The sequence below is a fragment of the Ensifer sp. 2TAB8 genome (genome assembly GCF_052115125.1).
In the GTDB taxonomy this organism is placed as follows: Bacteria; Pseudomonadota; Alphaproteobacteria; order Rhizobiales; family Rhizobiaceae; genus Ensifer.
This window is the reverse complement of record NZ_JBFRGB010000001.1, coordinates 162,314-216,084: the sequence shown is the minus strand read 5'-3', so window position 1 is coordinate 216,084 and position 53,771 is coordinate 162,314. Positions and strand designations below refer to the sequence as shown.

The 53,771-nt window shown below is 61.9% G+C and carries 58 protein-coding genes, 2 tRNA genes and 2 pseudogenes (2 of these 62 running past the window's edge); 35 read left to right on the top strand and 27 right to left on the bottom strand.

Going from position 1 to position 53,771, the window contains the following annotated elements; genetic code table 11:
• On the top strand, window positions 1–1,095 hold the 3' portion of the coding sequence (gene ribB / locus AB4Z53_RS01180; RefSeq protein WP_113537987.1) for a 3,4-dihydroxy-2-butanone-4-phosphate synthase. The gene continues 6 nt to the left of window position 1, outside the view; the window shows 1,095 of its 1,101 coding nt (coding positions 7–1,101); its start codon lies off the left edge, out of view; it ends in the stop codon at window positions 1,093–1,095.
• 109 nt (window positions 1,096–1,204) lie between these two features.
• Here the strand turns inward: ribB and AB4Z53_RS01175 are convergent, their stop codons facing one another.
• On the bottom strand, window positions 1,205–1,735 hold the full coding sequence (locus AB4Z53_RS01175; protein WP_113537986.1) for an invasion associated locus B family protein: 531 nt from the start codon (window positions 1,733–1,735) through the stop codon (window positions 1,205–1,207).
• 366 nt (window positions 1,736–2,101) lie between these two features.
• On the opposite strand from AB4Z53_RS01175, the gene coxB reads away from it, so the two are divergent.
• From coxB to rnhA, 13 genes and pseudogenes are all read left to right on the top strand, one after another.
• The gene (gene coxB / locus AB4Z53_RS01170) at window positions 2,102–2,983 is read left to right on the top strand and encodes a cytochrome c oxidase subunit II (protein WP_113537985.1); all 882 of its coding nucleotides are present in this window, start codon (window positions 2,102–2,104) and stop codon (window positions 2,981–2,983) included.
• 21 nt (window positions 2,984–3,004) lie between these two features.
• Complete coding sequence (gene ctaD / locus AB4Z53_RS01165; RefSeq protein ID WP_223726645.1) at window positions 3,005–4,693, top strand: cytochrome c oxidase subunit I; 1,689 nt, start codon at window positions 3,005–3,007, stop codon at window positions 4,691–4,693.
• 98 nt (window positions 4,694–4,791) lie between these two features.
• Entirely contained in the window at window positions 4,792–5,748 is a 957-nt protein-coding gene (locus tag AB4Z53_RS01160; RefSeq protein WP_291148181.1) for a heme o synthase, read from the top strand.
• Window positions 5,748–5,888 (top strand): hypothetical protein, encoded by a 141-nt coding sequence (locus tag AB4Z53_RS01155; protein ID WP_113537983.1) that lies wholly within the window; start codon window positions 5,748–5,750, stop codon window positions 5,886–5,888. The genes AB4Z53_RS01160 and AB4Z53_RS01155 overlap by 1 nt, the downstream gene beginning before the upstream one ends.
• 11 nt (window positions 5,889–5,899) lie before the next feature.
• Entirely contained in the window at window positions 5,900–6,493 is a 594-nt protein-coding gene (locus tag AB4Z53_RS01150; RefSeq protein ID WP_113537982.1) for a cytochrome c oxidase assembly protein, read from the top strand.
• 64 nt (window positions 6,494–6,557) lie between these two features.
• Window positions 6,558–7,436 (top strand): cytochrome c oxidase subunit 3, encoded by an 879-nt coding sequence (locus tag AB4Z53_RS01145; RefSeq protein ID WP_291148176.1) that lies wholly within the window; start codon window positions 6,558–6,560, stop codon window positions 7,434–7,436.
• Between the two features lie 101 nt (window positions 7,437–7,537).
• Window positions 7,538–8,026 (top strand): L,D-transpeptidase family protein, encoded by a 489-nt coding sequence (locus tag AB4Z53_RS01140; RefSeq protein WP_291148173.1) that lies wholly within the window; start codon window positions 7,538–7,540, stop codon window positions 8,024–8,026.
• A complete protein-coding gene (locus AB4Z53_RS01135; RefSeq protein ID WP_291148170.1) occupies window positions 8,023–8,406 on the top strand; it encodes a DUF983 domain-containing protein in 384 nt (127 codons plus the stop codon). The genes AB4Z53_RS01140 and AB4Z53_RS01135 overlap by 4 nt, the downstream gene beginning before the upstream one ends.
• Window positions 8,375–9,139 (top strand): SURF1 family protein, encoded by a 765-nt coding sequence (locus AB4Z53_RS01130; protein WP_291148168.1) that lies wholly within the window; start codon window positions 8,375–8,377, stop codon window positions 9,137–9,139. The genes AB4Z53_RS01135 and AB4Z53_RS01130 overlap by 32 nt, the downstream gene beginning before the upstream one ends.
• Before the next feature lie 88 nt (window positions 9,140–9,227).
• Window positions 9,228–9,560, top strand: a pseudogene (locus tag AB4Z53_RS01125) (DUF1304 domain-containing protein).
• A gap of 3 nt (window positions 9,561–9,563) precedes the next feature.
• Window positions 9,564–10,574, top strand: coding sequence for a 4-hydroxy-3-methylbut-2-enyl diphosphate reductase (gene ispH, locus AB4Z53_RS01120; protein WP_113537977.1), 1,011 nt, complete (start codon window positions 9,564–9,566; stop codon window positions 10,572–10,574).
• 39 nt (window positions 10,575–10,613) lie between these two features.
• Window positions 10,614–11,594, top strand: a complete 981-nt coding sequence (locus tag AB4Z53_RS01115; protein ID WP_441594270.1) for a homoserine kinase — start codon at window positions 10,614–10,616, stop codon at window positions 11,592–11,594.
• Complete coding sequence (gene rnhA, locus AB4Z53_RS01110) at window positions 11,591–12,058, top strand: ribonuclease HI (protein WP_113537975.1); 468 nt, start codon at window positions 11,591–11,593, stop codon at window positions 12,056–12,058. The genes AB4Z53_RS01115 and rnhA overlap by 4 nt, the downstream gene beginning before the upstream one ends.
• A 47-nt stretch (window positions 12,059–12,105) precedes the next feature.
• Here the strand turns inward: rnhA and AB4Z53_RS01105 are convergent, their stop codons facing one another.
• Together AB4Z53_RS01105 and AB4Z53_RS01100 are read right to left on the bottom strand one after the other, a co-directional pair.
• The gene (locus AB4Z53_RS01105; protein ID WP_441594269.1) at window positions 12,106–12,591 is read right to left on the bottom strand and encodes a peroxiredoxin; all 486 of its coding nucleotides are present in this window, start codon (window positions 12,589–12,591) and stop codon (window positions 12,106–12,108) included.
• Between the two features lie 74 nt (window positions 12,592–12,665).
• Window positions 12,666–13,508, bottom strand: a complete 843-nt coding sequence (locus AB4Z53_RS01100; RefSeq protein ID WP_441594268.1) for a protein-disulfide reductase DsbD domain-containing protein — start codon at window positions 13,506–13,508, stop codon at window positions 12,666–12,668.
• Window positions 13,509–13,677: 169 nt separating this feature from the next.
• On the opposite strand from AB4Z53_RS01100, the gene AB4Z53_RS01095 reads away from it, so the two are divergent.
• A complete protein-coding gene (locus AB4Z53_RS01095; RefSeq protein WP_113538085.1) occupies window positions 13,678–14,283 on the top strand; it encodes a YqgE/AlgH family protein in 606 nt (201 codons plus the stop codon).
• Between the two features lie 108 nt (window positions 14,284–14,391).
• On the opposite strand, the gene AB4Z53_RS01090 is transcribed toward AB4Z53_RS01095, so the two are convergent.
• The 4 genes from AB4Z53_RS01090 to thrC all read right to left on the bottom strand — a co-directional run bounded on the left by AB4Z53_RS01090 (window position 14,392) and on the right by thrC (window position 20,930).
• Window positions 14,392–17,301 carry an EAL domain-containing protein gene (locus AB4Z53_RS01090; RefSeq protein WP_441594267.1) on the bottom strand — a complete coding sequence of 970 codons (2,910 nt, stop codon included), beginning with the start codon at window positions 17,299–17,301 and terminating at the stop codon, window positions 14,392–14,394.
• Window positions 17,301–17,912: a GNAT family N-acetyltransferase gene (locus tag AB4Z53_RS01085; RefSeq protein ID WP_113537972.1), complete on the bottom strand. Its 612-nt coding sequence runs from the start codon at window positions 17,910–17,912 to the stop codon at window positions 17,301–17,303. The genes AB4Z53_RS01090 and AB4Z53_RS01085 overlap by 1 nt, the downstream gene beginning before the upstream one ends.
• Before the next feature lie 299 nt (window positions 17,913–18,211).
• Window positions 18,212–19,513 carry a M16 family metallopeptidase gene (locus AB4Z53_RS01080; protein ID WP_113537971.1) on the bottom strand — a complete coding sequence of 434 codons (1,302 nt, stop codon included), beginning with the start codon at window positions 19,511–19,513 and terminating at the stop codon, window positions 18,212–18,214.
• Between the two features lie 16 nt (window positions 19,514–19,529).
• The gene (gene thrC / locus AB4Z53_RS01075) at window positions 19,530–20,930 is read right to left on the bottom strand and encodes a threonine synthase (protein WP_441594266.1); all 1,401 of its coding nucleotides are present in this window, start codon (window positions 20,928–20,930) and stop codon (window positions 19,530–19,532) included.
• Between the two features lie 281 nt (window positions 20,931–21,211).
• Here thrC and AB4Z53_RS01070 point away from each other — a divergent pair, with 281 nt between their 5' ends.
• Entirely contained in the window at window positions 21,212–21,763 is a 552-nt protein-coding gene (locus tag AB4Z53_RS01070; protein ID WP_441595207.1) for a hypothetical protein, read from the top strand.
• Window positions 21,764–21,834: 71 nt separating this feature from the next.
• Here AB4Z53_RS01070 and AB4Z53_RS01065 read toward each other — a convergent pair whose 3' ends face one another.
• On the bottom strand, window positions 21,835–22,941 hold the full coding sequence (locus AB4Z53_RS01065) for an ABC transporter substrate-binding protein (RefSeq protein WP_113537969.1): 1,107 nt from the start codon (window positions 22,939–22,941) through the stop codon (window positions 21,835–21,837).
• Window positions 22,942–23,160: 219 nt separating this feature from the next.
• The gene (locus tag AB4Z53_RS01060; protein ID WP_113537968.1) at window positions 23,161–23,856 is read right to left on the bottom strand and encodes an HAD family hydrolase; all 696 of its coding nucleotides are present in this window, start codon (window positions 23,854–23,856) and stop codon (window positions 23,161–23,163) included.
• A 179-nt stretch (window positions 23,857–24,035) separates the two neighbouring features.
• Between AB4Z53_RS01060 and AB4Z53_RS01055 the strand changes: the two genes are divergently transcribed.
• Complete coding sequence (locus tag AB4Z53_RS01055; protein WP_113537967.1) at window positions 24,036–24,704, top strand: GntR family transcriptional regulator; 669 nt, start codon at window positions 24,036–24,038, stop codon at window positions 24,702–24,704.
• A gap of 67 nt (window positions 24,705–24,771) precedes the next feature.
• Here the strand turns inward: AB4Z53_RS01055 and AB4Z53_RS01050 are convergent, their stop codons facing one another.
• Window positions 24,772–25,452, bottom strand: a complete 681-nt coding sequence (locus AB4Z53_RS01050; protein ID WP_113537966.1) for an ArsR/SmtB family transcription factor — start codon at window positions 25,450–25,452, stop codon at window positions 24,772–24,774.
• A gap of 93 nt (window positions 25,453–25,545) precedes the next feature.
• On the opposite strand from AB4Z53_RS01050, the gene AB4Z53_RS01045 reads away from it, so the two are divergent.
• The 4 genes from AB4Z53_RS01045 (at window position 25,546) to AB4Z53_RS01030 (ending at window position 28,134) form a co-directional block, all read left to right on the top strand.
• Window positions 25,546–25,866 carry an NIPSNAP family protein gene (locus AB4Z53_RS01045; protein WP_441594265.1) on the top strand — a complete coding sequence of 107 codons (321 nt, stop codon included), beginning with the start codon at window positions 25,546–25,548 and terminating at the stop codon, window positions 25,864–25,866.
• A 3-nt stretch (window positions 25,867–25,869) separates the two neighbouring features.
• Window positions 25,870–26,217, top strand: a complete 348-nt coding sequence (locus tag AB4Z53_RS01040) for an antibiotic biosynthesis monooxygenase family protein (RefSeq protein WP_441594264.1) — start codon at window positions 25,870–25,872, stop codon at window positions 26,215–26,217.
• A 138-nt stretch (window positions 26,218–26,355) separates the two neighbouring features.
• A complete protein-coding gene (locus AB4Z53_RS01035) occupies window positions 26,356–27,486 on the top strand; it encodes a site-specific DNA-methyltransferase (RefSeq protein ID WP_113537963.1) in 1,131 nt (376 codons plus the stop codon).
• 246 nt (window positions 27,487–27,732) lie between these two features.
• Complete coding sequence (locus AB4Z53_RS01030) at window positions 27,733–28,134, top strand: YkvA family protein (RefSeq protein WP_441594263.1); 402 nt, start codon at window positions 27,733–27,735, stop codon at window positions 28,132–28,134.
• Window positions 28,135–28,183: 49 nt separating this feature from the next.
• On the opposite strand, the gene AB4Z53_RS01025 is transcribed toward AB4Z53_RS01030, so the two are convergent.
• The 3 genes from AB4Z53_RS01025 to mutY form a co-directional block, all read right to left on the bottom strand.
• The gene (locus AB4Z53_RS01025; protein ID WP_441594262.1) at window positions 28,184–29,110 is read right to left on the bottom strand and encodes a hypothetical protein; all 927 of its coding nucleotides are present in this window, start codon (window positions 29,108–29,110) and stop codon (window positions 28,184–28,186) included.
• Window positions 29,111–29,202: 92 nt separating this feature from the next.
• Window positions 29,203–29,820, bottom strand: a complete 618-nt coding sequence (locus tag AB4Z53_RS01020; protein WP_113537960.1) for an HAD family hydrolase — start codon at window positions 29,818–29,820, stop codon at window positions 29,203–29,205.
• A gap of 81 nt (window positions 29,821–29,901) precedes the next feature.
• On the bottom strand, window positions 29,902–30,990 hold the full coding sequence (gene mutY, locus AB4Z53_RS01015) for an A/G-specific adenine glycosylase (RefSeq protein ID WP_441594261.1): 1,089 nt from the start codon (window positions 30,988–30,990) through the stop codon (window positions 29,902–29,904).
• Window positions 30,991–31,083: 93 nt separating this feature from the next.
• On the opposite strand from mutY, the gene AB4Z53_RS01010 reads away from it, so the two are divergent.
• The 3 genes from AB4Z53_RS01010 to AB4Z53_RS01000 all read left to right on the top strand — a co-directional run bounded on the left by AB4Z53_RS01010 (window position 31,084) and on the right by AB4Z53_RS01000 (window position 36,096).
• Window positions 31,084–31,590 (top strand): DUF721 domain-containing protein, encoded by a 507-nt coding sequence (locus tag AB4Z53_RS01010; RefSeq protein ID WP_113537958.1) that lies wholly within the window; start codon window positions 31,084–31,086, stop codon window positions 31,588–31,590.
• A 114-nt stretch (window positions 31,591–31,704) separates the two neighbouring features.
• On the top strand, window positions 31,705–32,532 hold the full coding sequence (locus AB4Z53_RS01005) for a DsbA family protein (protein ID WP_441594260.1): 828 nt from the start codon (window positions 31,705–31,707) through the stop codon (window positions 32,530–32,532).
• A gap of 102 nt (window positions 32,533–32,634) precedes the next feature.
• Complete coding sequence (locus AB4Z53_RS01000; RefSeq protein WP_441594259.1) at window positions 32,635–36,096, top strand: chromosome segregation SMC family protein; 3,462 nt, start codon at window positions 32,635–32,637, stop codon at window positions 36,094–36,096.
• Between the two features lie 507 nt (window positions 36,097–36,603).
• Here the strand turns inward: AB4Z53_RS01000 and AB4Z53_RS00995 are convergent.
• A complete protein-coding gene (locus tag AB4Z53_RS00995) occupies window positions 36,604–38,433 on the bottom strand; it encodes a caspase family protein (RefSeq protein WP_441594258.1) in 1,830 nt (609 codons plus the stop codon).
• A 318-nt stretch (window positions 38,434–38,751) separates the two neighbouring features.
• Between AB4Z53_RS00995 and ppdK the strand changes: the two genes are divergently transcribed.
• The 4 genes from ppdK (at window position 38,752) to AB4Z53_RS00975 (ending at window position 43,600) form a co-directional block, all read left to right on the top strand.
• Window positions 38,752–41,418: a pyruvate, phosphate dikinase gene (gene ppdK, locus AB4Z53_RS00990; protein ID WP_441594257.1), complete on the top strand. Its 2,667-nt coding sequence runs from the start codon at window positions 38,752–38,754 to the stop codon at window positions 41,416–41,418.
• 358 nt (window positions 41,419–41,776) lie between these two features.
• Window positions 41,777–42,994 (top strand): RNA ligase RtcB family protein, encoded by a 1,218-nt coding sequence (locus AB4Z53_RS00985; protein WP_441594256.1) that lies wholly within the window; start codon window positions 41,777–41,779, stop codon window positions 42,992–42,994.
• A complete protein-coding gene (locus tag AB4Z53_RS00980) occupies window positions 42,987–43,346 on the top strand; it encodes a hypothetical protein (RefSeq protein ID WP_441594255.1) in 360 nt (119 codons plus the stop codon). The genes AB4Z53_RS00985 and AB4Z53_RS00980 overlap by 8 nt, the downstream gene beginning before the upstream one ends.
• Complete coding sequence (locus AB4Z53_RS00975) at window positions 43,328–43,600, top strand: peptide chain release factor family protein (protein WP_441594254.1); 273 nt, start codon at window positions 43,328–43,330, stop codon at window positions 43,598–43,600. The genes AB4Z53_RS00980 and AB4Z53_RS00975 overlap by 19 nt, the downstream gene beginning before the upstream one ends.
• Window positions 43,601–43,693: 93 nt before the next feature.
• Here AB4Z53_RS00975 and AB4Z53_RS00970 read toward each other — a convergent pair whose 3' ends face one another.
• Together AB4Z53_RS00970 and AB4Z53_RS00965 are read right to left on the bottom strand one after the other, a co-directional pair.
• A complete protein-coding gene (locus AB4Z53_RS00970; RefSeq protein WP_113537951.1) occupies window positions 43,694–43,945 on the bottom strand; it encodes a hypothetical protein in 252 nt (83 codons plus the stop codon).
• 288 nt (window positions 43,946–44,233) lie between these two features.
• Window positions 44,234–44,641, bottom strand: a complete 408-nt coding sequence (locus tag AB4Z53_RS00965; RefSeq protein WP_113537950.1) for a hypothetical protein — start codon at window positions 44,639–44,641, stop codon at window positions 44,234–44,236.
• 267 nt (window positions 44,642–44,908) lie between these two features.
• Between AB4Z53_RS00965 and AB4Z53_RS00960 the strand changes: the two genes are divergently transcribed.
• Complete coding sequence (locus AB4Z53_RS00960; RefSeq protein WP_441594253.1) at window positions 44,909–45,817, top strand: DUF1499 domain-containing protein; 909 nt, start codon at window positions 44,909–44,911, stop codon at window positions 45,815–45,817.
• An 18-nt stretch (window positions 45,818–45,835) separates the two neighbouring features.
• Here the strand turns inward: AB4Z53_RS00960 and AB4Z53_RS00955 are convergent, their stop codons facing one another.
• The 4 genes and pseudogenes from AB4Z53_RS00955 to AB4Z53_RS00940 form a co-directional block, all read right to left on the bottom strand.
• Window positions 45,836–46,480, bottom strand: a complete 645-nt coding sequence (locus AB4Z53_RS00955; protein ID WP_441594252.1) for a DUF4166 domain-containing protein — start codon at window positions 46,478–46,480, stop codon at window positions 45,836–45,838.
• A pseudogene (locus AB4Z53_RS00950) lies at window positions 46,477–46,928 on the bottom strand (thiol-disulfide oxidoreductase DCC family protein). Before AB4Z53_RS00950 ends, AB4Z53_RS00955 begins: the two are co-directional and overlap by 4 nt.
• A gap of 2 nt (window positions 46,929–46,930) precedes the next feature.
• Window positions 46,931–47,854 (bottom strand): MBL fold metallo-hydrolase, encoded by a 924-nt coding sequence (locus tag AB4Z53_RS00945; RefSeq protein ID WP_441594251.1) that lies wholly within the window; start codon window positions 47,852–47,854, stop codon window positions 46,931–46,933.
• A gap of 17 nt (window positions 47,855–47,871) precedes the next feature.
• On the bottom strand, window positions 47,872–48,168 hold the full coding sequence (locus AB4Z53_RS00940) for a cupin domain-containing protein (RefSeq protein ID WP_113537945.1): 297 nt from the start codon (window positions 48,166–48,168) through the stop codon (window positions 47,872–47,874).
• Window positions 48,169–48,381: 213 nt separating this feature from the next.
• Between AB4Z53_RS00940 and AB4Z53_RS00935 the strand changes: the two genes are divergently transcribed.
• A tRNA-Gln gene (locus AB4Z53_RS00935) sits at window positions 48,382–48,456 on the top strand.
• Between the two features lie 171 nt (window positions 48,457–48,627).
• On the opposite strand, the gene AB4Z53_RS00930 is transcribed toward AB4Z53_RS00935, so the two are convergent.
• Window positions 48,628–48,906, bottom strand: a complete 279-nt coding sequence (locus AB4Z53_RS00930) for a hypothetical protein (protein WP_441595205.1) — start codon at window positions 48,904–48,906, stop codon at window positions 48,628–48,630.
• Between the two features lie 559 nt (window positions 48,907–49,465).
• Here AB4Z53_RS00930 and AB4Z53_RS00925 point away from each other — a divergent pair.
• Window positions 49,466–49,648, top strand: a complete 183-nt coding sequence (locus AB4Z53_RS00925; RefSeq protein WP_113537944.1) for a YegP family protein — start codon at window positions 49,466–49,468, stop codon at window positions 49,646–49,648.
• A gap of 65 nt (window positions 49,649–49,713) precedes the next feature.
• Here the strand turns inward: AB4Z53_RS00925 and AB4Z53_RS00920 are convergent, their stop codons facing one another.
• Window positions 49,714–50,151, bottom strand: coding sequence for a hypothetical protein (locus tag AB4Z53_RS00920; protein ID WP_441594250.1), 438 nt, complete (start codon window positions 50,149–50,151; stop codon window positions 49,714–49,716).
• Window positions 50,152–50,469: 318 nt separating this feature from the next.
• Between AB4Z53_RS00920 and AB4Z53_RS00915 the strand changes: the two genes are divergently transcribed.
• Window positions 50,470–50,546 (top strand) — tRNA-Pro (locus AB4Z53_RS00915).
• A 169-nt stretch (window positions 50,547–50,715) separates the two neighbouring features.
• On the opposite strand, the gene AB4Z53_RS00910 is transcribed toward AB4Z53_RS00915, so the two are convergent.
• Genes AB4Z53_RS00910 through AB4Z53_RS00900 form a run of 3 tightly spaced genes read right to left on the bottom strand, consistent with a single transcriptional unit; the run spans window position 50,716 to window position 51,250 of the window.
• A complete protein-coding gene (locus tag AB4Z53_RS00910) occupies window positions 50,716–50,892 on the bottom strand; it encodes a hypothetical protein (protein WP_441594249.1) in 177 nt (58 codons plus the stop codon).
• The gene (locus tag AB4Z53_RS00905; RefSeq protein WP_441594248.1) at window positions 50,889–51,059 is read right to left on the bottom strand and encodes a hypothetical protein; all 171 of its coding nucleotides are present in this window, start codon (window positions 51,057–51,059) and stop codon (window positions 50,889–50,891) included. Before AB4Z53_RS00905 ends, AB4Z53_RS00910 begins: the two co-directional genes overlap by 4 nt.
• 2 nt (window positions 51,060–51,061) lie before the next feature.
• Window positions 51,062–51,250 (bottom strand): hypothetical protein, encoded by a 189-nt coding sequence (locus tag AB4Z53_RS00900; RefSeq protein ID WP_441594247.1) that lies wholly within the window; start codon window positions 51,248–51,250, stop codon window positions 51,062–51,064.
• Window positions 51,251–51,391: 141 nt separating this feature from the next.
• Between AB4Z53_RS00900 and AB4Z53_RS00895 the strand changes: the two genes are divergently transcribed.
• A complete protein-coding gene (locus AB4Z53_RS00895) occupies window positions 51,392–52,339 on the top strand; it encodes an FRG domain-containing protein (protein WP_441594246.1) in 948 nt (315 codons plus the stop codon).
• Between the two features lie 140 nt (window positions 52,340–52,479).
• Here AB4Z53_RS00895 and AB4Z53_RS00890 read toward each other — a convergent pair whose 3' ends face one another.
• A complete protein-coding gene (locus AB4Z53_RS00890) occupies window positions 52,480–52,707 on the bottom strand; it encodes a hypothetical protein (protein WP_441594245.1) in 228 nt (75 codons plus the stop codon).
• Window positions 52,708–52,839: 132 nt separating this feature from the next.
• On the opposite strand from AB4Z53_RS00890, the gene AB4Z53_RS00885 reads away from it, so the two are divergent.
• Window positions 52,840–53,136: a hypothetical protein gene (locus AB4Z53_RS00885; RefSeq protein ID WP_441594244.1), complete on the top strand. Its 297-nt coding sequence runs from the start codon at window positions 52,840–52,842 to the stop codon at window positions 53,134–53,136.
• A 44-nt stretch (window positions 53,137–53,180) separates the two neighbouring features.
• On the top strand, window positions 53,181–53,663 hold the full coding sequence (locus tag AB4Z53_RS00880; RefSeq protein WP_441594243.1) for a hypothetical protein: 483 nt from the start codon (window positions 53,181–53,183) through the stop codon (window positions 53,661–53,663).
• A gap of 37 nt (window positions 53,664–53,700) precedes the next feature.
• Here AB4Z53_RS00880 and AB4Z53_RS00875 read toward each other — a convergent pair whose 3' ends face one another.
• Window positions 53,701–53,771, bottom strand: partial view of a GIY-YIG nuclease family protein gene (locus AB4Z53_RS00875; RefSeq protein WP_441594242.1) — the 3' end only. Its footprint extends 574 nt past the window's final position; 71 of the gene's 645 nt are visible here — the last part of the coding sequence; its start codon lies beyond the right edge, outside the window; it ends in the stop codon at window positions 53,701–53,703.

Here is a 53,771-nt window from a genome sequence, read left to right as displayed (position 1 = left end):
TATGATCAGAAGCGTGTCGTCGATGCCATCCGCGCCTTCGAAGCCGGCGAAATCGTCGTCGTAACCGATGACGACGGCCGCGAGAACGAAGGCGACCTGATCGTCGCCGCGGTGCATTGCACGCCGGAAAAGATGGCCTTCATCGTGCGCCATACCTCGGGCATCGTCTGTACGCCGATGCCGCGCGAGGAGGCAAAACGCCTCAACCTCAACGCCATGGTCGCGGAAAACGATTCCGCCCATACGACGGCCTTTACCGTCTCGGTCGATTTCAAGCACGGCACGACGACGGGCATCTCCGCCGACGACCGCACGCTGACGGTGCGCAACCTCGCCAATCCCAATGTCGGGCCGACGGACTTCGTCCGCCCGGGCCACATCTTCCCGCTGGTCGCGCGCGAAGGCGGCGTTCTCATGCGCTCCGGTCACACGGAAGCCGCCGTCGACCTCTGCAAGCTCGCAAGCCTGCCGCCGATCGGTGTGATCTGCGAACTCGTCAACGACGACGGTACTGTCATGCGTGGACCCCAGGTCGCAAGCTTTGCCGAGACCCACGGCCTGAAGCAGGTTTCTGTCGCCGACCTCATCGCCTATCGCCAGCGCAAGGAAACGCTGATCGAACACGGCGGCTCCTTCGATATCGAAACGCCCTATGGTCCGGCCAAGGGGCATTCCTATTCGCTGCCCTGGGATCCGATGCAGCATCTCGCCGTCGTCTTCGGCGACATCCGCGACGGCGTCGATATTCCGGTTCGCCTGCATCTCGAAAATGTCGGTGCCGACGTCTTCGGCAAGGACTGCCAGATCGATCGCATCATGAAGCGCATCGCCGAAGAGGGCAGGGGGGTGATCGTCTACCTGCGCGAAGGGTCGGTTGGTGTCGGCGTGTCGCAGACCGCCCGCAAAGGCAAGCACGAACGCGAAGCGCATGACGAGGCGCAGGCCCGCGAGAACGAGTGGCTGGAAATCGGCCTCGGCGCGCAGATCCTGAAAGACCTCGGGATCAGCTCGATCCGGCTGCTGGCTTCGCGGGAGCGGCACTATGTCGGCCTTGAAGGTTTCGGCATCAAGATCGCCGGAACCGATATCATCTGAGAACGCAAAGCCCGGACAGTCGATCCGGGCTTTCCTCTTCCGGGTTGGTACCGGGCCATTAAAAAAGCCGCGCTTTGGGCGCGGCTTTTCGTTGGAAATCGCAGTCCGGTCAGGGCAGCGCGTCGTAGCCTTCGCCGAAGCCCTTGAGGTCGACGGGGATGCCGATGCCTTCTTCCGGCGACTGGAAGACGATGAAGGTCGCCGTTGCGCCGGAGCGGAAGGTCTTCAGCAGCTCGTCCTCGAGCACGACCTCGGCGTAGCAACCGTCGGAGAAGCAGCGCACGAAATAGGCGCGGCCGATATCCTTGCCGTCGACGTTGAGGCCGAGGCCGTTCGGCAGCAGTACGCCGAGCGGGGCGAGCACGCGCAGGATCTTCGCCTTGCGATCCGCCGTCTTCAGCACGACGACCGAGAGGCCGACTTCCGGCCGGTCTTCGGCAATGACGTTCTGCATCAGCGCGCACTGGTCGCTGGATGCGCCCGCCGGCTGATCGCAAACGATCGACCACGCACCGTGATTTGACTTGACCGTGCCGGGTGCTCCGGCGGGTTGCTGGGCCAGGCTCTGAACGGGGAGAGCGAGAACGGCAAGGCCGAAGGCGGCGTAGGCCGACAGTCGCGAAAAGAGGGGCAGGCCCATGTAAACCTCAAAACGTCGAATCATCAGGGCTATTCTTGAAGCGCGTGGGAATAAATGAAAAGCCCTGCGGGGCACATTCCAGCGTCATATGGCGGAAATTGGGCGCGTTAAACACCCTATCCTGTGTGTTGCCGGGCGAGCCGCATGCAATCACACTGCTGGAGGCGGAGAAGACGTCATATAAGTCGATTCGCGACGGCTTCTAAGGGGTGCCTGTGTGAAAAGATGCGTTTGTGCAAAAATGCCGCATGGGGTTGATTGGTCAGATGTTGCGGCATCGGACAAACTGTGGTTTGAAGCGCAGCAGTATCGCAGGGATTCTGCGTTCCGGTTTGATCCTGATCAAGCGCATTGGGGAGACACATTGTGAAAAACAAGGCTTATGCAGTTCTGGCAGCGCTTGCCTGTCTGCTTTTTGCTTCGAGCGCCTTTGCTGACAAGCCTGTCGAGTGGCAGACGAACTTTCAGCAGGCCGCTACGGGCATCATGGAAGAAATCACGTGGTTTGAACATTATACCCTGTGGTTCATCATTCCGATCACCCTCTTCGTTCTCCTCCTGCTGGTCATCGTCGTGGTCAAGTTCCGCGAGAGCGCCAACCCGGTCCCCTCCAAGACCAGCCACAACACCGCGATCGAAGTCGTCTGGACCGTCGGTCCGGTTGTCGTGCTTCTGTTCCTCGCTATTCCGTCTTTCCAGCTTCTGACCGCGCAGCTTACGCCGCCGGCCAATCCGGACCTGACGCTCAAGGCGACCGGCAACCAGTGGTACTGGTCCTATGAATATGAAGTCGGCGAAAGCCCGCTCTCCTTCGACAGCATCCTGATGAAGGAAGGCGATCGCGCCGCCCTCGGTAAGGAAGACAAGAAGGAATATCCGCGCCTGCTCGCCGTCGATAACGAAGTTGTCATTCCGGTCGGCAAGACGGTTCGCGTCCTCGTCACCGCTGCCGACGTGATCCATGCCTTCGCAATGCCTGCCTTCGGCGTGAAGATCGATGCCGTTCCCGGTCGCCTCAACGAAACCTGGTTCAAGGCTGACCGCGAAGGTCTCTACTATGGCCAGTGTTCCGAGCTCTGCGGTAAGGACCACGCTTACATGCCGATAGCGATCCGCGTGGTTTCGCAGGAAAAATACGACACCTGGCTCGCAGCCGCCGCCACCAATCTCGGCGATGCGAACAAGGCGCTCATGGCGTCCATCGATGCGGCCAAGACCGTCGATGTCGCCGCTAACGCCGCACAGTAATTCGGAAGGGGAGCTCGACCCATGGCTGGAACAGCCGTTCATCAAGATCAACGCCATGATCACTCCGATCATGGCCACGCAGACCACGCGCACAAGCCTCTGAGCTTCTTCCAGCGCTGGTTCCTGTCGACCAACCACAAGGACATCGGCACGCTGTACCTGATCTTCGCGATTTTCGCGGGCATCATCGGCGGCACGCTTTCGGTGTTCATGCGCGCCGAACTGCAGGAACCTGGCATCCAGATCTTCCACGGTCTGGCGCAGATGGTCTACGGTTTCGAAGGTGATGCTGCCATCGACGGCGGCAAGCACATGTTCAACGTGTTCACGACCGCTCACGCGCTCATCATGATCTTCTTCATGGTGATGCCGGCGCTGATCGGCGGCTTCGCCAACTGGATGGTGCCGATCATGATCGGCGCGCCGGACATGGCGTTCCCGCGCATGAACAACATCTCCTTCTGGCTGATCATCCCGGCATTCCTGCTGGTTCTGCTTTCGATGTTCGTGGAGGGACCGGCCGGCGCCTATGGTGCAGGCGGGGGGTGGACGATTTATCCACCATTCTCGACAGCGGGCATGCCCGGGCCGGCCATGGACTTCGTGATCCTCGGTCTGCACATCGCCGGCGCATCCTCGATCCTCGGTGCGATCAACTTCATCACCACGATCCTGAACATGCGCGCTCCGGGCATGACGCTGCACAAGATGCCGCTCTTTGCCTGGTCGGTTCTGATCACCGCCTTCCTGCTCCTGCTCTCGCTGCCGGTTCTGGCAGGCGGCATCACCATGCTGCTTACCGACCGCAACTTCGGCACGGCCTTCTTTGCGCCTGAAGGCGGCGGCGACCCGATCCTGTTCCAGCACCTGTTCTGGTTCTTCGGTCACCCGGAAGTGTACATCCTGATTCTGCCGGGCTTCGGCATCGTCAGCCACATCGTTTCCACTTTCTCGCGCAAGCCGATCTTCGGTTACCTCGGCATGGCCTACGCCATGGTCGCGATCGGCGCCGTCGGCTTCATCGTGTGGGCGCACCACATGTACACCGTCGGCATGTCGCTCGACACGCAGCGCTACTTCGTCTTCGCGACGATGGTCATCGCTGTTCCGACGGGCGTTAAGATCTTCTCGTGGATCGCGACGATGTGGGGCGGTTCGATCCGCTTCACGACCCCGATGGTCTGGGCGATCGGCTTCATCTTCCTGTTCACCGTCGGTGGCGTCACGGGCGTTCAGCTCGCCAATGCCGGCCTCGACCGCTCGCTGCACGACACTTACTACGTGGTTGCTCACTTCCACTACGTTCTGTCGCTCGGCGCCGTGTTCGCGATCTTCGCGGCCTGGTACTACTGGTTCCCGAAGATGACCGGCTACATGTACTCCGAGTTCGTCGGAAAGCTGCACTTCTGGGTCATGTTCATTGGCGTGAACCTGATCTTCTTCCCGCAGCACTTCCTCGGCCTCGCCGGCATGCCGCGCCGCTACATCGACTATCCGGATGCCTATGCCGGCTGGAACATGGTTTCGTCCTACGGCTCCTACATCGCAGCCGTCGGTGTGCTGATCTTCCTCTTCGGCGTCTTCGAAGCCTTCGCCAAGAAGCGCGTCGCAGGCGACAACCCGTGGGGCGAGGGCGCGAACACTCTGGAATGGCAGCTGTCTTCGCCGCCGCCGTTCCACCAGTGGGAACAACTCCCGCGCATCAAGTGACGGGCAACGAACAGAAGCCGCCGGTTCCGGCGGCTTCACCCCGCCGCGAAACCGGCGATACACGGCCATTGCGGCCGGGACTTGCACAGGGACACGACATGACGGTCATCGACAATCACGAAGCAGTCGGCATGGAAGGCGTTGCACGCCTGTCCGAAGCCTCTGCACGCGATTATTTCGAGCTTCTGAAGCCGCGTGTCATGTCACTCGTCGTCTTTACGGCGCTCGCTGGGCTGGTGCTTGCGCCGGGCCATATCAATCCCTTCATCGGTTTCATCGCCATTCTCTGCATTGCCGTCGGCGCAGGTGCGTCCGGCGCGCTGAACATGTGGTATGACGCCGACATCGACGCGGTCATGACCCGTACCGCCAAGCGCCCGATCCCGGCCGGCAAGATCCTGCCGCAGGAAGCGCTGGCTTTCGGGCTGACGCTTTCCGCCTTTTCCGTGATCATCCTCGGGCTCGCCGTCAATTGGCTCGCAGCCGGGTTGCTCGCCTTCACCATCTTCTTCTACGTGGTCATCTACACGATGTGGCTGAAGCGCTCGACGCCGCAGAACATCGTCATCGGCGGTGCCGCCGGTGCTTTCCCGCCGATGATCGGCTGGGCCTGCGTCACCGGCGCCGTATCGATCGAGAGCATCGTTCTCTTCCTGATCACCTTCCTGTGGACACCGGCGCATTTCTGGGCGCTTGCCCTCTTCAAGATGGGCGATTACGGCGCCGTCGGCGTGCCGATGATGCCGAACGTCTGCGGCCAGGCGACCACCAAGAAGCAGATCGTCATCTATGCCGTGCTGACTGCGCTCATCGGTATCTGTCCCACCTTGCTCGGTTTCGCGAGCATCGGTTACGGCGCCGTCGCAACGGGTCTCGGTCTGGGCTTCGTCTGGTATTCGATCGGCGTGCTGCGCATGCCGGAAGCGGATGAGCGCATGGTGCCGGCCAAGAAGCTGTTCGCATTCTCGATCATGTATCTGTTCGTGATCTTTTCCGCCCTGATGGCGGATCACCTGATCGTCAATATCTGGCTGAATGCCGGGAGTATTGCCTGATGGAAACCGTCAAGCTCACTGAAGCCCAGAAGAAGTCACGCCGCGGTCGCAACATCGCGCTCGGCTTCGTCCTCGCAGGGCTCGTCGTCCTGTTCTACATCGTCACGCTGATCAAGTTCGGCAACGGCATGGTCAACTGAGGCGGGATGGCATGACGAATTCACCGGAAACCACGCCCAAGCAGCGCTCGAACCGCGTCGTCGTCGGCACCTGCCTCGCCTTCGTCGCCGGCATGGTCGGCATGGCCTATGCGGCCGTGCCACTCTACGACATGTTTTGCCGGGTCACCGGTTATAACGGCACCACGCAGCGCGTCGAGCAGGCTTCCGACGTCATCCTGGACGAAAAAGTGAAGGTCACCTTCGACGCGAACACCTCGGGCGGTCTGCCCTGGGAGTTCAAGCCGGTCCAGCGCGACATCGATATCCGCATCGGCGAGACCGTGCAGGTGATGTACCGGGCGAAGAATCTTTCGTCGAAGCCGACGACAGGCCAGGCGACCTTCAACGTCACGCCGATGCAGGCCGGTGCCTACTTCAACAAGGTACAGTGCTTCTGCTTCACCGAGACGACGCTGCAGCCGGGAGAGGAGATGGAGATGCCGGTGGTATTCTTCGTCGATCCGGACATGGTCAAGGCGGTGGAGACCAAGGACATCAAGACGTTGACGCTTTCCTACACCTTCTACCCGCGCGAACCGTCGAAACCGGTGGCGCAGGTGAAGACGGAAGAGAACAAACTTTGACTGGAGGTCCTTTTCGGCTATGCCGGAAGGGCGACAAGAGAGAGACATATCGGGGATTACTGACATGGCCGGTGCGCATCAGAAGAATCATGACTACCACATCATCGACCCGAGCCCCTGGCCGTTGCTTGCCTCGATCGGCGCCTTTGTCATGGCGTTTGGCGGCATTTGCTACATGCGCTACCTCGCGGGCAGCTCGCTGAAGATCTTCGGCCTCGAGCTTGCCAACGTCTGGATCCTGCTCGCCGGTCTCATCATCGTTCTCTACACCATGTTCGGCTGGTGGTCGGACACGGTGAAGGAAGCGCACGAGGGTCACCATACCCGCGTCGTGTCGCTGCACCTGCGCTACGGCATGATCATGTTCATCGCTTCGGAAGTGATGTTCTTCGTGGCCTGGTTCTGGGCCTTCTTCGATGCGAGCCTGTTCCCGGGTGAAGCCATCCAGGCAACACGCGCCTCCTTCACCGGCGGCGTCTGGCCGCCGAAGGGCATCGAAGTGCTCGACCCGTGGCACCTGCCGCTCTACAACACCGTCATTCTGCTGCTCTCGGGCACGACGGTTACTTGGGCACACCACGCGCTCTTGCACAACGACCGCAAGGGCCTGATCTCTGGCCTGTCGCTGACGGTTGCGCTCGGCGTGCTGTTCTCTTTCGTCCAGGGCTACGAATACGCCCACGCTCCGTTCGCCTTCAAGGACTCGATCTACGGCGCGACCTTCTTCATGGCGACCGGTTTCCACGGCTTCCACGTCCTGGTCGGCACGATCTTCCTGCTCGTCTGCCTCGTCCGTGCGCTCCGTGGCGACTTCACGCCGAAGCAGCACTTCGGTTTCGAAGCCGCAGCCTGGTACTGGCACTTCGTTGACGTTGTCTGGCTGTTCCTCTTCTTCTCCATCTACATCTGGGGCAGCTGGGGTGCGCCGATCGCTCACGGCTAATTTCGTGAGCCTGTAAGTCTTCGAACAAGGCGGTTGCAGCCATGCAGCCGCCTTGTTCTTTTGGTGGTCTGCGCCAAGGGAACACACCGGGGAGGCGCGCAATGCGGGTTGCATCGATTGCAGGCACGGCGGTTCTGGTCGGATGCGTTTCGGCCACGGCGGCCGATGTCGCCGATCGGGTCGTCGTTCACAAGGAAAGGCGGCTGTTGCAGCTCTTCCGCGGCGTCCAGATGATCCGCGAATACACGGTGGCGCTTGGCGGCAACCCCGTTGGCCACAAGCGGCAGGAGGGCGACGAGAGGACGCCGGAAGGGCTCTATTCTCTCGACTGGCGCAATCCAGGCAGCGGCTACTACAAGTCCATTCATGTCTCCTATCCGGCGCCGGCCGATGTCTCTGCCGCTGCCGCAAGCGGTGTCGATCCGGGCGGCATGATCATGATCCATGGTCAGCCCAATTATTTCGGTTGGCTGGCGTTTTTGACGCAGCGCTACGATTGGACGAACGGTTGCATTGCCGTTACCAATGCCGAAATGGAAGAAATCTGGGCAATGGTTCCCAACAACACGCCAATCGAGATCAAGCCGTGAGCGAAGACAAGGCACATTTCCCGCCGGTGGACCCGGTGATGACAGGGATCAAGGGACTTTGCCCGCGCTGCGGCCAGGGCAAGCTGTTCGACGGTTTCCTCAAGGTGAAGCCGACCTGTGCGAGCTGTGACCTGGACTATCGCTTTGCCGATTCCGGCGACGGCCCGGTGGTGTTCGTGATCCTGATCGTCGGCTTCGTCGTCGTCGGTGCGGCGCTGTGGGCGGAGGTCAATTTCAACCCGCCGCTCTGGCTGCATTTCATCTTGTGGATCCCGCTTGCGGTCATCCTCAGCCTTGGGCTGACACGGATGCTCAAGGGCGTTCTGATCAATCTGCAGTACCGCAACAATGCGCGCCCGGGCGAGATCGACCGTGGCTGAGATCGAAGTCAAGAAGCGCAGCCTTCTCGGACGCCTCGGCGCTTTCTTTTTGCTCGCCGTTGTCTTCGCCACCCTTGTTTCGCTCGGCACCTGGCAGATGCAGCGGCTGCATTGGAAGGAAGGCCTGCTGACCGCAATTCAGGAGCATCGGTCGGCGCCACCGGTGCCACTCGCCGACATCGAGAAGATGCTCGCCGAGGGCGGTGACATCGACTACCGCACCGTCACGGTGACCGGCAGATTCGACCACACCAAGGAGCGGCATTTCTTCGCCACGTTCAATGGCCGCACCGGCTACTACGTCTTCACGCCGCTACGGTTGGATGACGACCGCTTTCTCTTCGTCAATCGCGGTTTCGTGCCTTTCGAGCAGAAGGATGCGTCGACCCGTCTTGCCGGTGAGCTTCCCGCCTTCGTCGGTGTCGTCGGCCTTGCACGGCCCAAGCTCACCGAAAAACCATCGTCGCTCGTTCCGGACAATGATCTGGCCAAGAACATCTTCTACTGGAAGGACCTCGACACGATGGCATCATCGGTCGGCCTTCCCGCCGACAAGGTCGTGCCGCTGTTCGTCGATGCCGATGCGACGCCCAACCCCGGCGGCTTGCCGATTGGCGGTGTCACCCAGTTCGACCTGCCCAACAACCACCTGCAATACGCCTTGACCTGGTATGGTCTTGCGGCGGCACTGGTGCTGGTCAGCGGTCTTTACGCGCTACGTCGCGGGCGATAGCCCAGGCGACGGCACTGTGCCAACCCTGCCGGTAGCATGACGGCGAGGAACAAGGGTGGCGGTCTTCGCAAACGCCCTGATTGGCTTGATGGGGTTGCTGCATGTCGGCTTCCTCGTGTTGGAGATGCTCCTGCGGACCAGGCCCCAGAGGAGGGTTGTCTTCCGCATGACGCCGGAGCAGGCGGAGGCAACACGGGGGCTGGCGACAAACCAGGGGCTCTATAACGGCTTTCTTGCCGCTGGCCTGTTCTGGTAGCTGATCCAGTTGGAACCGTCCTTTGCCTTCGAGCTGAAGGTGTTCTTCCTTGTGTGCGTGGTCGTTGCCGCTATATATGGCGCTTGGTCGGTCATGCCGCGCATCCTCTTCATCCAGGGCGGCCCGGCGATCGCAGCGCTTGTTTTCCTTCTAGTGGCATTCTGATCCATGGCATCATCAGCGGCAGCAAAATCCCCGATCACCATTCGCCTCTGCGGTCCGCGCGGTTTCTGCGCCGGCGTCGACAGGGCCATCCAGATCGTCGTTTTGGCGCTGAAGGAGTTCGGCGCCCCGGTTTATGTCCGTCACGAGATCGTGCACAACCGCTATGTCGTCGAGGGACTCGAGGCCAAGGGCGCGATCTTCGTCGAGGAACTCGACGAGATCCCGCCGGAGCACCGCAAGCAGCCGGTCGTCTTTTCGGCCCACGGCGTGCCGAAATCGGTGCCCGCGGATGCCGACGCCCGCAATCTCTTCTATCTCGACGCTACCTGCCCGCTGGTCTCCAAGGTCCACAAGCAGGCAATGCGCCACAACCGCCTCGGTCGGCACGTCGTGCTGATCGGCCATGCCGGCCACCCGGAAGTGATCGGCACCATGGGACAGTTGCCCGAAGGCGCCGTGTCGCTGGTCGAAACGGTCGAGGATGCCGATGTGTACCAGCCGCCGGATCCGGACAATCTCGGTTTCGTCACCCAGACGACACTCTCTGTCGATGACACCGCCGGCGTCATCAAGCGGCTGCACGAGCGCTTCCCGAACCTAACCGCGCCGGCTGCCGACTCGATCTGCTACGCCACCACAAACCGCCAGGAAGCGGTGAAGCAGGCAGCACCCGGCTGTGACCTGTTCCTCGTCGTCGGTGCGCCCAACTCATCCAATTCCAAGCGTCTGGTCGAAGTGGCGTTGCGAGCGGGCGCGAAGAAATCGGTGCTGGTACAGCGTGCGTCGGAAATCGACTGGGACGAGATGGGCGATATCGCAACGGTGGGCCTGTCGGCTGGCGCCTCGGCGCCTGAGGTGATTGTCAACGAGATCATCGAGGCCTTCCGCGAGCGTTACGATGCAAAGGTCGAACTTGCCGATACCGTCGAGGAAAACGAAAACTTCCTCGTCAATCGCGAGATCCGCCACGTGCCGCTGACCGCCGCCGACATGGCCTTCGTCAACGGCGAATAATCACATTCCTTGCCCGCATATTCTTGAGAGTGGAAAACCTTGGCAGTTTACACCGATATCACGGAAGACGATCTCTCCCGTTTTCTAACCGCCTATGACGTCGGCCAGCTGACCTCCTACAAGGGGATCGCCGAGGGCGTGGAGAACTCCAACTTCCTGCTGCACACGACCAAGGGTTCCTACATTCTCACACTTTACGAAAAGCGGGTGAACGCCGGCGACCTGCCGTTCTTCCTGGGCTTGATGCATCACCTTGCCGAGCGAGGGCTGTCTTGCCCGCTGCCGCTGCCGCGGGCCGATGGCGAACTGCTTGGTGAGCTCTCGGGCCGCCCGGCCGCCGTCATCTCCTTCCTCGAGGGTATGTGGCTTCGCAAGCCCGAGGCAAAACACTGCCACGAGGTTGGCAGGGCGCTTGCCGCCATGCATCTCGCTGGTGAAGGCTTCACGCTGAAGCGCGCCAACGCGCTCTCGGTCGGTGGCTGGCGGCCCCTCTGGGTCAATTCCGAGGCGCGCGCGGACGAGGTGCAGTCGGGTCTCAAGGACGAGATCTCGGCGGAACTCGAGCATCTGGAGCGCCATTGGCCGAAATCCCTGCCTGACGGAGTGATCCACGCCGATCTCTTCCCGGACAACGTCTTCTTCCTCGGCGACAAGTTGTCCGGCCTGATCGACTTCTATTTCGCCTGCAACGACTATCTTGCCTATGACGTCGCCGTCTGCCTGAACTCCTGGTGCTTCGAGAAGAATGGCTCTTACAACATCACCAAGGGCATGGCGATGCTTTCGGGCTACGAGAGCGTGCGCAGGCTGACGCCAGCCGAGGTCGATGCGTTGCCGCTGCTCTGCCGCGGTTCGGCGTTGCGCTTCTTCCTGACGCGGCTCTACGATTGGCTGATGACGCCCGCTGGCGCGCTCGTGGTCAAGAAGGATCCGCTCGAATATCTGACGAAGATCCGCTTCCACCGCGCCATCGCTTCGAGCGCGGAATACGGCCTGAGACGCGAAGAGGGCCGGGCATGAAACATGTCGATATCTTTACCGACGGCGCCTGCTCCGGCAATCCGGGGCCGGGCGGGTGGGGCGCAGTGCTGCGCTACGGTGAGGTGGAAAAGGAACTCTCGGGCGGCGAGGCGGAAACGACCAACAACCGCATGGAACTTCTGGCAGCGATCTCGGCGCTCGACGCGCTGAAGAGCGCCTGCGAGGTCGATCTGCATACCGACAGCAAATATGTGATGGACGGTATCTCCAAGTGGATCCACGGCTGGAAGAAGAATGGCTGGAAAACCGCGGACAAGAAGCCGGTGAAGAACGGCGAGCTCTGGCAAAGGCTGGACGAAGCCAACCGTCGCCACAAGGTGACGTGGCATTGGGTCAAGGGCCACGCCGGCCATCCGGAAAACGAGCGCGCTGACGAACTCGCCCGCAAGGGTATGGAACCCTACAAGAAGGGGCGCCGTTCGGACTCTCTTCTCGTGAAATAAGAAAACGGGCCGTTGAGGCCCGTTTTTCGTTCGCACTACTTCTGCGCTCAGAGCTGCTCGAGCATGGCGGCAGCGCCCGAAACGGTCGCCTGTCCGGGGCTTTCTTCGAGATTGAGCGATTTCACGACGCCATCTTCCACCAGCATCGAATAGCGCTTCGAGCGGACGCCGAGCGTTCCGGCCGACAGGTCGATGTCCATGCCGAGCGCCTTGGTGAAGGCGGCGTTCCAGTCGGAGAGGAAGTGGATCTTGCCCATGCCGCCGGACGCGGTTGCCCAGGCGCCCATCACATGCAGGTCATTGACCGAGACGACGGCGATATCGTCGATGCCGCGGGCGAGGATCGCGTCGCGGTTTTCGAGGTAGCCGGGCAGATGGTTGAGAGAGCAGGTGGGCGTGAAGGCTCCAGGAACGGCGAAAAGCACGACGCGCTTGCCCGCAAAGAGCTGATCGGTGGTGATTTCCACCGGACCGTCGGCGGTTTTTTCCTTGAAGGTTGCGGCTGGCAGTTTGTCTCCGACGGCAATGGTCACGGCACTCTCCTTGCGTTGCTTGCGTCCTTGCTTCTCCGCACGTGTCGGAGAACTCGGCGGACTATAGATGTGGCCTAATCAAAGGCAAGGGTCGTCTCCATGCTGCGGCCCTTGGCGCGTATGGTGACAACGATCGGTTTGCCCTTGAGTTCCCTGTCTTTGCCGGAAAGGCGGACGGGAACGGCAGCGCCGAGGCTCGCCTCGCCCTCGACCGCGATCTCGGGCTTGCCGAAGGAAACCCCGGTGGGGCCGGCCAAAAACAGCTCCGGATGGTCCGCGCCGTCCGGCACATGCACGGAAAGGCGCAGCAGGGCTTTTTCGGCATCATAGTGGCTCGCCGTGACGGCGAAGTCCTTGGAAGGCGCTTCCGGCAAAGCAGCGACGGCGTCTTCGATGCGCGCGCTATCGAGCGGATTGTCGAAGTCGCCCGCTTTCAGCGCCAGCGTCAGTTCGCCTTGGACCGGGATGCAGATGTCCTCGCAGATGCCGAGAAACACCGAGGCGCGAAGCGTGACGTCGCCCGTGCCTTGGACCCGCTTCAGCACCAGCGGGAAAGCGACCGGCTTGTCGTAGCCGACATAGCGCACCACGCCATCGTCGAACGTCTTCGGTACCGGGAATCCGACCTTTTCGAGCACGACGCCGCTTGCCGGGTCGATCGTCACTTGCGGGGGAATGCCGCTTGCGCCCGGTTCACGCCAGTAGGTTTTCCAGCCGGCATTGAGCTTGACTTCGAGCGTTGCGGGGATCGTCCCATCTTGCCTGGGCTGCGCCGCGACGAGGCGGATCATGCCGCCGGGGGAGGTGACCCATTCGCTGGTGGCGGCCTCTGCGGCGGGGCCAAGAAAAAATCCGGCGACGAGGCTTGCCGCGCCAATCAACTGGGCCATGTTGTGGTGTGTGGGGCACTGGGTCATGCCGGAAGCAATATCGCTTTTGCCGGTGAGGCTCCAGACGCTCCAAAGAGAGCAACGATCATAATCACTTGATCGGACACGGCGAAGTGAACGCCGTGCGTGCAATATTTCCAGGCCGCGACGCAGAGGCGCTTTTCATTTCGCGGCGAATTGATAGGCTGTTCCCATGATGTCGACTCCGATGGCGCAAAAGAGACGGGAGCGAGGTTTCCTTGACGGTCAGTTCCTGATCGCCATGCCGGGAATGTTTGATGCCAATTTCGCCCGCACGGTCATCTTCATCTGCGCCCACTCGGGCGATGGCGCGATGGGCTTCGTGCTCAACCGGCCTCAGCAACTGACCTTTCCCGACGTGCTGCTTCACCTTGATATTCTTGATGAGGACGAGGCGATCCGGCTCCCGCAGATGACGCGGGATTTCCAGATTCAGGCCGGCGGTCCGGTCGAGACGGGCCGCGGCTTCGTGCTGCATTCCGACGACTATCTGAGCGATTCCAGCATCCCGGTCAGCGACGACATCTGCCTGACGGCAACGCTCGACATCGTCCGCGCCATATCGCGCGGCGAGGGGCCGGTGAGGGCGACCATGATGCTCGGCTACGCCGGCTGGGGCCCAGGCCAGCTCGAAGCGGAAATCACCCAGAATGGCTGGCTCACATGCCCGGCACGTGACGAACTGATCTTCGACAAGGCGCTGGACGATAAATACGACCGGGCCTTGGCGCTGATGGGCGTATCGGCCGCGATGCTGTCCGTGGATGCGGGCCACGCCTGATTGCCGGATTAGCTGCCGGCTCCATTCAGATCATTCACGCTGAAACAAAAAGCCCGTCGAGCGGTTGCCGACGGGCTCTGGTCGCTGCGCGGCGGCGTTAGGCCGCGTTCACGCCCGCTTCATCAGGGGAAAGCGCTCCTTCAGCAGCCGCTGGATCGATTCCGAGCCGATTGGGGGACCGAAGAGGAAGCTCTGGCCGTAGTCGCAGCCCATCTGCGAGAGCTGGATCGCATCGTCCTCGGATTCGATACCTTCGGCCACCACCTGCATATCGAGCTCGCGCGCCATGGTGATGACCGAACGCAGCAGGATGCCGCGCTTGTCGCTCGGGTCGCGCACCAGCGCCTTGTCGATCTTGATCGTGTCGAAGGGGAAGCGGGTGAGGTAGGAAAGCGACGAATGGCCCGTGCCGAAGTCGTCGAGTGCCAGCTTCAGACCGGCTTCCTTCAGCTTTTCAAGCACGAGGCGGGCCTGCTCGGGATTTTCCATCACGAGCGATTCCGTCAGTTCCATCTTCACCTTGCCCGGATCGCAGCGGTTCTTGGTGAGGATCGCGCGAACGTCGTCATAGAGCTCGTTGTTGAGCAACTGCGCGCTCGACAAGTTGATCGAGACGAAGATCGGCAGGTCGCCGGTCTGCAGCTGCCATTCCGTCAGGTCGCTCGTCGCCTTGTCGAAAGCGAACATGCCGAGCTGGTTGATAAGGTCGGAATTCTCGGCGATCGGAATGAACTCGGTCGGCGAGATGTTGCCGCGCTTCGGATGGTCCCAGCGCATCAGCGCCTCGAAGCCGGCGATCTCCGCGTCGTTCAACCGTACGATCGGCTGATACACCAGCGAAAGCTCCTTGCGCTCGATCGCCTTCTTGAGGTCTGCTTCGAGCTGAAGCCTGTCCGATCCGGAGGTTCGGAAAGCAGGGCGGAACGGCTCGACACGGTTGCCGCCTTCCTTCTTCGCCCGGAACATGGCGAGCTCGGCGTCGTCAAGCAGGCCGGCGGCGCTTTGCTCCTGATCGAGCCAGGAGACGAGACCGATCGATGCCGTCAGGTTGATTTCACGGTTGCCGTAGTTGAGCGGCACCATGATCGCCTTGCTCACCGCGTCGGCGAAATCTGCGACCTTGGCGGGGTCACGCTCGGACATCAGGATCAGGCCGAACTGGTCGCCACCGAGGCGGGCAAGCGTGTCCTGTGGGCGCAGCAGCCGGCGCAGCCGCCGCGTCAGCGCGATGAGGATGTTGTCGCCGGCGGCAATGCCCAGGAGATCGTTGACCTGCTTGTAGCGGTCGATGTCGATCGCAAGCACCGTCGGGCGCGCCGAATTGCTGCCGTCGGCCATCAGCAGGATTGACTGCAACCGATCGAGAAACACCTGGCGGTTCGGAAGGCCGGTCAAATTGTCGAGCAGCGCATTGTGCAGCAGCCGCTCGACGGAATTGCGCTGTTCGGTGATGTCGATGATCGTGCCGACGCAGCGGATGATTTCGCCGTTGGCGCCGAGCACCGGCCGGGCGCGAATGGAAAGCCAGTGATAATGGCCGTCTTCGGCGCGCACGCGGAACTCGTGGTTGAGCTTGCCGCGGCGACGCTCCAGAAGCACGTCGAGCGTCGCCCGGAAGCGGTCGCGATCATCAGGATGCAGGCGCGGCAACCAGTTGCGCAAGGGGCCGTGCATGCTGCCGAGCGACAGCCCGAGCTGGGTCGAGATATCCGGCATGGTCACCACCCGGTCGCGGGCGACGTCCCAGTCCCAGACGGTGTCGCCGGACCCAGTGAGCGCGAGCGACTGGCGCTCGAGATCGGAGAACAGGCCCTGCTGGTAACCACTGCCGGCAACCGCATGCTGCATGACGGTGAAGCCGATCAGGAGCACGATGAGCACGAGACCACCGCCGAGCGCCGGCTGCACGATGTCGTTGGCAAGCTGGCCGGTGACGGTCAACCATGCGCCGAAGAGCCAGACGAGGATGAGCAGCCAGGCAGGCACCAGCAGGATCGCCCGGTCATAGCGGTTGAAGCCGAGATAGGCGATCAGCACGATGCCGACCGTTCCCGTCAGCGCAAAGGAGAGGCGGGCGATACCGGATGCAATCGCGGGATCGTAGACGGCGACGCCGAAGAGCAGGCCGAGGCCCAGAATCCAGGCGAGCGTTGCGTAACCGAGATGCTGATGCCAGCGGTTCAGATTGAGATAGGTGAACAGGAAGATCACCAGGCCCGCCGCCAGGAACACCTCGGTGCCTGCTCGCCATATTCGCTCGTCACCGGCCGTCACGCTGATGAGCTTCGATAGGAAGCCGAAATCGACGCAGATATAGGCAAGGACCGCCCAGGCGAGCGCCGCGGTTGCCGGCAGCATCGAGGTACCCTTGACGACGAAGAGGATGGTCAGGAACACCGCAAGCAGACCGGCAATGCCGAGCACGATGCCGCGATAGAGCGTGAAGGCGTTGACCGTATCCTTGTAGGAGTCCGGCTCCCAGAGGTAGATCTGCGGCAGTTCGGGTGTCGCGAGTTCAGCGACGAAGGTGATGATGACGCCCGGCGCCAACGTGATGCGGAAGACGTCCGCTTCGTCGCTCGGCTCGCGGCTGAGCGCGAAACCTTCGCTGGGCGTGATCGATAAGATGCGCTTGGAGCCGAGGTCTGGCCAGAACAGCTTGGAATTCACCAACCGGAAATGCGGTGCGACGATCACGCGGTCGAGCGGTTCGGCAGAAACGTTGGCAAGCGCGAACACCGCCCAGTCGCCCTGGTGGTCCTCGCTGCTGGAGCGCACCTCGATGCGGCGCACGATGCCGTCGGTTCCGGGCGCTGTCGAGACCTGGAAGGCTTCGTTGCGGCCGCTGTAGATTTCGGTGGTTGCTGTCAGGTCGAGCGCGGTGTCCTCGCGCGATATCTTCACTGGCTCCAGAGCCTGGGCCGCACCGCCGAGCGCGCAGAAAAACGTTGTGAGCGTAATCAGAAACGCTGCCAGCTTCGAGGCTGACCAGGCGAAGGGCGAGCGGGCTAGGGGCATCAAAGGGGCATATTCCTGTTCGGTAGGGCATCGTCGGACAGGAGAGAAAAGAGCACGTGGTCGCGCCACTGGCCATTAATTCTCAAGTACTGTCTTAAGTAGCCTTCACGCGCAAAACCGGCCTTTTCAAGGAGCCGGATGCTTCTTGAGTTGTCCGGAATACAGGCTGCTTCAATACGGTGCAACTCAAGGGTCGAAAAGATGTAGGGAATAGCGAGTCTCAGGGCCGCAAACATGTGGCCCTTGCCGGCGTGGCGCGCGCCCATCCAGTAGCCGATCATACAGTTTTGCCCGGCGCCGCGGCGGATGTGGCCGATCGTAAGTCCCCCGAGCAGCATCTCGTCTGGCTTGTGGAAAAGAAAGAGCGGCACCGCTTGCCCTGAGGAGTATTCCTGCTCGTTGCGGATCACCCGGCTGCGATAGGCGCTCTCGGTCATCTCGTCGGTGCGCCAGGTTGGTTCCCATGGTTCCAGGAAGGCGCGGCTCTCGCTTCGGAGCTGATACCATTGGCGATAGTCGGCATAGCGGGGGAGTCGCAGCAGATAATTCTGGTCGGCGATTTCGATCGTCTCCGGCTGCCGCGACAGGAACCGAAAAACCGATCGTGTCATAGGTGCCTCCGAGGCCGTCCAGTTTGCGTGCGGGGACCTTTTATCATCCGCCCGGCAGCGCGCCTTTGCGCTGTCACAAACCGAAACCTTGCACAACTTTGCGCGCAAATCGAATCCGATTTTGCGAAAAGACGCAAAGACTTCACCATTCGAGCACGACGTTTGCGCCAGCTACGCGTTCGCCGGCCCAAGGCTAATCCAGGATTGGGCTCGGATGGTCTCCGCCAGGAATTGCGCAGGCGCCGAAAGGTTTCGATCATTTCACGGTTTCAATGAAACCATGAAATGATCGAAGCCGGTTAGCTGGCGACGGCGTGCTGAACGGCGGTCTTGCCGGTCAATGACGACAGGATATCGTTCATGGGAGCAAGCTGCTCCAGCGGGCCGATTGCCGAAAGGGTCGGCGTCGTATCGAAGAACAGCCGGCCGGCAAGGTCGGTCAATCGCTCGATGGTGATGCCGGAGAGGCGCTCCATCAGTTCTTCGTTCGGGATCGGACGCCCATAGAGCATCATCTGGCGGGCGATCTGACCTGCGCGGGCGGCCGGGCTTTCCTGGCCCATCAGCAACTGTGCACGGATCTGGGCGCGCGCCCGTTCGATTTCCTGCTGCTCGATGTTCATCGAGGACTTGCGCAGCTCGTCGACGATGACGGGCATCAGTTCCGGCAGGTTCTCGCCGCCGGTTGCCGCATGCACGCCGAAGATGCCGGTGTCGGAAAAGCCCCAATGGAAGGCATAGACCGAATAACAGAGGCCACGGTGTTCGCGCACTTCCTGGAAGAGGCGGGAGGACATGCCGCCGCCGAGGATGTTGGCGAGGATTTGCGAGCAGTAGAAGTCGCGGGCGTGATAGGCCTTGCCCTCGAAGCCGAGCAGCACCTGGGCGTCCATCAGGTCGCGCGTTTCGCGGCTCTCGCCGCCCGTATAGCGCGCTGCTTCGAGCACCGGGGTTGCGATCGGCGTACGCGGAAGCGATGAGAAGCGCTCCTCCACCTGGCGCACGAAGGCGTCGTGTTCGACGGCGCCGGCTGCGACCACGAACATGCGGTCGGTGGTGTAATTGCGGCCGAGATACTGGCGGATCTGGTCGGCGGAGAACGACATGACCGTATCCGGCGTGCCGAGGATCGGCCGGCCGACGGTCTGGTTGCGATAGGCGGTCTCGGCGAAACGGTCGAAGACGACGTCATCCGGCGTGTCGTCGGCAGCGCCGATCTCCTGCAGGATCACGTGCTTCTCGCGCCGCAGTTCCTCGTCGTCGAAGCTGGATTCGGTAAGGATGTCGGCGAGAATATCGACTGCCAGCGGCACGTGATCCTTGAGGACACGGGCATAGTAGGACGTCGTCTCGGTCGAGGTCGCAGCGTTGACTTCGCCGCCGACATTTTCGATTTCTTCGGCAATCTGGCGGGCGGTTCGCCGCGCGGTGCCCTTGAAAGCCATGTGCTCAAGCAGGTGGGCAATGCCATGTTCGCCCAGGGTTTCATTGCGCGAACCGGATTTGATCCACACCCCGAGCGCCACGCTTTCGAGATGCGGCATCTGCTCGGTTACCACCGTCAACCCGGAAGGGAGCCGGGTGCACTCAACTTTCATCATACGTTTCTTCTCGTTCTTACCCCCGGAGACGGGTGCGCTCGCCGATAAAGGTCTCGACGCTCTTCAGGTCCGGATCCAGGATATCGAAACGCTCCTCCCTGTTCATGAGGTCAGCAAGCCACGTCGGAAGCGCCGGGTCAATACCACTTGCCGATTTTACAGCGTCCGGGAATTTCGCCGGATGGGCGGTGGCGAGCGTCACCATGGGAGCAGCCGGCTTCTCGTGCTTGGCGGCGACGAAGACGCCGACGGCGCTGTGCGGATCAAGCAGATAGCCGGCTTTTTCCAGCGTCTTGGCGATCGTCCTGGCGACGTCCTTCTCCGAGGCGCGACCGGAGCGGAACTCCTTGCGGATGGCCTTCAGCGCTTTTTCGCGGATGGTGAAGGAGCCGGACTGCTTGAGGCCGTCCATCGCCGAGCGCACTTCGCCCGGATCACGGTCGTTCGCCTCGAACAGGAGCCGCTCGAAGTTCGAGGAGATCTGGATGTCCATCGACGGTGCGGTCGTCGCCTTGACGTCTCGCATCTCGTAGCGACCCGTCTTCAGCGTGCGGGCGAGAATGTCGTTCTCGTTGGTAGCGATCACCAGTTTGTCGATCGGCAGGCCCATGCGCTTGGCGACGTAACCGGCGAAAATGTCGCCGAAGTTGCCGGTCGGGACCGTGAAGGAGATCTTGCGGTCCGGCCCTCCGAGCGCGACTGCCGTGGTGAAGTAGTAGACGATCTGGGCCATGATGCGCGCCCAGTTGATCGAGTTGACGCCCGAAAGCTTGACGCGGTCGCGGAAGGCCGCGTCGTTGAACATGGCTTTGACCAGGTTCTGGCAGTCGTCGAAGTTGCCCTTGACGGCGATGGCATGGACGTTGGATGCGTTCGATGTCGTCATCTGCCGCTGCTGCACCGGCGAAACCTTGCCGTGCGGGAAGAGGATGAAGATGTCGGTACGTTCACGGCCGGCAAAGGCGTCGATGGCCGCACCGCCGGTGTCGCCCGAAGTCGCGCCGACGATGGTGGCGCGCTCGCCACGCTCGGCGAGAACATAGTCCATCAATCGCGCAAGCAATTGCATCGCCACATCCTTGAAGGCGAGCGTCGAGCCGTGGAAGAGTTCCATGACGAAGGCGTTCGGACCCGTCTGCACGACCGGCGCGACCGCAGGGTGGCGGAAGGTGGCGTAGGCTTCGTCGATCATTTCGCGGAACTTGGCCGCCGGAATCTCGCCATTGATGAAGGGCTCGAGCACCGTGAACGCGATTTCCTGGTACGACTTGCCGCGCAAGCCCCGGATTTCCTTCTTGGAAAACTTCGGCCATTCCTTGGGGAGATAAAGACCGCCGTCGCGCGCAAGACCGGCCAGCAGCGCGTCGCAGAAGCCGAGAGGAGCGGCTTCGCCGCGCGTCGAGATATACTTCACCATGGTTGTCCTTCGTCCCACCTCAAGGATGGCCGCGACCCTGGGAAACGGCGCCGCGGCATGCCCGTCTTATTGCGTCAGTCCTTGACAAAGTCTGCATCTATTCTTGTCACCAACGCAATTTCCGGCCGTAAATCAGGCTTCGGAAAATTCGGAAGGGACACGCCGACCCAATCGATTTTTCAGTTTGTCGCTGCTATAGACGATGCCCGAAGGCCATGAAAGGTCTTCCGGCCGAGATTTCGGTCAAGGAGTTTCAACCGGTCCAGCAGAGGTTGTTCAACGTGTTTGGCAAAGTATCCCGGCCTGTTCTCGCAATATCTTTTCTCGCGGTCCTCGCCGGCTGTAACAAGACGCAATCCGGCGGAGCGATCGAAGCGGGCGGCAGCGCCACCGCTCCGACGCCAGCCGTCGTCCAGGCCGCGTGCCCGCAGGTCGTCCTGCGTGATGGCACGTCGGTGTTCACCAGCTACGCTAAGGGTGCCAAGAACGACCCGACCAAGGTCGTCTACCAGGCCTCACTCGCCGACACCACGCGCCAGTGCGTGCAGAGCGAAGGCGCATTGTCGATAACCGTCGTGGTGCAGGGACGTGTGGTCGCCGGTCCGGCGGGCGGCCCCGGCAAGATCACCATGCCGATCCGTGTCGCTGCCACCGACGACGACAAGACGCTCTACTCCGAACTGACGCAGCAGGCGGTGGAAATCCCATCCACCGGCTCGGCGCAATTCGTCTTCACCAAGGCGAACGTGGCGCTGCCGGCTGGCGCCGGGTCCAACGTCACCGTCTATGTCGGCTTCGACGAGGGCCCGCCGGCCAAGGGCAAGAAGAAGTAGGCTGCGGCGCATACCGCACAAAAAAAACGCCGGGGCTTGCCCCGGCGTTTTCATTTCCATCCTGCGCCGGCTTACTCGGCCGGAACGCTCTTGCCGCCTTCCCACTTGTAGAGCGAGAACGCCTGCGAGGTCAGGTCGCCGGCTTCGCCGTAGGTCAGCTTGCCGAGCACGGTGTCGATTGCTTCGCCGGACTTGATCGCGGTGGCAACCGCAGTCGCGTCTTCGGCAGAACCGGCTTTCTCGATGCCGGCCTTCAGCACCTGCACGGCGGCATAGGCGTTGAGAGTGAAGGCTTCGGCTGGAATGTTCTTCGCCTTCAGCGCTTCGACGGCCGGAGCCGACGCCGGGTTGCGGGTCGCGTCGCTGGCGTTGGTGTAGATCGTGCCGGTCGCAGCTTCGCCGCCGATCGCCCAGAACTCGGTGTTCGACAGGCCGTCGCCGCCGAAGATCTGTGCCTTCACGCCCTGGTCGTGCATCTGGCGCGCGAGCAGGCCGCCTTCCGGATGGTAGCCGCCGAAGTAGACGACATCGACGTTCTCGGACTTGAGGCGCGTAACGATGGCGCTGAAGTCCTTGTCGCCCGGGTTCAGGCCTTCATAGACAACTTCGGTGATGCCGCCTGCGTTGATCGCCTTCTTGAAGCCGTCAGCAAGGCCCTTGCCGTAAGGCGCCTTGTCGTGCAGGACGGCGACCTTCTTGTCCTTGAGGTTCTTGACCACATAGGCAGCGGCGACTTCGGCCTGCTGGTCGTCACGGCCGCAGGTGCGCAGCACGTTCCAGAGGCCACGGGTCGTGAGGTCAGGCGTCGTTGCCGTCGGAGTTACCATCAGGATGCCGTTTTCGGCGAGAATGTCGGAAGCCGCCATCGAGGTGCCCGAAAGCACCGGGCCGACGACATAGCGGATGCCTTCGCCGGCTGCCTGGTTGGCCACCGAAACGGCCTGCTTCGGGTCGCCGGCGTCGTCGAGCAGCTTCAGAACGATCTTTTCACCGTTGATGCCACCAGCCTTGTTGATCTCTTCCGCGGCCGTTTCCGCGCCGTTCTTCACCTGCTCGCCATAGGCCGCGACCGGGCCGGTGAGCGGCGTGATGACGCCAACGGTGATATCGGCGAAGGCGAGCGGGCCGAAGGCGACGCTGGCGGCCAGGGTCAGGCCAGTCAACATTGAAAGACGCATAGTGTTTCCTCCTAGAAATACCCCTGATGGGGCTTGCTTGATATGGCCCTCGTGCGCGGCTTTTCGAAAACCGGGGAGATTTTCTAAGGGACACGGTGCCACTTCAATGTGTCATCGTGTCCCTCGGCGTCTAATCGGACGCCTGCCGTGGTGGCCGAAGGCTTTTTTCTCACTCCGGCCAGAAGGCAGGAGCGAAAGGGGTGGGGCCGTTGAGCGGCGTCAGGCCGTCAACGATTCCGACCATTCCGAAAGCGCTGAAATCACGCCCGGCAACGCCGTCATGCGCGAGATCACGGTTTCGGCGCCGGCTTCCGTCAGCTTGTCGGCATGCGACGGGAAGGTGTGGGAGCCGCCGGTGAAACCGACGACGCGCATGCCCGCGGCGCGCGCGCCATGGATGCCATGCACCGAGTCCTCAATTACGAGTACCCGCGACGGGTCCACGCCCATCTGCTTGGCGCCGTGCAGGAAGATGTCCGGCTTCGGCTTGACGCGGTCGGGGCCGAGGTCGCGCGCCGAGTAGATGCGCGGGCCGAAATGGTCCTTGATGCCGACCTTGCCGAGCATCATCGCCAGGCGCGCCGAGGTGGAGTTGGAGCAGATGCAATGGGGCAGGGTTAGCTGCAGCAGCATCGGCTTGACGCCGTCGATGATCTTGACATCGCGTTCCAGGCGCTGGTCGAGGATGGTGTCGACCTTGCCGATCAGCGATGCGGAAAGCGGAATGCTCGCCTCCCTCTCGATCTCAAGCAGCGTGTTGTGCCAGGTCATGCCGGCAAAGCGCTCGGCCATTTCTTCGACGCTGATCGGGTAACCCGCTTCGGTCAGCAGTGCCGCTTCGACTTCCGAGGCGATGATTTCGGAATCGACGAGAACGCCGTCGCAATCAAAAATGATGAGATCGATACCGGTCATTTGGAACAGTTCCCTGGGAGGAGAAGGCGCCGCAGGCGGGGGGAGGATGGCTCGCGCGGCACGGGGCTTCGTACGCCAGAGCTTTATACGATGGCAGCCGAAAGCTCAACCTTTGGAAATCATCGAAACCGCTGCTGCGCTTGCTCGACAGTATTGTTTCGCGGCTCTATCTGTAGGCGATGGAAAAGCAACAGGACGATACGCTTGCAAGTCGCATCAGCAGGGCTCTCGCCGAGAGGATCATCTCCGGTATCCTGATGCCCGGGGAGCGCTTGCGGCAGGATCACATCGCCGAGGAATTCGGTGCGAGCCACGTTCCCGTTCGCGAGGCCTTTCGACGGCTGGAGGCTCAGGGGCTTGCCGTCAGCGAACCGCGCCGCGGCGTTCGCGTCGCCTCCTTCGATCTCAAGGAGGTGAGGGAGGTCGCGGAGATGCGCGCCGTTCTCGAGGTGCTGGCGCTTCGCCATGCGATTCCGCATCTGACGCCGGCGATCCTCGACCGGGCGGAGGCCGCTACCATGGCCGCAGACACCTCGCGCGACGTGCGCTCCTGGGAAGCGGCAAACCGCGCCTTTCATCGTCTGATCCTGCAGCCGTGCGGCATGCCGCGGCTGCTTGCCGCCATCGACGATCTGCATGCCGCAAGCGCCCGTTTTCTCTTCTCCGCCTGGCGCACGAGCTGGGAAGCGCGCACCGACCATGACCATCGCGCAATCCTTGCGGCCCTGCGCGAAGGCCGCGGCGACGAAGCCGCAAAGATCCTCGAGCGGCATGTGGGCTGGATCGGCAAGACGCCGGTGAGAACAGCCGCCGGCGAAACGCGCGAGGCGTTTTCGATCGTCGGCTAGAGCAAATCCGGGAAAAGTGCGTCGCGAATTTCCGTGCGGAATGCGCCGATTGAGGCACATAGCTTGGCTATTGCGGAAACAGCTCGGAGAAGGCCTTCTCACCGCTGGAGGTAAAGCGGATGGCGCGGCTGTTGGCCTCCCGCTTCGCCCAACCCTTGTCGATGAAGAGCGTCAGCAGTGCCTCACCGAGCGAGCCGGCGAGGTGCGTCCGTCGTTCGCTCCAGTCGAGACAGGTGCGGCAAATCGGACGACGCGATTTCTTGAGTGCCGAGTAGTCGATGCCCAGAGCCTCGATCCGATCTTGGCCGGCCGGGGTCAGTGCGAGATCGTCGCCGTTGATCTCGATCTGCTTTTCGGCAATCAGGCTGTCATACATGCGCACGCCATAGTCGCCGGCGAGATGGTTGTAGCAGACGCGCGCCTTCCGGAGCGCCGGATCCTTCGGGCCCGGGCGATGACGGTTCATGCCGCGGCTGGCGGCAAAGCCCATCAGGTTCTCGAGCATCAGGCCGACTTCGTCTTCGGCAAGTTGAAAATAGCGATGTCGACCCTGCTTGCGCTGTGTCAGCAGGCCACCAGCCTCGAGCTTAGCAAGGTGGGAACTGGCGGTCTGAAGCGTTATCCCGGCATGGGTGGCAAGCTCGGTTGCCGTAAGCGCGCGACCGCCCATCAACGCCGTCAGCATGTTGGCGCGGGCTGGATCGCCGATCAGCGATCCGATGAGGGCGATGTCGGGGCCTTCCTTCATACTTCGATCGTAGTCGAAGCATTCCCGTCGGACAAGCAGGCATAGTCATCCCATCGAAAGCCGGGTGCTATGCCCGGCCACAAGGAGACGACGATGATCACCTGCTTCATCCGCTACGAAATCGATCCCTTCAAAAAAGAGGAGTTTGCCACCTATTCCCGCAACTGGGGCGAGGCGATCCCGCGCTGCGGTGCCGACCTCATCGGCTATTTCGGACCGCACGAGGGTTCAGCGACGACGGCCTTTGGAGTCTACAACATCGAGAATCTCGCGGCCTATGAGGCCTATCGCGCCCGGCTTGCCGCCGATCCGCTCGGCCGTGAGAATTATGCCTTCTCCCGCCGCGAACGGTTTATCCTGAGGGAGGACCGGATTTTCCTGAAGAACGTATCCGCCCCCGTTGGAGGTAAGTGAAACATGATCGCCGTCATCTTCGAAGTCCTGCCCGCCGAGGGCCGGCGCGACACCTATCTCGGCATTGCCGCCGATCTGCGCCCGCTGCTCGACGACATCGATGGTTTCATCTCGATCGAGCGGTTCCAGAGTCTCTCCAATCCCGACAAGGTGCTGTCCCTGTCCTTCTGGCGTGACGAGGAGGCGGTGAAAGTCTGGCGCAATGGCGCAGAACACCGCGCCGCCCAGGACGCCGGACGTCATGGCGTCTTCGCCGACTACCGCTTGCGCATCGCCTCCGTCATCCGCGATTACGGGCTGAACGAGCGCCGTGAAGCGCCGGCCGACAGCCGCGCCTTTCACGACGCCTAGTGAATCGTCGCAGCAAAAGAACTCACTAACATGGCGTGACTACGCACTTTTTCGGAACGGCCTTCAGGCTTTGGTAACCATCTTCGGTAACCATAAGCTCCATGATCCGTTCCGAGTAAGCGTATTTGCGAGTTGTCCATGTCTTCAGTTGTTTCGCTTGCCGAAGTCTCCCGCTCCACCCGCCCGCTGGGCTGGCTCGACAGCATCATCAAGGGTGACTGCGTGGCCGCGCTCAACGCGCTTCCCGACAATTCGGTCGACGTCGTATTCGCCGACCCGCCCTATAACCTCCAGCTCGGCGGAATGCTGACCCGTCCCGACCAGTCGGTGGTCGATGCCGTCGACGACGAATGGGACCAGTTTGCCTCCTTCGAGGCCTATGATGCCTTCACCCGCGCCTGGCTGCTCGCCTGCCGCCGCGTGCTGAAGCCGACCGGCACCCTCTGGGTCATCGGCTCCTACCACAACATCTTCCGCGTCGGTGCGATCCTGCAGGACCTGCATTTCTGGATCCTCAACGACATCATCTGGCGCAAGACCAACCCGATGCCGAACTTCAAGGGCCGCCGTTTCCAGAACGCCCATGAAACGCTGATCTGGGCGACGCCGAACGCCAATGCCAAGGGCTACACCTTCAACTACGATGCGATGAAGGCGGCCAACGACGATGTGCAGATGCGCTCCGACTGGCTGTTCCCGATCTGCTCGGGACACGAGCGCCTCAAGGGCGACGACGGTAAGAAGGTGCACCCGACGCAGAAGCCGGAAGCGCTTCTCGCCCGCATCATGATGGCATCGACCAAGCCGGGCGACGTCATCCTCGATCCCTTCTTCGGCTCCGGCACCACCGGTGCCGTTGCCAAGCGCCTCGGCCGGCACTTCGTCGGTATCGAGCGCGAACAGGAATATATCGACGCGGCATCGGCGCGCATCGACGCCGTCGAGCCGCTCGGCAAGGCGATGCTTTCCGTCATGACCGGAAAGAAGGCCGAGCCCCGTGTCGCCTTCAACACCTTGATCGAGAGCGGGCTGATCAAGCCCGGCACGGTTCTGACGGATGCCAAGCGCCGTTACAGCGCAATCGTCAGGGCCGACGGCACGGTCGCTTCCGGCGGAGAAGCCGGTTCAATTCATCGCCTGGGCGCCAAGGTCCAGGGGCTTGATGCATGCAACGGATGGACATTCTGGCATTTCGAAGAAGGGAACACCCTGAAGCCCATCGACGAACTCAGAACCGTCATTCGAAATGATCTGGCAAAACTGAACTGATCAACCAGTTCCGCCAGATCCTTCGAAAAGCGCTCTAACCGGTTTTTGTACCTTCAGTCCCGGAAGGAGAGCTTTAAATGCCCGGAATCCTCGACGTGAGGGTTCCGGGCATTTGTTTGTTGTCGGTCTCCTTGCCGAAGCGGCTGATAAGGAGAGGCAAAGAAGCTGCACCTGATTGCCAATTCTTACGTCGGGAAATAGGGTTCGGCGTAACCAGTTTTCACCCGAACAAGGGTTGCCATCCGCATGACCTCGCCCGATCGCCTCCAGCGCGCCAAGCAATGGGCACGTCAAATCAAACGTGACGTCGTCGCACTTTGGTTCGCTGCACGAGATCCTCGAACGCCGATTTCGGCGAAATTCGTTGCCGGCGCCGTGGCCGCCTACGCGCTGTCGCCGGTGGATTTGATCCCCGACTTCATTCCGGTACTCGGCTACCTCGATGATCTGATCCTCGTTCCGCTCGGCATCCTTCTGGCGGTGCGTCTCGTGCCGCCGGCGCTCATGGATGAATTCCGGCAACGGGCGACGGCACAGGAGAGGCGCCCCTCCAGCCGAGGCGGATTTGTTGCGATCCTGTGTATCTGGTTCGTGGCCGCAGTCGTTGCGGCCTGGCTCGCCTGGGGCTTTCTCTCGGCCAAGCCATGAAGAGGGTTCGCGGCGATCGGTGCCGCCGCGAAGCGTTGGCACGCTGCCTTTAGAGGTCCGGCGCTCCCCGTGGGCGCAAATGGTAGAGGACGCGGGCACCCTTGTCTTCGAAGCCGCATGCTGCAAGCGCCGGCACAAGCGGCCCCAGTTCGTCGGGCTCCGCCTCGATCGTGACGATGCCGATCTGCGGATGCGTGACACGGATGCGCTCCAGCAATGCGGCAATGAGCGCGGTCAGGCCTTTCGTCGTTGCCTGATGCTGGGTAATCACGAGCATCATCTCATCACCGCCGGCAAAGGCGAAGGCTTCGCCTGTAACGCATCCCTGTTCGTCCAATACCTGAGTCAGCCCGTGACCTTCGCGTTGAGCAAGCTCCTCTGCAACCATGGTCGTGTCCCAGGTCGTGGTGCAGCTCTCCTCGCTGCAACGCGTGACCTTGGCTTTGGTGAAGAAATCAGCGTACCGGCCTAGAGCCTCGTCAGCCAGTGGTGTGCGGATGGCCGATGTTTCGGCGAGCGGAAAATCTGAGGTGGCTGGCCAAGCTTCGCGCGGCGTCTGCCACACCCTGAACAGTTCTCGATGCGCGACGGCGCCGGTTTCTCCGGCTAGCTGTTCATGGAATTCGCCTATGCGCGAAGGCCACACAACGCCGTCAGGGCGGACCTCCTCGGCGGCGGCGTGCAGCAGCCGGGAGAGCACATGGATGTCGTCTTGGTCGGCGTGGAACGTGATGGCCGCGCCCCGCAGTGAGGTCGTCTCGTCCGTGTCGCGTTCTGCATCGCAATGAAAGCCAGCCCAGCCGACGATTCGCTCTTCCTTGCGAGCGACGACGATCCGGCTTTCGGAAAGATGTTCCCTGAACTCGTCCAGAGTCACCTCTTCGCGATATCCCGCATCGGTGGTCGCATAGATTTCCACGACCACGGCCTCCTTGGCCTCACCGTCCCGTATCACGCACAATTCTAAACTATTCATATATCACTCCTTCGTATTGCAATCTAAGGTAGTGATGGTGAATCGTGGCGAAAATCGTGCCGTTGCGGGGCGGCCAAGAGCGAAATGTCGGCCTATGGATGGACACCGTAGGCGGCGAGGTCGGACTTCAATTTTTCCGGGTCGACGAAGTGCACCGCATGCCAGCCGGCCATCCGCGCGGCCTCGACGTTGGGCATGCTGTCGTCGATGAAGAGCGTCGCCGATGGGGTCAGGCCGAAGGTCCGCGTGTGGGTTTGATAGATGGCGATATCGGGCTTGATCAGCTTGACGTCGCCAGAAACGGTGACGCCGCGCGGCAGCGTCAGGAAGGGATAGAGCACCTGCGCCTCACGGAAGGTGTCGGAGGCGAAGTTCGTCAGCATGGTGACGTCGCGCCCTTCGGCGATCAGCCGTTCCAGCAGCGCAACCGTCTCGACATAGGCGTGCGGCACCATCTCCTGCCAATGCTTGCGGAAGGCGCGGATCTGCACCTCGCGCTCGGGAAAATCCTTGATCAGCAGCGCTTCGGCTTCTTCCCAGGTGCGGCCGCGGTCCTGCTCGATGTTCCAGTCATGGGTGCAGACATTGGCGAAGAACCATTCGCGCTCGGCCTCGTCCGGGATGATGCGGCTATAGGGCAGGTTGGGGTCATAGTGGATCAGCACCTTACCGATGTCGAAGACGATGTGGCGGATGTCGATGCTGCTCATGGACGTATTCCTTGCTTGGTCTTTTAGATCAGGAGTTGGGCCGGATGCGGGCGGAAGCCGCGCCTTCTTCCTCACGCTGTTCTAGCGCTCGGTCTTGAAGGCATGCGGGATCGCCTGGGCGATTGCCTTCTTCATGACGGTTGGCAACGCCTGGGCCTTCAGCGAGTGAACCGGTTCCCACCAGCCGTTGCCCTCCGTTCCGGCGCGCGCGACTTTGGCGCGATAGACCGAGAGACGCAACTCAAAATGCGTGAAGACGTGGCTGATGGTGCCGCAGTCTTCCCAGGAGGCGGCAAAGGGTTGGGAGGCGAGCGTGGTGTCGCCATCCTGTCGCGATGTCCAGTCGGTTCCGGGCACTTCTGTCATGCCGCCAAGCAGGCCGGTTTCGATCCTTTTTCGCAGATAGACGGCATTGTCGGCATCGATTGCGACGAAGGCGGCGCCGCGCCGAAGTGGCTTGTCTTTCTTCTGTGCCTTGCGCGGAAAGGTTTCGGGATCGGCAACGACCAGTGCGCGACAGTGCGCGCGGAAAGGACAGAGCGAGCAGGCAGGCCGCTTCGGCGTGCAGATCGTCGCGCCGAGGTCCATCATCGCCTGGGCGAAATCACCTGGACGATCGTCAGGCGTGAGGATGGCGACACGCGCCCGCATCTCGGGCTTCGCTGCGGGCAGGGGCGTTTCGATCGCATAGAGGCGCGAGATCACCCGCTCGACATTGCCGTCAAGCACGGCACTATTGCGGTTGAAGGCGATGGCTGCGATCGCAGCCGCGGTGTAGTCGCCGATGCCGGGAAGGGATTTCAACCCGTCTTCCGTGTCGGGAAACCGACCCCCGTGATCCTTGGCGATAACCTCGGCACATTTCTTCAGGTTGCGGGCGCGGGCATAGTAGCCGAGCCCGGCCCAGGCCTTCATCACGTCCTCACTGTCCGCACGCGCCAGGTCCTCGACGGTCGGCCACAGTGACAGGAACTTCACGAAATAGGCCTTTACCGCTTGCACTGTCGTCTGCTGCAGCATGACCTCAGACAGCCAGACGTGGTAGGGATCGGCAACGATCCCTTGGCTGGCCATAGGCGGCGAGACACGCCAAGGCAGGTCGCGGTGGTGCCTGTCGTACCATTCCAAAAGAAGGGGAGCGGCGTCGGCCGCCGGTATTGTATCGTGCATGATTTGCCGGGAGTTCTGTTTCCGGCCTATACTTGGCGAAGCGGAGCCGCGGCATCAAGGCTCAATCGACGTTGCATACAGAAAGTCGCATTCGTGAGTGAGCAGAAGCCCCGCAAGGGTGTCGTCCAGATCAGTGAGGTCGCCAACGGCCTGATCGACCCGGTGCTCGCCAAGCGGGCTGGCATCAATACAATGTTGCTCGGCTCGTGGGACGAAATCGCCGGCGAAGACTTTTCCGATTGCACGCGGCCCGAGAAGATCGCCTGGCCGCGACGTGTCTCGGAAATCGCAGGCGAGGGTGGCTACCAGCCGGGCGTGCTGACCGTCGCCTGCGAAGGCGCGCGTGCGCTTTTCCTGACCCATGCCCAGGGAGAACTGATCCAGCGCATCAACGGCTTCTTCGGCTTCTATGCCATCGGGCAACTGCGTATCGTCCAGAAGCCCGTGTCGGTACAGCCGAAACACCGCGGCAAGCCGAAGCAGCTTTCGGGCGAGCCCGCGCGTCGGCTGGAGGCGATGGTCGAGGGTATCGAAAGCGAAGAACTGAAGGCAGCTCTACGGCGCCTCGGGACGGCCGTGCTGGCGCCGCGTCGGCGATAGAGCCATCAGCCGGTCACAATTCTTTGAATTCTGTTGACGCCCGGCCACTTGCCGCCCTGCGCGCGGCAAGATATCGAATCCGCACCACAATTCCCTCCGAACACGGGTCAAATCATGTCCGCTTCCGCAATGAACCTTACGAAACGCCTGCTCAGCGGTGCCGCCATCGCAACCGTCGCCCTGGTGCTTGCTGCCTGCAGCGACGAAAAGAAGGAAACGGCATCGACCGCGCCAACCCAGGCGAGCGAGACGGCGGCAAAGCCGGCGACTGACGCCATCACCACGGCATCGACGGCCGCGGCGCCGGCAGGCACCGAGGCGAAGCCGGCCACAGGCACTGAAGTCGCTCAGGCGACGACCGCTCCCGTGAAGGTCGAGCTCCCGTCGTCGGAAGGTTCCGTCGATGCGGCCAAGCTGATGGAGCCGGGCGCCCTGCCGGAAATGGCGCTGGGCGAAGCCAATGCGCCGGTGACGATCGTCGAATACATGTCGATGACCTGCCCACACTGCGCGGCCTTCCACAACAACACCTTCGAAGCAATCAAGACGAAGTACATCGACAGCGGCAAGGTTCGCTTCATCGTGCGCGAATTCCCGTTCGACCCGCGCGCGGCGGCCGCCTTCATGCTGGCGCGCTGCGCCCCGGAGGGCCAGTACTTCCCGATGATCTCCATGCTCTTCAAGCAGCAGCAGCAGTGGGCTGCAGCCCAGAATGGCCGCGACGCCTTGCTGCAGATGTCCAAACTCGCCGGTTTTACACAGGAGAGCTTCGAGGCCTGCTTGACGAACCAAAAACTTCTGGATGATGTGAACTCTGTTATGCAGCGGGGCGCAAAGGATTTCGGCGTACAGTCGACGCCGACCTTCTTCGTTAATGGTGAACACTATTCGGGGGACATGTCGGTTGACGTTATGTCGGCCCTCATCGACAGCAAGCTCTGATCCTTCGCTTTTCCTGAAAACGGGCGACGGCAGCAGCCGTGCGCCCGTTTTTTTCGTTCTGCCGCGCGGTAGAGGGGGGGATCTCACCCCAGCGTTCGCCGCATGAAGTTCAACAAGCTCCGCCTGCTCGGCTTCAAATCCTTCGTCGAACCGACCGAGTTCATCATCGAGCGCGGACTGACCGGCGTCGTCGGGCCGAACGGCTGCGGCAAGTCGAACCTCGTCGAAGCGCTGCGCTGGGTGATGGGGGAGAACTCCTACAAGAACATGCGCGCTTCCGGCATGGACGACGTGATCTTTTCCGGATCCGGCAACCGTCCGGCGCGCAACACGGCCGAAGTTGGCCTCTATCTCGACAACAGCGATCGCACCGCACCGGCTGCCTTCAACGATAGCGACGAAATCCAGGTGACGCGCCGCATCGAGCGCGAGCAGGGCTCGGTCTACCGCATCAACGGCAAGGAGGCGCGCGCCAAGGATGTGCAGCTTCTGTTTGCCGATGCCTCGACCGGCGCGCGTTCGCCGTCGATGGTCGGGCAGGGGCGCATCGGCGAATTGATCGCGGCAAAGCCGCAGGCCCGCCGCCAACTCTTGGAAGAGGCGGCCGGCATCTCCGGCTTGCATTCGCGTCGCCATGAAGCCGAATTGCGCCTCAGAGCAGCCGAGACCAATCTCGAGCGGCTCGACGACGTAACCTCGCAGCTCGAAAGCCAGATCGAGAGCCTTAAGCGCCAGTCGCGTCAGGCCAACCGCTTCAAGATGCTTTCGGCCGATATCCGCAAGCACGAGGCGATCCTCTTCCATATCCGCTGGGTGCAGGCCAAGGAGGCGGAAGCCGAGGCGACCAGTCAGCTCAACCAGATCACAGTGCTTGTCGCCGAAAAGGCGCAGGTGCAGATGCAGGCGGCGAAGGATCAGGCGATTGCCAGCCTGAAGCTGCCGGAATTGCGCGAGAATGAAGCGCGGTTCGCTGCGGCACTTCAGCGCCTGCAGATTGCCCGTTCGCAGCTCGAAGAGGACGCCGGCCGTATCCTCAGGCGGCGCGATGAATTGCAACGCCGTCTGGCACAGCTTGCCGAAGATATCGCGCGCGAAGAGCGCCTCGTCGTCGACAATGCCGGCATCCTGTCGCGGCTCGACGAAGAAGAAGCTGAACTCAGCGACATGCTGGCCGAGGCAGACGACCGTGCGACGGAAGCACGCGAGCGGCTGGAGGAGGCGAACGAAAAGCTTGCCGGCAACGAAGCGCTTCTGGCTCGATTGACCGCCGAACGCGCCGAGGCGCAGGCCGGGCGCAACCAGCTGGAGCGGACGCTGCGCGACCTTTCCGAGCGACAGGCGCGCCTCGCCCGGCAACTGGCCGATCAGTCGCGCGATCTCGATGAGCTCGACCGGCAGATGTCAGCACTTCCCGACCCGCATGAAAAGCAGGGCCAGGTCGAGGTCGCCGAGGCTGCGCTGGAAGAAGCCGAAGCCAACGTGCTGGCGATCGAGGAGGCACTGGCCGAGGCGCGGCGCGCGGAGGTCGAGGCGCGTCCACCGGTCGACCGGGCACGCGCCACCCTCAACGGCATCGAGACCGAGGCGCGCACGATCCGGCGTATGCTGGAAGCGGTGGCCGGCGGCGCCTATCCCGCCGTCGTCGAGGACATGAAGGTCGACCGCGGCTTCGAGACGGCACTCGGCGCAGCACTTGGCGACGATCTCGACTCGCCGCTCGAAACGGCGGCGCCAGCCCATTGGCGTGCGCCGGGAGACCACGTCGGCGACGCCGACCTGCCGGAAGGCGTCAGCCCGCTGATCGCTCATGTGAAGGCGCCGGAGGCGCTGACCCGCGCGCTGAAGCAGATCGGCATTGTCGCAAGCGAGGCGGACGCGGAACGGCTGCTGCCGCTGCTGAAGCCCGGCCAGAGCCTCGTTACCAAGCAAGGTTCCGTCTGGCGCTGGGACGGCCACGTGACCGGCTCCGAGGCGCCGAGTGCTGCGGCCTTGCGTCTGGCGCAGAAAAACCGGTTGGCGGAACTCGACGCCGAGGCTGATGGTGCCGCAGAGGCGCTGCGACGCGCTGAGGCAGAGCTCGCTGTTGCCGGCACGCGCATCCGCGCCGAGGACGAGCGGCTGCGGCTATCGCGCGACGCGCAGCGCATGATCTCGCGGCAACTCGGCGAAGCCCGCGACGCGCTTGCGGCTGCCGAGCGTGCTTCCGGCGATCTTGCCCGCAGGCGCGCGGTTCTTGCCGAAACCCGCAGCCAGATCGAGGCTCAGGTCGAGGACGTGGCCGAGCAGATCGAAACGGCCAATGATGCGCTGGCGGATGCGCCCGATCTCTCGGAACTGGAGATGAAGCTGCGCACGCAGACGGCCGATGTTGCTGCCGATCGTGCCGCCGTTGCCGAAGCGCGCGCCGCTCATGACGGTCTGGCGCGCGAGAACGAGGCCCGCCAACGGCGCATCACCGCGATTGGCGCGGAAAGGCAGACCTGGAAGGCACGTGCGAACAGCGCCGAAGAACACATCGCGACGCTGCGAGATCGTGAGGCGGAAGCCCGCGACGAAGTGGAAGAACTGATCGATGCGCCTGATGAGTTCGAGGACAAGCGTCGCGCATTGATGAACGAGTTGCAGAAGGCGGAAGCAGCCCGGCGCGAGGCGGCCGACCTTCTCGCCGAGGCGGAAAATCACCAGCGCGAGGCGGACCGTCTGGCGGCAACCGCGCTCTCCGAGCTTGCCGAATCGCGCGAGAAGCGCGGCCGCGCCGAAGAGCGGCTGGTCTCTGCCCGCGAACGCCGCGTCGAGATCGAAGCGCGCATTCACGAAGCGCTCTCCTGTGCGCCGCACGAGGTGATGCGGCTGACCGGGCTTGCCGTCGACGAGGCGCTGCCGGACATGCGCAATATCGAGCGGGAACTCGAACGGCTGAAGATCGAGCGCGAACGCCTCGGCGCCGTCAACCTGCGTGCAGAAGAGGAGCAGAAAGAGCTTTCCGATAAGCTCGCTCTCATTCTCCGCGAGCGCGACGACGTCATCGAGGCGATCCGCAAGCTCAGAAGTGCCATCCAGAACCTGAACCGCGAGGGCCGCGAGCGCCTGATCGCCGCCTTCGACGTCGTCAACGTGCAGTTCCAGCGGCTGTTCACCCACCTCTTTGGCGGCGGCACGGCCGAACTGCAACTGATCGAGAGCGACGATCCGCTGGAAGCGGGTCTCGAAATTCTCGCCCGCCCGCCCGGCAAGAAGCCGCAGACGATGACGCTGCTTTCCGGCGGCGAGCAGGCGCTGACGGCGATGGCACTGATCTTCGCGGTGTTCCTCACCAATCCGGCCCCGATCTGCGTGCTCGACGAAGTGGACGCGCCGCTCGACGACCACAATGTCGAGCGCTACTGCAACCTGATGGACGAGATGGCGGCTTCAACCGAAACCCGCTTCATCATCATCACCCACAACCCGATCACCATGGCTCGCATGAACCGACTGTTCGGCGTGACCATGGCCGAGCAGGGCGTTTCCCAGCTGGTGTCCGTCGACCTGCAGACGGCAGAGCGTCTGAGAGAAGTGGTCTGATCGTTCGCCGACCCGACCAGGCAGCGGTCAGTGCAAGAGTGCCATTCGAACGCGGCGATGAAACCTGTCGCGCGCAGCGTGTCTTCGCGTTGGCCCAGGCGATCGGCATGGGCCCTCAGCGGCACCTTGTTGGCGTTATAGGCGGAGCGCGTGGCCGAACCACTTGCTGTAGGTCATGGGCGTGCCGGTCGCCCAGCCGTGACGGGACATTCTCGGATGCTGTGCGAGGTGGTGTGGCTCCGTCACTCGAATTCCAGAATGAGGCTCGGGCTCATATTGTTGAGGCCATGTCCTGCGATGTGTTGAGATAGGCGCCCTTCATGTCGAGCCGGCCTGAGCGCTGGGTATAATATATCGCGAGATCGTCGCCCGGTTTGTATTCATTCGGCGCGCCCGGGAACCATCTGGAATAGGTCATCGCCTCGCCGCTGTCCCAATACCTGCCGCCTTTGGGCTCCTGACTTGCGATCTACCCCGTTGTGCGAGTGTGTCTGGACATCCAGGCGGTCACTCGAATTCGAGAATGAGACCGCCCGTTCCGTCGGTCGATCCCATGTCGTCCCAGGTGTCGACATAGAGGGATTTGGTATCGGCCTTACCATTGCGATGCGCGTAGTACATGCCGATATCGTCGCCCTTCTTGCCTTCGTTCGGCATGTCCTGGAACCATTTCGTGTAGGTCAAGGGCGCGCCGTTGTCCCAGTGCCAGCCGCCTTTGGGTTCCTTGCCCTGTGGGTCCTGCGTCAGGCCGATCCAGGGTCCCATCTTGTAGCTGACGTTTCCGGACGGATCGTAGCCGGTCTGGAAGAAGCTCTGGTCGGCGTTGAAAAGCGATGCGACGAATGCGTTTTCCTCCGGAGACGAAATCGCGGCGAGGTGCGCGCCGCAACCGCCGGCGATCCCGCGCGCATAAACTGCCAAAATCGTTCCCGTGCGAACGGCGACGTAGAGGTGCCCGCMGAAAACGCCATAGACGGTCTCGAAGTGGCGCAGACAGGTCAGCGCCCGCAGGACGGTTTGGTCGGTTTCCAGCCCTTCGAGGTTGGCAACGTCGTAGCGTCGCGCTTTCGTCGCGCTATAGATGCCTTCAGCCCGCGCGTTGACCTTTATCCCGAGGGCTGCTGCTGTGTTCTCGGTAATGAAGCCGCTCGCCGGCTGCTGGTTGGTGCTTTGGAAGCGTTTGATCGCTTCCCTGGTCTGTCCGCCGAAGACGCCATCGGCAGTGCCCGCTTCAAATCCCCGCGAGGCAAGCGCCAGCTGGACATTTCGCCGCTTCTCTTGGTCCGGCAACAGCTGCGCTTCGACGGATTGCGGCAGATGTGCCTCGTTGCGCACGGCCGCCGGTTCGATCTGGGCAAGCGCCTGGCGTCCAAGGTCGGCATACTCGCCGGTGCGGTGCTTTTCGACGAAGAAGTGCCAGATGCGCGCCGTTCCGATCTTCAGAGCCTTCTTGAAGTCCTTTTCAGCTTCGAGCGCTTCGGGGTCGATTGCCGGTACCGCCAGTGYCGGCTGGACCGGTTGCACCGTCGGGGTCTGTGGCGCTGCCGTTTCCGGACCGAAATAGAACTCCAGCGACAGCGACGACAGGATCTGCGGCTGCTGCTTGCCCTGTGTTTCCTTGCGCACGTCGCGCACGACCCGCTTGAAGGCGGTGCCGACTTCCAGCCCGGCACCGGAGAGATTGGCGATCAGGGCGCGGGTAAACGGCGAATGCCCATCGGTGCCGTCGGCAGCGACCTGGCCGGGGGCGGCGGCAAAGGCCACGAGCGTGCCGGCGCCTTGGGTCTCGATCGGTGCCAGGCCTCTGGTTGCGCCCCCGCGGGTGGCGCCTTCGACTTCGGTGTTCAGCCGATTGGCGAGAGGGTTGTTGCGGCAGGCATCAAGGAAGACCATCGATATCCGGGCGCGCTTCTCCAGCGCATTGATGATCTCTGACAGGGCTATGGTTTCGGCGGGAACGTCGAACTCACTCTCGAGCTTCGCGTCCGTGCCGATGAGAAAGTTTTCTCCGTGCAGCTGCATGCCGTGTCCGGCGTAGTAGAACAGGGCGACATCATCTGGCCCGATCTTGCGGGAAAAGTTTGAAAGCGCCCCAGCAAGGCCCCTGCGATCTGCGTTGAGCACAAGATCGGTTTCAAATCCTTGTCCCTTGAGGAAGGTTCCGAATGCTTCAGCGTCGCGAGCGGCATTGGGAAGCGTTCCCGCTGCGACGTAGTTCGTCATGCCGACGACGAGCGCAAGCCGCTTGCCATTCTCCTCGGCGAAGCCATGCCCGACCACGAGCAGGAGCATAGGGACCGAAAGGATCCAGGATCTCAGTTTCGCACGCCACTGCATGACCTACCCTCCAAGCCCCGGGGACTGAAACGGATTGCCATGACGGGATATTCTTGGATGCGCCCCATCGCGTGCATTTATATTAGATTTTTATAATGTAGCGGGCAATGTCGACCGTAGACCGTTGACGGGTATTTCAGATGCGATAAAGGCCCTCGAAGCCCATAGTGTCCGGGGTCGAGCCCCCAAGCGTGCCAATATGTTGCAATGTTACAGAAAATGATGCGGTGCAGCATAAATCTTCACCAGATGCATTTTCAGCCTGAAGCATATACTGTAAATCGTCATAAAAGACTGTTTCTGGGTGGAGAGCAGGGCATGACGAAATGGGTTTACACCTTCGGTGGGGGCAAGGCCGAGGGACGTGCAGGTGACCGTGAACGGTTGGGGGGCAAGGGCGCCAACCTTGCCGAAATGTGCAACCTCGGCTTGCCGGTGCCGCCCGGCCTGACGATCGTCACCGATGCCTGCAATAGCTTCTTCGACAATGACAGGCAGATGCCGGACGGCCTACGCGACCAGGTGCGCGAGGGGATCAGCCGGATGGAAGAGGTGACCGGCCGCGTCTTCGGCGATACGACCCATCCCTTGCTGCTCTCGGTTCGATCCGGCGCCCGTGCCTCGATGCCGGGCATGATGGATACGGTTCTGAACCTTGGCCTCAACGACCAGTCGGTGCATGCGCTCGGCCATGATGCCGGCGACGCGCGCTTTGCCTGGGACAGCTACCGCCGCTTCATCCAGATGTATGGCGATGTGGTGATGGGCGTCGACCACGATGTCTTCGAGGAAATTCTGGAAGACGAAAAGGCGCGGCTTGGCCACGAGCAGGACACGGAGCTTTCAGCGGTCGAGTGGCAGCACGTCATCACCCGCTATAAGGAAGCGATCGAGGAGGCGCTCGGCGAGCCCTTCCCGCAGGATCCGGAAGTGCAGCTTTGGGGCGCGATCGGCGCTGTGTTCTCGAGCTGGATGAACCCGCGCGCGATTACCTACCGCCACCTGCATGCTATCCCTGCTGCCTGGGGTACGGCGGTCAACGTTCAGGCGATGGTCTTCGGCAATCTCGGCAATTCGTCGGCGACCGGCGTCGCCTTCACCCGCAATCCCTCGACCGGCGAGAACGAGCTTTACGGCGAGTTTCTGGTCAACGCCCAGGGCGAAGATGTCGTTGCCGGCATCCGCACGCCGCAGAACATCACCGAAGCGGCACGTATCGCCTCCGGTTCCGACAAGCCGTCGCTTGAAAAGCTGATGCCTGAAGCCTTCACCGAGTTCCGCTCGATCTGCGACACGCTGGAGCGGCACTATCGCGACATGCAGGACCTGGAATTCACCATCGAACGCGGTACGCTCTGGATGCTCCAGACCCGCTCCGGCAAGCGCACCGCCAAGGCGGCGCTGAAGATCGCCGTCGACATGGCGGAAGAGGGGCTGATCTCCGAGCAGGAGGCCGTCGCCCGCATCGATCCCGCCTCGCTCGATCAGTTGCTGCATCCGACGATCGATCCGCATGCGCGCCGCGACATCATCGGCTCCGGCCTGCCGGCCTCGCCGGGTGCGGCCACCGGCGAAATCGTCTTCACCTCCGAAGAGGCGGTGCAAGCCGACAAGGAAGGCCGCAAGGTCATCCTGGTGCGCGTCGAGACCAGCCCGGAAGACATCCACGGCATGCATGCCGCCGAAGGCATCCTGACGACCCGCGGCGGCATGACCAGTCACGCGGCCGTCGTTGCCCGCGGCATGGGCACCCCTTGCGTTTCCGGTGCCGGCAGCATCCGCGTGGATCTGCGCAACGAGTTGCTGACCGCCGGCGGAGTGACGCTGCGAAAGGGCGACATCATCACCATCGACGGCTCGTCCGGCCAGGTGCTGAAGGGCTCGATCGCCATGCTGCAGCCGGAGCTCTCCGGCGACTTCGGCAAGATCATGGCCTGGGCGGATGCGACCCGCCGCATGACGGTCAGGACGAATGCCGAAACACCGGCGGACGCGCGTGCCGCGCGCTCCTTCGGCGCCGAGGGCATCGGCCTTTGCCGCACCGAGCACATGTTCTTCGAGGACGACCGCATCAACGTCATGCGCGAGATGATTCTTGCCGACGACGAGGCCGGCCGCCGTCTGGCGCTCGCCAAGCTGCTGCCGATGCAGCGCTCGGATTTCGCCGAACTGTTCTCGATCATGCACGGTCTGCCGGTGACGATCCGCCTGCTCGATCCGCCGCTGCACGAGTTCCTGCCGAAGACCGACGAGGAGATCGCCGATGTCGCCGGCGCGCTCTCGCTCGACCCGTCGGAACTGCGCCAGCGCGTCGACGAATTGCACGAGTTCAACCCGATGCTCGGTCATCGTGGTTGCCGTCTGGCGATTTCCTATCCCGAGATCGCCGAGATGCAGGCACGCGCCATCTTCGAAGCCGCCGTCGAGGCTGCCCGCGAAACCGGTGCGGCCGTCGTTCCCGAAATCATGGTGCCGCTCGTTGGCCTTCGGGCAGAACTTGATTACGTCAAGGAGCGCATCGACATGGTGGCCAGGGAGGTGATCGGCGAGGCCGGTATCGGCATCGACTATCTCGTCGGCACGATGATCGAGCTGCCGCGCGCGGCTCTGCGCGCCGGTGTGATCGCCGAAGCCGCCGACTTCTTCTCCTTCGGCACCAACGACCTGACGCAGACGACCTTCGGCATCTCGCGTGACGACGCCTCGCAGTTCCTGGCGACCTACCAGCAGAAGGGCATCATCGAGCAGGACCCCTTCGTCTCGCTCGATTTCGATGGCGTCGGCGAGCTGATCCAGATCGCCGCCGAGCGCGGACGGCGGACGAAGAACGGTCTCAAGCTCGGCATATGCGGCGAGCATGGCGGCGACCCGGCCTCGATCCGCTTCTGCGAGGACGCCGGCCTCGATTACGTCTCCTGCTCGCCCTTCCGTGTGCCGATCGCCCGGCTTGCCGCGGCCCAGGCGGCGATCAACGGCAAGGGCTAGGGTCCCGGTCCGCGTGTTGCAGCGATGCAACGCGCGGGAGATGATCGGCTGAAGCACTGCATTCCTGGTTGCAAGCAAAGAGCGGATGGTGCATCAGCATCTCGTTCGCGCCGTATCGGCGCGAGCGATCGTTGGCCATGCATGCGCATGGCGGTTTGTTCAGAACGGGAGCGGAAAATGACGCAGTGCGTTTCCACACGCCCCTTGGGGCTTCGCGGCCGATCAGCGTTGATGCGCTGAGAGAGCCCGTCCTGCCGGCTACGCGGAAAATCTAAAGTATTGCAGCGACCTGAGCGCGATTGAGAGACGCGCGGAGCTGCGGTGTGCCGGCTGTTTGACCCTGTTCTGGATTATTTTCATGGGCAATCATTCTTCCGGGGACGTCGTCCCTGAAGGCGATGATGGTGCGCGCAAGGCGGCCGTCACGCATTACTTCACTGCCGGCAGCTGGATCGAAGGCGCGGCAGTTCAACAACTGGAGGAGATCGCCGGTCTCCCCGGCATGATCTCTGTCGCCGGCTTTCCTGATCTGCACCCGGGCAAGTATGGCCCCGTCGGCATAGTCGCGCTCTCGCAGCGGCTCAACCCACAACTGATCGGCAACGACATCGGCTGTGGCATGTCGTTCTTCGAACTCTCGTTGCCGCTGCGCAAGTTCAGGGTGGAGAAGGCGGCCGAGCAATTGCGCGGGCTGGAACAGATCGATCTCGGCGATATCACGACCCGCCTTGTGGAGCACGATCTTGCGCCCGATATGCGCCCGCAATCTCTCGGCACGATCGGTGGCGGCAATCATTTCTGCGAGCTGCAGGCGGTGGACGAAATGTTCGAGAGCGAGTTGGAGGGCGTCGCCGACAGGCAGAAACTCTACCTGCTGGTTCATTCCGGCTCGCGTTCGCTCGGTGCAGAGCTTTTCGGTCAGACGCTCGGCGGAGATGAACACCTGCGAGACGGCTTGGCTGCCGGCTCGGATGCAGCCGTCGAATGGCTCGCCAGGAGCGGTGAATGCGTTCGATGGGCGTCACTCAACCGGCAAATGGTTGCCGAGCGCGCGGCACGGGCGCTTCGTGCCGACCTGTCGCTCATCGCCGATGTTCCGCACAATCTTGTCCGGACCACGGCGTCCGGCTTCCTGCACTACAAGGGTGCGGCCGCTGTCGGCGCCGGTGTCGTTGCTCCGGTCGCCGGTTCGCGCGCAACGCGAAGCTATCTGGTGCAGGCGCTCGCCGGCGCGGAGCGATCGCATTGGGGCATCTCCCATGGTGCCGGGCGCAAATACGACCGCAAGGCCATGCACGGTCGGGTGGGGACCAATCGTTCCGAGCGGGATGCCTTGCGCGTCAACGCCTGGGGCGGCGTCGCGATCTGCGAGGATCGCAACCTGCTGATCGAGGAAGCGGCAGGCGCCTACAAGGATGCGGCGAAGGTTGTCGCCGACCTTGAGGCGTTCGGGCTCGTGCGTCCGGTTGCGGCAATGAAGCCACTCGTCACCTACAAGAACGCGCAACCGCAGGAACGACGGCCGCAGAAGGCCAAGTGGGAGCGGACGACGATCAGGAGGATACGCCATGGGTGAAGTGACGCTCTTCCTGACCTCCGGCAACGGCCCGGTGGAATGCCGCATCGCCGTTGCCGCGCTGATCGACATTTTGCGCAAGGAGGCCAAGGCCAACGGTTGCGGCTTTGACCTGGTCCTTGGCGGGCAACCGGACGCCTTCGGTCCAAAATCCGCGATCGTCACGATGGCGGGCAATCGATCCGAAGAGGTGGCAGACGCCCATTGCGGGACGATCCGCTTTGTCTTCAAGAGCCCGGTCAGAAGGGGACATCAACGGCAAAACTGGTTTGTGGGTGTCCGGCAAGTGGACCTTTCCGGTTCAAGCATCGTTTCGACGATTGCACCGGGGACTTGCGCTTCGAAACCCTGAGGGCCGGCGGTCCCGGTGGCCAACATCAGAACACCACCGACAGCGCGGTGCGGGCGACCCATATACCCACGGGCCACACGGTGGTCTGTCGGGAGGAGCGGTCGCAGCACCGCAACAAGGCAACTGCAATCCGCAGACTTCAGGCCATCCTGGATCTCATTGCCGCCGGGCACGAGCAGCAGGAAAAGGCAGCCCTGTTCATGGCGAGCAAGGAGCTGGAACGGGGGAACGCGGTGAAAACCTTCCGTCTTTAGCCTTCCTTGGCGACCCGGGTCGTTGCGCGCGGATCGCTTTGATGCGCCGGTTGCCGCGTCGTGACACGACTGGCCGCCTCGGTTGAACGGGCGTCAGCGCATGATGACGACGGGGCGGTCCCAGCCCCACATCATCATGTCGTTCTGGTAGCGGAAGGCGCGCGATTCAGCGCGCCGGTCGAGCTCGATGCGTTGCAGGCAGGTGGCAAAGGCGTCAGTGCCGCGGCGGAAGCCGTAGGAAGCGCAGGTGTTGCCATCGGCGACGCGCCGTTCCTCAGGCGTCATCGTCTGGCACGCCGTCAGCAGCAGCGCGGCTGCGACTAGGATGGTCAATCGGGTCGTCATGGTCTTCGTGCCTCCAGAGAGCCGGCGCGCGCCGTCTGCGGATTCATTTCTCGAATCGCAATTAATATAGGGAGTTGCGCCGGAAATCGAAGCGGACCGCGCCAATTCCGTGGCAGGCCCGTGGTCGCGCGTAGGCGATGCCGGACGATTATCTGAAGTCGTCCTGAAAACTGATTTTCGGGAGCGTGGCTAAGCAATCAACGCGCCCGCACTGACGCGAGGCTGCGGGAGAACAGTCGCCGAACCGTCTCGGAGTGTCGACGGATCGGTCTTTGGATGGAAGTCAGCTTACGCTGCGGCCGGTCTGTCGCGATCGATGCGCTCCAGCACACCGACGAAGGACTCGGCGAAGCGCTCGAGATCCCGCGTGTCATCGCCCGGGTGCTCGATGCGGATGGTCGCGCCCTGCTCGTCGAGACAGGCAAACAGGATCGATGGCTCGCTGTCCTGCTCGCCGAGCCTTAGCACGGCGATGCTCAGGCAATCCTCGATCAGTTCCGAAGCAGGCAGGGCAAAGAGAAACTCGCCGCCGGCGCTGTCGGCAACGGTGCGGACAAACCCGGTGAAATCTTCCTTGTTTCCGGAAAAGCCATCGAGGGAGAGTTCGAGCTCGAGGAGCCCCATTGGAATGCCGCCGTCGCCCGGGGGAAGAGGGGTAGGGGTGGCATTGACCACAGCTGCCTGCGATGCGCCCATGTCGGTTCTCCGTCGATCGCCGTGCACTCTTGCATGAAGCCGTGCGCGGCTGTTGCCTCCGATTGAAACTCCGCGTGCCGGCCGATTCCTGGGCGCGCGGGCACATTCCTATGCGTTGATAGGTGGTTAACGAGAATGGCGAATTTGCGGCGAAGCCTCCGGCGTGGCCTGCGGCCCGGCGGCAGACTGGCGCATTGCCTGTTTCCACGGCAAGGGGCATGGTCTAAGAATGCGGTCTGTTTCGCGGCAGGGGATTGATTCAACTACATGATGGTCCGGTACGAGCGCCCCTATTCCTACGCCGCCCACTGGGCGCGTCGCTTCGCCCGTATTTCTTTCTTGCTGTTCGCGCTCTCGCTGCTGGCGCACCGCTTCGGACCGCTGACGACACCGCACTTCCTGGCTCTTGTCGGTCTGTCGGGCATTTTCGCACTGCTTGGCGTATTGCTTGCCGTCGTGGGTCTTGCGCGGCTCTGGCAGGTCGCTGCGATCGGTGGCCTCGCGTCCGCTGCGGCGCTTGTCTATGCGGCGCTGGCGCTTGGTTTCATTGGCTTCGGCGCGGTGCAGTATTTCACCCGTCCGGCGATCTACGATGTCAGCACCGATACGGTGACGCCGCCGCCATGGCTCAAGGTGCCGCAGACCGAACAGAGCTGGTTGAAACGCAAGGATGCCGTGACGCCTGAGGACAGGGAAGCGCAGATCCTTGCCTATCCGGGGCTCACCGGCCGACGCTACGATGGCGCGCTCGACCGTGTTTACCAGGGCGTGCGCACCGTCATCGAACAGAACCGCGTCGGCATCACCGAAGAGCTTGGCGTCGAAAATGCCCGCGCCGATCTCGAAGATCTGGCCGTTCGGCAGAATGCCGGGGCAGACACGAACGCCGAGCCGGAAAACGTGCCCGTGCCGGCGGCCCGGCCGGAACTCTCACTCGAAGGGGCAATCGCGGGACGTCGCGCCAGCGACGTCGTGCTCCAGGGCGAGTGGCGCACGCTGATTGCCGGCTTCCGCTTCGATGTGTTGATCCGGCTGCGCGAAGAGGCCGAGACGACTTTCGTCGATTTGCGCGTCGCCTCCCGTTACGGGCCGCATGACCTCGGCATGGGCGCCGCCTTCGCCGATCAGTTCCTGCGGTCGCTCGATGCCGAGTTGCTCGGTATTGCCGGCGATTGATCGGCACGCCAGAAGGCGTCAGTCGTCTATGAGGGCACCCCGACGAGCAAAATCATTGGCGGCTTCGGCTTCCAGCGCGGCGGTGCGCGACGACGACGGCTCGTTCGCTGGTCGCAGCCAGCCGCGATAGCACACGATCAGGCCGGTCAGCGGGCTTTCGACCTCCACATGGAAGTGAAACAGACCATCGCGATCCTCCTCGAATGTGCGGCCGCCCGGCGCAAGCACCAGGGGAAGAGGAAGGCCGAGGAAGGACCAGGCGCGAACCGACAGATGCAACCGGCTTTCTGTGGGCTCCAAAGCACACAGGATGCGGAACGGTCCGAACTCCTCCGCCAGCCACTGTTCGTTCGATCTCTCTACCCTGTGCTGCGTGCTGTGCAAGACCTTCTCGCCGAAGCGCCGGGTCCAGACCTCCCGGCCATTCCGGCATGCAAAGTGGATTTCGACTGGCACACCCGTCGCAGCGGCGGGAAAGCCGAGGACAGAGGCGATAAGACGAGCCCATACAGATCCGCCCCGTTCGACAACAGCGCGCCCGCGAAAGATGGCATGCCCCTCCGACGTCTCATGCAGGGCGCGGATCGAGCCGGGCAGGCGATCCCAGTCGCACCCGAGGATCTGCCGATAGAGGCTCTGCCGCTGGCTGCTTTCCGTCTTCATGCGATGAAGCGCCCGCGCTCTTCCGGCGTTGGCACCATGCAGCTCTGGCGTCGTCCGGCGATGCGATAGCGGTTTCTCGCGACGAGATCATAAAGTGGGTCGCGAAGGATAGCCGGCAGGATACGGCAGAGGTTTACGAGCGACCATGGCAGGCCCAGCCGCGCCAGCGTCCGGATCGATCCGTCGGATTTGAAGCGGGCGACGCCATCCTCGATCAGCATGTTGCTTTCGAAGCTGACGGCGTCGAGCCGTAGTGCCGATAGAGCGCCTGGCCAAGCGGCGACTGTGCCGTGAGATAGCGATATTGCGCCCACCGATCGCGGCGAAGCAGGAAACGCACCCAGCCGGAACAGAAGATGCATTCGCCGTCGAAGACCACCACGGGCTTGTCGTCGGCAAAGGCGGGCACCGAGGCATCGTTGCGATAGCTGTAGGCGCCGCGCCGCATGGTCAGCCGGCTCCGCCCGGCGTCAGCCGGTAGGCGCCGAGCAGCGAGGGTGGCCCCTCGGTCTCGACTCGCCCTTGCTCGATCAGGTCTTCGAGATGGGCAAGCACCGAGAGCGCAGCTGCTCCATGCAGCCGGACGTCGGTGGTGGCATAGATGACCTTGACCATATCGGGAATCCGGCTGTCGCCGGCACGGATGCGTTCAAGCACGGCGCGCTCGCGCATCTTGCGGTGAGCGCGCAGACCCCGAAGGAAGGACAACGTCTCGGTCACCGGCCCGCCGTGGCCCGGCAGATAGAGATGGTCGTCGCGGGTAAGCAGCTTTTCGAGCGAGGCCATGTAATCCGCCATTGCGCCATCCGGCGGCGCGACGATCGTCGTCGCCCAGGCCATGACGTGATCGGCGGAAAAGAGGATGCCGGTGCCGTCGAGCGCGAATGCCATGTGGTTGGCCGTGTGGCCGGGCGTGGTCAGGCCCGTCAGGCTCCAGCCATCACCCTCGATGCGCCCGCCGTCTGCAAGTAGGAGATCGGGGGCGAACTCCATGTCCGAACTCTCGGCGAAGGGATTGGTCTCGCCCGCATGCAAGGGGCGGGCAGAGCGGTGTGGCCCTTCGCCAATGATCAGCGCCCCGGTCGCAGCCTTCAGCCGGCGCGCAAGCGGCGAGTGGTCGCGATGGGTATGGCTGACGGCGATGTGAGTGACCTCGCGACCGGCAAGGGCGCCCATCAACGCCTGAAAATGCGCCTCGTCGTCCGGCCCCGGATCAATTACGACAACGGAACGCTTTCCGACGATATAGCTGTTGGTGCCGTGGAAGGTGAAGGGGCCGGGATTGTTGACGGTGATGCGCTGCACATCGTCTGCGACCGTCACGGCCTCGCCATGGGCCGGCTTGAATTCGAGATCGAAGTCTGGCCCCTGCATGCGTCTCTTCCTGGCCTTCACTTGTACTCGATCTCGATGAACGACATCGGCTCGCTGCCGGCATTGACGACATTGTGTGCCACACCAGCCTCGCGGCGGTAGGCAGCACCCTTGGCGATATCGACCCGCCGGCTGCCGCCTTCCTCCTCGAGCAGGAACTGGCAATCCGTCATCGGCACGACGACATAGCCGAGACCGTGGACATGGTGTCCGGTGTCGGCGCCGGGCTCGAAATCCCAGCGGGTGACCCTGACGACGGCGTCATCGACGAGCACGCTCGGAACGGCAGGGGGGCGGGCGCGAAACTGGCTCATGAGGTTCTCCATTTGCCGGGACAATAAGAGGTGCTTTCAGGGAAGGGAAGGGCGTATGCGCTTGCCGCGTTTGAGGAGCCGGAGCGCCTTTTGCACAAGGCATCAACAAATCCGCCGAAATTTCAACTTGGTGCCAACTTAGTGATTGTGACGGGCGGCGAGCTTTGGTAATCAGGCGCTCGATTTGGCGGACATCTTTTCCGTCAGCTCTGTTGGGGCGTCGCCAAGCGGTAAGGCACCGGTTTTTGGTACCGGCATTCCCAGGTTCGAATCCTGGCGCCCCAGCCATCTATTTCAAGTCGATTGCTTCAATCACCTACATGAAGGCTCGCGCTTCATGTAGGTGCGCTCGGTCATTCTGCTCAATGGTTCGCCGCTGCGGCCACAAGACGGCAGAGACCGGGGACATTTACCAGCCCACGCTCGGCGACTTCTTCTGCGTTGGTACGGCTGTGGCCCCTACCACCGGCTGCGCGTTGACTTGCTATCGCTGTTTTCTCGAGAAAAGCGGTCTTCTCTTTGCATCCAAATCGGCGATTTGAAGGTGATCGGCGTGGAAGCGGGAGGTGAAATGCTCAAGCCACCGGGAATGCCGGGCTGATTGTTACCCTTGCCTCCCCCTACCTGGCCGTGCGTGCCTCCGCCGCCGGATTTGGCAATCGCGCGGGAACTGAGGCTTGTACCAAGCAGTAGGGTTATGGTGGGAGGCGTTACCGCGGCAAAGCGCCCAGCCTTCATGAGAAAATTTCGGCGAGCTTCAGCTTCTGTTGTCAGTTCTTCGGGGGTTTGTTCTAATTCTTTTGTGTTATTTTTAGACATGATCCACCTAATAATAATTAAGTTAAAACAACATCATTATGTTAACAGCATTTTTAAGGGATGCAATTGGTAGAAATATTTATGTAATACTTAGATGTTGCACGAGGAGGGTTTTGTGGAAGGGAATGATTGTGATGCGGCGCCGATATAGATCGGTTCACGTCGCGCCTGTTTGTGGATGATGCCGAGCTTCCTGGTATCCCACAGGGGGAACGTGATCGCTGAGATCATTCCTTCCGCAGTCAACAAAGACCCCGCGTGCTGAACGCCGAGCCGACCGGTGGTTGGGCCACGTGAGAACAGGCGGCATCCGATCGGAACAGGGGTGAAGCGTGGAGCTTGTCAAGGCCTTCTTTCAATCACCCGATCCGAAACGGCCGATCCCGGCCGTGGGTTCGGGCTTCTACTTGCACTCTTGTCAAGTCACTCTGCAACTGACACGCTAACTGCGTTGATTCCTACTTGTATGAGGGAGAAGATGGCTCACAAATTCGAAATCTACAAAGACAAGGCTGGTGAATACCGGGTGCGCTTCAAGTACAACAGCGAAGTGATGTTCTCGACCGAGGGCTACAAGACCAAGGCCAGCGCGCAGAACGCCATCGACTCGATCAAGAAGAACGGTCCCGAAGCACCCGTCGAAGACAACAGCAGCAGCTGAGTTCGACACGATCTCCTAGAAAAAACCCGCCGATTTTCACCGGCGGGTTTTTTGTTTCTTGAGGTTTAGCCTGCGGTCGCTGCCGGCTTGGTCTGGGCCGGGGCGCCCAGGAACTCTTCGCACCAGCTCGGGCCTTCCGCGCGCTTGTGGTCGCCGGCGATGCGGATCGAGCGGATGACATAGTCGGACGAGACGGTGAGCTGAACGGAGCAGCTCAGGTATTCCGTGCGGGCCGAGGCGATGCGCTTGCCGCGCTTGCCGTCCTTGGTGGTTTCGTATTGGGCCGGGACCTTGCGGGTCTTGTAGCCGCCCTTCCAGCTATAGACGGTGGAGCTGCCGCTTTCGACGTCGGAGATCGGCGGACCGTATTGGGCGAAGAAGCCGCCGGCCGGCTGGCCGAGCCAACGCGCTTCGACCGCGTTTCTGGAGATCCCCGTTCCGGTCGTGGTGCAGCCGGCGAGCACGAGCGCGAGGCCCGCCACCGTCATCATGCGGAAGTTCATGTTTCTGTCCCTTTGGCTCTCGTTCTGAAATAGGCGTGGCGCGGAAGCCCGTATCCCCTGGTTTTCCGCGCTTTCCGTTGTGCCTCTAGCGCCAAACCAATAGAAATGAAATCCACGCCGCACCCTCGATTTGAGGAAAATATGAAGCGTTGCAGAAAGTCCCTATTGGGCGTGCTTCCAGGCGTCATCGACCCCCGCCAAACGGCAATCTCCGCACGAGTTTTCCACCGTCACAAATTTTTTGAAAAAGGCGCAAGGTTTTTCGAGATAAGCGCTTGTGAAATCAAAATGCCTGTTCTATAGAGGCGCCGCTGGTCACGGAGTGTAGCGCAGTCTGGTAGCGCACCACGTTCGGGACGTGGGGGTCGCAAGTTCGAATCTTGCCACTCCGACCAGCCGAAAAGCCTGCAATTGCAGGCTTTTTTCGTTTCAGCGGTAGACTCACCCCTAACGAAACACCTAACGATTGGATCGTAGCGTTAGATGTTGTACCCGGCGGACCTCGAGTCGGAGCTGGGTGACGGCGACAAGTAGGAAAGCCCTCCGAAGAGGGCCTTCGCGATCTCAATACCTGCACGCGACGTTCAGCAAGTCCGCCCTGAGGCGGTCCAGTTCGTACACGGCTTCCATCTTCTGATGGAATTCCACGTCGTCGAGGCCAAGCTCCTCGATCTCCCTGAAGAGGTTCACGATGCTGAGTTCGATGGCCTCGTCGACTTCGGTCGAGGTGAAGGTCTTCATATCTCGTCGTCCTCCAGGCTCTCCAGCTCATCGATCTCCCGCAAGTAAGCATCGAATGCCTCGCGCAGCTCTTCACTCCTGTCATCGATGAAAAGGTCTAGCTCGTCGTCTGATTTGAAGGGGCCGTAAAAGGTGCCCACGAAATCTCGGAATGACCAGTCGATCACGGTCAGCTCTTCCTCGTCTTGCTGCCGCCCGTGACTACGTGGAAGATCAGCACGCCGACGAAGACCACGACCCATATCGCGAAAGCGATCCAGAACGGCGACAGGACCCAGAGCCACGGCCACGCGATGTAGCCCGTCAGCTTGAGCCCGATGAAAAGTAGGCCCAGCAGGCCAGTGAATCCGATTTGCATGCGTGTCTCCCTGTGCGCCATGTGGAGCGCAAAAGGGATATTTTGACCCGGATTCGGGAGGCGCAAATTTCGCCGGCCAGAATCGCTTGCCTGGCATCGGAGTTGAGGTCAGATTGCGATTGCAATCGACAGGGGGCGAGAATGACAACTGGTGGGAAATCGGGGGCGGCGAGCAAGCGAGTAACTGTGCCCCCTCCCGCTCCAAAGGTGGAGTCGGTTCACCAGTTCGTAAAGCTCATCATGGAAACGAAGCTCAACGGTGCCGATCCTACCGCTTTTCGTGGTCAGAAAAACTTTTCGTGGAAAGGTCTAGCCCCCATTTTTCGTCCAGGCGAGCGCCTGGTTGAACATGAACGCGAGATGGTACGTGAGCTAATCTCAGTTCATCCTCAGGAGTTCCAGCAAGATTCGACTATGTTCGACCGTCTGGTGCGGATGCAGCACTATGGCCTTCCTACGCGGCTTCTGGACGTTACACTTAACCCGCTCGTTGCGTTGTTCTTCGCGGCCCAGGACTATTTCGACGAAACGAAAAAAGACGGCAAAATCACCAAGACGCCAAAAGATGGCAAAGTTATCATCTATCGCGTGCCTGATGACAGGTCGAAGTATTACGACAGCGACACGGTTGCGTGCGTGGCCAACTTGGCCAACCTGCCATATTCCGAGAAAAAGGCGATCCAGAAATTTGGTGAGATGCAGACAGGTCCATTCAACGGAAAGCCTGAATTAAAGAACTTGCTTCATTACATCGAGCTTGAGCGACCCATGTTTCAAGGACGTATTGAGCCGATCAGTCTCTACCGTCCCATCTTCGTACGTCCCAAAAACAACAATCGTCGTATCATCGCCCAGGCTGGAGCGTTCATAGTTTACGGCCTCGAGGCGACTGGAGATTCAAGGCCATATGACACCACGATCCGTCAAAAGGCGATACGGGTCCCTGCAGACAAGAAACCAGAGATACGTGAGCAATTGGGGCGACTAGGTATCGATGCCAGCGTCCTCTTTCCTGAACTTGACAAGGCAGCAGACATCATCGCTGCGAGATATCGAAAGCGCGCGGAGGACTTCCTGGACCTCATTTGACAGAAAGCCGTCGCCAGGAGAGCAGCTCCGCCAGCTTGATTTCTGGCTCGAACTGCAAGCCGCGCGGTCAGCGTACATGGCGGACCTCGAGTCGAAGCTGGATGTCGGCGACAATCAAGAGGCCCCCTTCGGAGGGGACATCAGTCCGCTTTGCGCTGCGCCTTCTTTCTTTGCAAGTCCTCATAGAGCTTCAGGGACCCGGCCTCGATTTCGTCCTCGCGCATCAGCGTCGCGGGCCCCGCCTGCTCGTTTTCCAACTCGGCTCTCATCTCGAGGTAGGCCTTCCTGCGCTCGGCCAAGTTCCGAATATGCCTCGTTCGCCACTTCGCTAGCGCTTCCGGGCTGTCAAATTCCGGATCGGTCGTCATTGGTGCGTCCTTTCCCTCGTCTTTAGAAACAAGAATGTACCAGTTTCCGCGGTTGTCGATTGTAGGATTCAACAATCGACAACGGCGACGATCTCCGTCACACCTGCCACGTGCAACGCATGGAGACAGCCAATGGGTATCACGGTCTACGCATACGAAGTCGAGCCAGGTGTTTCGACGCCGACGGGTTTCGGGTCGTCGATCGAAGATGTAGTCGCCGATCTGCGCAACGTCCGCGCAGACATCGCTCTCGAGGACGGCTACGAGGTGCCGACGTCGGCGGTCTACGCATACGATCTCTATCGCCCTGAGCTTGAGCAGCTCTTCGCGGTGCTGAGCGGGGATGCTGAACTTGCCAACCTGATACTCAAGAACAAACGCCTTGTTCGGCATGTGACTGGCGAAGAGGAGATGGGATTGACACGGTAGAGTTGCCCGCCTCAGATATGGCTCCGGCGTCTATGGGGGAGCAGATGAGGCGGATACTGATTGCGGTGCTGGTCGTCGGCGGGTTTACACAGGTAGCCGAAGCCAAGCGCGCTGAATGCTTCGTTGCTGACCGGCATGACCGCTCCCAGAAGTTGATGTCATTTGAGGTCGATGACGACAAGTACCCGTATATTCTCAACATCAACGGGGTCGATGAGGGGGCGACGCCTGCTAAGGTGATCGATATCCAGCTGTACGACAAAGCCAACGGCCGGATCGAGACTTGGTACCTGTCCCGGGTCGAGCGCTCGGTTGATCGGCAGCGCTCTATCTACCGTATGCACTTCGGCGAGATGCGGTTCGATACGCGCGAAGTCGCCGACCAGAGCAACTATACGCTCTACATGGACTGGGAACACGGCAAAGCCGGGTGGCTCGATGAGGATTTGGCGTTCAACCTCTTCGACACGGTCGAGGAGAAACCGAATCTCGTCGTTTGGCCGGTATCCTGCAAGCGGCTCGACTAACGATTCTCGTTGTCCTCGATCGGCTCCTCGCAGTTTCTCAGCCGACGCCGAGGATGTTCCATGGCGGTTGGATTTTGGCGATCAAGCCAGCCTCGAGCCCAGCGGCTG

What these genes read in the sequence shown, in the direction of transcription:
- AB4Z53_RS01175 (WP_113537986.1), bottom strand. Translation starts at nt 1,735, where the DNA reads ATGGGCCTGCCCCTCTTTTCGCGACTGTCGGCCTACGCCGCCTTCGGC.
- ctaD (WP_223726645.1), top strand. Translation starts at nt 3,005, where the DNA reads ATGGCTGGAACAGCCGTTCATCAAGATCAACGCCATGATCACTCCGAT.
- AB4Z53_RS01160 (WP_291148181.1), top strand. Translation starts at nt 4,792, where the DNA reads ATGACGGTCATCGACAATCACGAAGCAGTCGGCATGGAAGGCGTTGCA.
- AB4Z53_RS01155 (WP_113537983.1), top strand. Translation starts at nt 5,748, where the DNA reads ATGGAAACCGTCAAGCTCACTGAAGCCCAGAAGAAGTCACGCCGCGGT.
- AB4Z53_RS01150 (WP_113537982.1), top strand. Translation starts at nt 5,900, where the DNA reads ATGACGAATTCACCGGAAACCACGCCCAAGCAGCGCTCGAACCGCGTC.
- AB4Z53_RS01145 (WP_291148176.1), top strand. Translation starts at nt 6,558, where the DNA reads ATGGCCGGTGCGCATCAGAAGAATCATGACTACCACATCATCGACCCG.
- AB4Z53_RS01140 (WP_291148173.1), top strand. Translation starts at nt 7,538, where the DNA reads ATGCGGGTTGCATCGATTGCAGGCACGGCGGTTCTGGTCGGATGCGTT.
- AB4Z53_RS01130 (WP_291148168.1), top strand. Translation starts at nt 8,375, where the DNA reads ATGCGCGCCCGGGCGAGATCGACCGTGGCTGAGATCGAAGTCAAGAAG.
- ispH (WP_113537977.1), top strand. Translation starts at nt 9,564, where the DNA reads ATGGCATCATCAGCGGCAGCAAAATCCCCGATCACCATTCGCCTCTGC.
- rnhA (WP_113537975.1), top strand. Translation starts at nt 11,591, where the DNA reads ATGAAACATGTCGATATCTTTACCGACGGCGCCTGCTCCGGCAATCCG.
- AB4Z53_RS01100 (WP_441594268.1), bottom strand. Translation starts at nt 13,508, where the DNA reads ATGACCCAGTGCCCCACACACCACAACATGGCCCAGTTGATTGGCGCG.
- AB4Z53_RS01095 (WP_113538085.1), top strand. Translation starts at nt 13,678, where the DNA reads ATGTCGACTCCGATGGCGCAAAAGAGACGGGAGCGAGGTTTCCTTGAC.
- AB4Z53_RS01090 (WP_441594267.1), bottom strand. Translation starts at nt 17,301, where the DNA reads ATGCCCCTAGCCCGCTCGCCCTTCGCCTGGTCAGCCTCGAAGCTGGCA.
- AB4Z53_RS01085 (WP_113537972.1), bottom strand. Translation starts at nt 17,912, where the DNA reads ATGACACGATCGGTTTTTCGGTTCCTGTCGCGGCAGCCGGAGACGATC.
- AB4Z53_RS01080 (WP_113537971.1), bottom strand. Translation starts at nt 19,513, where the DNA reads ATGATGAAAGTTGAGTGCACCCGGCTCCCTTCCGGGTTGACGGTGGTA.
- thrC (WP_441594266.1), bottom strand. Translation starts at nt 20,930, where the DNA reads ATGGTGAAGTATATCTCGACGCGCGGCGAAGCCGCTCCTCTCGGCTTC.
- AB4Z53_RS01065 (WP_113537969.1), bottom strand. Translation starts at nt 22,941, where the DNA reads ATGCGTCTTTCAATGTTGACTGGCCTGACCCTGGCCGCCAGCGTCGCC.
- AB4Z53_RS01060 (WP_113537968.1), bottom strand. Translation starts at nt 23,856, where the DNA reads ATGACCGGTATCGATCTCATCATTTTTGATTGCGACGGCGTTCTCGTC.
- AB4Z53_RS01055 (WP_113537967.1), top strand. Translation starts at nt 24,036, where the DNA reads ATGGAAAAGCAACAGGACGATACGCTTGCAAGTCGCATCAGCAGGGCT.
- AB4Z53_RS01050 (WP_113537966.1), bottom strand. Translation starts at nt 25,452, where the DNA reads ATGAAGGAAGGCCCCGACATCGCCCTCATCGGATCGCTGATCGGCGAT.
- AB4Z53_RS01045 (WP_441594265.1), top strand. Translation starts at nt 25,546, where the DNA reads ATGATCACCTGCTTCATCCGCTACGAAATCGATCCCTTCAAAAAAGAG.
- AB4Z53_RS01040 (WP_441594264.1), top strand. Translation starts at nt 25,870, where the DNA reads ATGATCGCCGTCATCTTCGAAGTCCTGCCCGCCGAGGGCCGGCGCGAC.
- AB4Z53_RS01035 (WP_113537963.1), top strand. Translation starts at nt 26,356, where the DNA reads ATGTCTTCAGTTGTTTCGCTTGCCGAAGTCTCCCGCTCCACCCGCCCG.
- AB4Z53_RS01030 (WP_441594263.1), top strand. Translation starts at nt 27,733, where the DNA reads ATGACCTCGCCCGATCGCCTCCAGCGCGCCAAGCAATGGGCACGTCAA.
- AB4Z53_RS01025 (WP_441594262.1), bottom strand. Translation starts at nt 29,110, where the DNA reads ATGAATAGTTTAGAATTGTGCGTGATACGGGACGGTGAGGCCAAGGAG.
- AB4Z53_RS01020 (WP_113537960.1), bottom strand. Translation starts at nt 29,820, where the DNA reads ATGAGCAGCATCGACATCCGCCACATCGTCTTCGACATCGGTAAGGTG.
- mutY (WP_441594261.1), bottom strand. Translation starts at nt 30,990, where the DNA reads ATGCACGATACAATACCGGCGGCCGACGCCGCTCCCCTTCTTTTGGAA.
- AB4Z53_RS01005 (WP_441594260.1), top strand. Translation starts at nt 31,705, where the DNA reads ATGTCCGCTTCCGCAATGAACCTTACGAAACGCCTGCTCAGCGGTGCC.
- AB4Z53_RS01000 (WP_441594259.1), top strand. Translation starts at nt 32,635, where the DNA reads ATGAAGTTCAACAAGCTCCGCCTGCTCGGCTTCAAATCCTTCGTCGAA.
- ppdK (WP_441594257.1), top strand. Translation starts at nt 38,752, where the DNA reads ATGACGAAATGGGTTTACACCTTCGGTGGGGGCAAGGCCGAGGGACGT.
- AB4Z53_RS00985 (WP_441594256.1), top strand. Translation starts at nt 41,777, where the DNA reads ATGGGCAATCATTCTTCCGGGGACGTCGTCCCTGAAGGCGATGATGGT.
- AB4Z53_RS00980 (WP_441594255.1), top strand. Translation starts at nt 42,987, where the DNA reads ATGGGTGAAGTGACGCTCTTCCTGACCTCCGGCAACGGCCCGGTGGAA.
- AB4Z53_RS00970 (WP_113537951.1), bottom strand. Translation starts at nt 43,945, where the DNA reads ATGACGACCCGATTGACCATCCTAGTCGCAGCCGCGCTGCTGCTGACG.
- AB4Z53_RS00965 (WP_113537950.1), bottom strand. Translation starts at nt 44,641, where the DNA reads ATGGGCGCATCGCAGGCAGCTGTGGTCAATGCCACCCCTACCCCTCTT.
- AB4Z53_RS00960 (WP_441594253.1), top strand. Translation starts at nt 44,909, where the DNA reads ATGATGGTCCGGTACGAGCGCCCCTATTCCTACGCCGCCCACTGGGCG.
- AB4Z53_RS00955 (WP_441594252.1), bottom strand. Translation starts at nt 46,480, where the DNA reads ATGAAGACGGAAAGCAGCCAGCGGCAGAGCCTCTATCGGCAGATCCTC.
- AB4Z53_RS00945 (WP_441594251.1), bottom strand. Translation starts at nt 47,854, where the DNA reads ATGCAGGGGCCAGACTTCGATCTCGAATTCAAGCCGGCCCATGGCGAG.
- AB4Z53_RS00940 (WP_113537945.1), bottom strand. Translation starts at nt 48,168, where the DNA reads ATGAGCCAGTTTCGCGCCCGCCCCCCTGCCGTTCCGAGCGTGCTCGTC.
- AB4Z53_RS00930 (WP_441595205.1), bottom strand. Translation starts at nt 48,906, where the DNA reads ATGAAGGCTGGGCGCTTTGCCGCGGTAACGCCTCCCACCATAACCCTA.
- AB4Z53_RS00925 (WP_113537944.1), top strand. Translation starts at nt 49,466, where the DNA reads ATGGCTCACAAATTCGAAATCTACAAAGACAAGGCTGGTGAATACCGG.
- AB4Z53_RS00920 (WP_441594250.1), bottom strand. Translation starts at nt 50,151, where the DNA reads ATGAACTTCCGCATGATGACGGTGGCGGGCCTCGCGCTCGTGCTCGCC.
- AB4Z53_RS00910 (WP_441594249.1), bottom strand. Translation starts at nt 50,892, where the DNA reads ATGAAGACCTTCACCTCGACCGAAGTCGACGAGGCCATCGAACTCAGC.
- AB4Z53_RS00900 (WP_441594247.1), bottom strand. Translation starts at nt 51,250, where the DNA reads ATGCAAATCGGATTCACTGGCCTGCTGGGCCTACTTTTCATCGGGCTC.
- AB4Z53_RS00895 (WP_441594246.1), top strand. Translation starts at nt 51,392, where the DNA reads ATGACAACTGGTGGGAAATCGGGGGCGGCGAGCAAGCGAGTAACTGTG.
- AB4Z53_RS00890 (WP_441594245.1), bottom strand. Translation starts at nt 52,707, where the DNA reads ATGACGACCGATCCGGAATTTGACAGCCCGGAAGCGCTAGCGAAGTGG.
- AB4Z53_RS00885 (WP_441594244.1), top strand. Translation starts at nt 52,840, where the DNA reads ATGGGTATCACGGTCTACGCATACGAAGTCGAGCCAGGTGTTTCGACG.
- AB4Z53_RS00880 (WP_441594243.1), top strand. Translation starts at nt 53,181, where the DNA reads ATGAGGCGGATACTGATTGCGGTGCTGGTCGTCGGCGGGTTTACACAG.